Consider the following 52,568-nt stretch of genomic DNA (forward strand, 5'->3'; position numbering starts at 1 on the left):
GTGAGCTATGCCACCGACAAGCGGACCACCGAATTCTTCGATCCCGAGCTGCAGAAGCTGCGCAACGCATTGGGCAGGGCCCTGCCCGGCAAGCCGCTGGTCACCTTCATCGATGCCAGCGCCGACGAGAAGAAGCTGCTGCTGTTCGCCGGCGGCGACACCGATCCCGGCACCTATTATCTGTACGACAAGACCAGCAAGCAGCTGGGCGAGGTCATGCCGCTGCGCCCGCCCCTGGCCGAGACGAAGCTGGCATCGGTCAAGCCAGTGACCTTCCCCGCCGCCGACGGCACCCAGATCCCCGGCTATCTGACGCTGCCGGTGGGAAGCGACGGCAAGAACCTGCCCGCGATCGTGATGCCGCATGGCGGGCCGGGTTCGCGCGACGAATGGGGCTTCGACTGGCTGGCGCAATTCTATGCCGCGCGCGGCTTTGCCGTGCTCCAGCCCAATTTCCGCGGATCGACCGGCTATGGCGATGGCTGGTTCCAGAAGAACGGCTTCCAGTCCTGGCGGACCGCGATCGGCGATGTGAACGATGGCGGGCGCTGGCTGGAGAAGCAGGGCATCGCCGCGCCGGGCAAGCTGGCGATCGTCGGCTGGTCCTATGGCGGCTATGCGGCGCTGCAGAGCCCGGCGCTCGACCCCGACCTGTTCAAGGCGATCGTGGCGATCGCACCGGTGACCGACCTGGAGACGCTGCGGAACGAGGCGCAGGGCTTCACCAGCTACAATATCGTCAGCAAGTTCATCGGCAGCGGGCCACATGTGAAGGAAGGCTCGCCCGCGCAGAACGTCCAGAAGATCAAGGCGCCGGTGCTGATGTTCCATGGCGACCAGGACCTGAATGTCGGCATCGGCGAATCGCGGATGATGGCCAGCCGGCTGCGCGGTGCGGGCAAGCCGGTGGAACTGGTGGAGTTCAAGGGGCTCGACCACCAGCTCGACGACGACAAGGCGCGCACCCAGATGCTCGACAAGAGCGATGCCTTCCTGCGGGCGGCGCTGGGGCTGGCGGCGAAGCCCTAGGGCCGTTGGACCTCCCTTCCCTGGAGGGGAGGGGAGCAAAGAAAAAGGGCGGCCCCGAAGGACCGCCCTCTTTTCTCGTTCCCGAAGGAAGCGAACCTTAGCGCGAGTAGAACTCGACCACGAGATTCGGTTCCATCTTCACCGGGTACGGCACCTCGTCGAGGGTCGGCACGCGGGTGAAGGTGATCTTCGAGGCGCCGTCCGGCGACACGTAATCGGGGATGTCGCGCTCGGCGAGGCTCTGGGCTTCCATCACCAGCGCCATTTCCTGCGCCTTCGGACGGAGCGACACGGTCTGGCCCGGCTTGATGCGGCGCGAACCGATGTTGCACTTCTCGCCATCGACCAGGACGTGGCCGTGGTTGACCAGCTGGCGGGCCGCGAAGATCGTCGGCGCGAACTTGGCGCGGTAGACGATCATGTCGAGGCGCTGCTCGAGCAGGCCGATGAGGTTCTGCGACGTATCGCCCTTCATCTTCGAGGCGTCTTCATACGCCTTCTTGAACTGCTTCTCGGTGACGTCGCCGTAATAGCCCTTGAGCTTCTGCTTGGCGCGCAGCTGGATGCCGAAGTCCGACATCTTGCCCTTGCGGCGCTGGCCGTGCTGGCCCGGGCCGTATTCGCGCTTGTTCACCGGGGACTTCGGACGGCCCCAGATGTTCTCGCCCATGCGGCGGTCAAGCTTGTACTTTGCGCTGGAACGCTTCGACATTTGTAATCCTTGCAATCGCTGACAACGTGGTTCCCGGTATCCGCCTGCTGCTCTCGAGGAGAGGCAGGGCCGCCGCTTCACCGGGGTGCGGGGCCATTGCGAAGGGGCGCGGTTAGCGGCGGGGGGCGGCGGAGTCAAGTTGCGCGGCGCCGCTGGACAGCAGGCCCCTGCCCGGCCAAGGAGCGGGCATGCAAGAGATACTCGACCCCGAAGCCTGCACGACGATGATCGAAGTCCGTGCCGGCGTCGATGCGGTGGACGCGGCGCTGGTGGCGCTGCTCAAGCGCCGCTTCGGCTATATGGATGCCGCCGCCCGCATCAAGCCCGAGCGCGGCCATGTCCGCGACGAGGCGCGCAAGGCCCAGGTCATCGACAATGCACGCGCCCATGCCCGCGCGGCGGGCATTCCCGACGCGGCGATCGGCGACATGTGGGAAACGCTGGTCGAAGCCTCGATCGCCTATGAGTTCGAGGCGTTCGACCAGCGCTGAGACAGCCTATTCCTTGTTGAAGCTGTCGTTCGGCCCGAGCGTCCGCTGATCCATCGCGCGATTGGCGCGATCGGAAGTGGCGGCGCTGAGCTTGGCCCATTCCTCGCGGGTCAGGCAGTATTTCTTGCGCAGCAGGATCGAGCCGGTCTGCGCGACCATGCGGCAGATCTTCTTGTCCGACTTCGCCTCGGGCGCAGCCGCGTCCTGGGCGATCGCGGGCGTCGCGACGGCGACGAGCGCGCAGAGCATGATGAGCTTCATGGATTCCCCCTCCCGGAATGCCGATCGATCGCCGCGGATCAATTGCCCCCGGCGCCGGTGCCGCTGCGCGGACGGTTGCTGAGCGCGCGCTCGGCATTCTCCGAATTGGCGGCGCTGATCTGGCGCCACTCTTCCTTGGTGTGGCACTCGCGCTTGCCCATGATCGAGCCGGTGGTGTCGACCAGGCGGCAGATCTTCTTCTCGGGCTTGGCATCGGGTGCCGCCGGGGCCGGAGTCGCCTGCTGGGCGAGGGCGGGAACGGCGAAGGCAACACACGCGAACACAACTGCGAACTTCATCCAGCTTCTCCACTGCGAGGGGAAGGCGCTCCTGTTCGTACCGGCGCCGTTTCTCCGTTGCCGGGCCCCACCAGCAACCAGAACCGGACTATGCGACACGAAACGTACCGGAACCCCCTCCCGCTACGAAAGATTCGTGCAACATAACGCGCTTTCGCATATGCGAAAAGAAGAAGTGTGTTGCAGTTGTGTATCAGCCGGAACGGTGGCGTTTCTTGCCTTCAAGGGCGGAAAGCACCCCGCGCAGGGTGCGCAGTTCCTGTGACGACCAGCCCGGCTTGGTGAGTACCGTGCGCAAGGTGCGCTTGGTCGAGGGCACGCGATCGGGCGGGAAATAATAGCCCGATTCGTCGAGCATCGCGTCGAGCTGGCCGATCATCCCGTCGAGCTCGTCCTGCGGCGCGGGGGGATCGATCTCCTCCTGGGTCGGCTGGGCGAGGCTCTGGCCCTTGGACCATTCGTACGCGACCAGGATCACCGCCTGGGCGAGGTTGAGCGAACCGAATTCGGGATTGATCGGCACGGTGACGATCGTGCGCGCCACCGCGACGTCGTCGGTCTCCAGACCCGAGCGCTCGGGACCGAACAGGATCGCCGAGCGGCCTTCCTCGCGGTGGATCTCGCGCGAAGCCTCCTCGGGAGTCATCACCGGCTTGGTCACGCCGCGCTTGCGCACCGTGGTGGCATAGACATGCGCGCAGTCGGCCACCGCATCGGCGACCGTCTCATAGACCTGGGCCTTTTCGAGCACGATGTCCGCGCCGCTCGCGGCCGGGCCGGCGCTGGGATTGGGCCAGCCGTCACGCGGGGCGACGAGGCGCATCTCGACCAGCCCGAAATTGAGCATCGCGCGCGCGGCCTTGCCGATATTCTCGCCGAGCTGCGGGCGGACGAGGACGATGACCGGAGGCTGGCTCACTGTTTGCCAACCTCACTGACATTGCCGGCGAATTCCTCGAAATCCCTGGCCTCGGTAAAGTCCTTATAGACCGAAGCGAAGCGGATATAGGCGACCGAATCGAGGCCCTTGAGCCCCTGCATCACCAGCTCGCCGATCTTCTGCGAGGGGATTTCGCTATCGCCCATCGTCTCCAGCTGGCGCTGGATGCCGGATACGAGCTTCTCGATCTGCATCGCGTTGACCGGGCGCTTGCGGGTGGCGACCGAGATCGAGCGGACCAGCTTGTCGCGATCGAACGGCTCGCGCTTGTCCTCGCTCTTGAGGACGGTGAGTTCGCGCAGCTGGATGCGCTCGAACGTGGTGAAGCGCGCGGCGCAGGCCTCGCACTGGCGCCGACGACGGATCGCCGCCCCGTCTTCGGTGGGGCGGCTGTCCTTTACCTGGCTGTCTTCATGTCCGCAGAAGGGGCAGCGCAATCCTTAGAGCTCCGGATAGATGGGGAAGCGCTCGCACAGCGCGCGGACGCGCTCGCGGACATTCTGCTCGACCTGGGCATCGCCCTGCTCGCCATTCTTCTTGAGGCCGTCGAGCACATCGGCGACCATGTTGCCGATCTCGCGGAACTCGGCCGGGCCGAAGCCGCGGGTGGTGCCCGCCGGCGAGCCGACGCGGATGCCGCTGGTCTTGACCGGGGGCAGCGGATCGTTGGGGATGCCGTTCTTGTTGCAGGTGATCGCCGCGCGCTCGAGCGCCTCGTCGGCGTCCTTGCCGGTCACGCCCAGCGGGGTGAGGTCGATCAGCGCGAGGTGGGTGTCGGTGCCGCCCGAGACCACCGCCGCGCCGCGCTCCTTGAGCGTGGCCGCCAGGATCTTGGCATTCTCGACGATCGCCGCCGCATAGCCCTTGAACTCGGGCTGGAGCGCCTCGCCGAACGCGACCGCCTTGGCGGCGATGACGTGCATCAGCGGGCCGCCCTGCAGGCCCGGGAACACCGCCGAGTTGATCTTCTTGGCGATCGCCTCGTCATTGGTGAACACCGCGCCGCCGCGCGGGCCGCGCAGCGTCTTGTGGGTGGTGGTGGTGACGACATGGGCGTGACCGAACGGCGTCGGGTGGACGCCGCCGGCGACCAGGCCGGCGAAGTGCGCCATGTCGACCATGAAGATCGCGCCGACTTCATCCGCGATCGCGCGGAACTTGGCGAAGTCGATATGGCGCGGATAAGCCGAGCCGCCGGTGATGATCAGCTTGGGCTGGGTCTCGCGGGCGAGCTTGGCGACCTGGTCATAGTCGATCAGGTGGGTGTCGGGCGTGACGCCATACTGGACCGCGTTGAACCACTTGCCCGACATCGCGGCGCGCGCGCCGTGCGTCAGATGGCCGCCCGAATCGAGGCTGAGGCCCATGATCGTGTCGCCGGGCTTGACCATCGCCAGCATGACGGCGCCGTTCGCCTGCGCGCCCGAATGCGGCTGGACGTTGGCGAACTCGCAGCCGAACAGCTGCTTGGCGCGATCGATCGCCAGCTGCTCGACTTCGTCCGACGGGTGGCAGCCCTGGTAATAGCGCTTGCCGGGATAGCCCTCGGCGTACTTGTTGGTGAAGACCGAGCCCTGCGCTTCGAGCACCGCCTTGGAGACGATGTTCTCCGAAGCGATCAGCTCGATCTGATACTGCTCGCGCTTCAGCTCGTGCTGCACGCCGGCGAAGACCGCCGGATCCGCCTCGGCAAGCGAGCGGGTGAAATAGCCATCAGGCTGCGCGCCGAGGTTCACGGGGTTGGTGCTCATGCAGGGGTCCCTTCAGGATGGCTGAGCTTTTCGACCCGACGCTGGTGGCGGTCGCCGAGAAACTCGGTTGCGAGGAAAGTCGTGATGCAGGCCTTGGCCATCTCGATGCCGACAAGGCGGGCGCCGAGGGCCACGACATTGGCATCGTTATGCTGGCGCGCAAGGCTGGCCGAGAGCGGCTCGGAGACGAGCGCGCAGCGGGCATGCGGGTTGCGGTTCACCGCGATCGAGATGCCGATGCCCGAGCCGCAGAGCGCAACGCCCTTGTCGGCCTGGCCATCCTCGATCGCCTTGGCAAGACGATAGCCATAATCGGGATAATCGACGCTCTCGGGTCCGTTGGTCCCGAGATCGAGCACTTCATGCCCTTCGTTACGCAACCATTCGGCGAGTTCTGCCTTCATGGCGTAGGCGGCATGGTCCGAGGCGATAGCGATGCGGTGCGACATGCGCGCTCCCCTACGCCGCAAGGACCGTGCTGGCTAGACCGACTATTCGGAGAGAAAGATGCGCAAGACGATTTTCGCCCTGCTTCCGGCCCTGGCCCTGGGCGTCGCCGCCTGTTCGCCGAGCACCGAGAGCAATCTGAGCAATTCGCTCGACCGCACCGGCGACTCACTGGAGAACAGCATGAACGACATGGGCGACACGCTGAGCAACGCCGCGGACGATGCCGGCGACGCCTTCGACAACACCGCGAGCGACATCGGGAACCGCGCCGAGCATGTCGGCAACGCGATCGACGAGGCGACTCGCTGATGCGCGCGCTGCTGATCCTGGCGCCCGCGCTGGCGCTCGCCGCGTGCAACGCCGCCGACAAGGCCGCGGACGCGACCGCCAATGCCACCGAGACCGCCGGCAATGCCGCGGCGGCGGTGGGCGATTCGTTCGCCAATGCGGTGAGCGAGGGCGCCTCCAGCCTGAAGAACGAAGTGAGCGCCAAGCCGGTGGACCGCGACGACTGGGTCGGCCGCTGGAAGGGCGTGGAAGGCACCTATCTGGTCGTGTCGAAGGGCAAGGATCCGGGCATGTACAAGCTCGAGATGCAATACACGCTCGACGACAAGGGAACGTTTGACGGCAAGGGATCGAGCGAAGGGATTTCCTTCGAGCGGCCGGACGGCGACTTCACCCTGCACCCGAGCGACGGCGACGCGACCGGGCTGAAATACCTGGCGGGCAAGAAGGACTGCCTGACGGTGAAGACCGGCGAAGGCTATTGCCGGGATTGATCCCTACCCCTCCCTATCAATCCGTCATCCCCGCGCAGGCGGGGATCCAGAGCCGGAGGCGACATCGCTTGTGACCCTGGATCCCCGCCTTCGCGAGGATGACGTTTGGGAGTGAATACCTCAGCGGCGTGCGCCCACCCCCTATCGGGTGGAGTTGTCGATCCCCAAAGCCGACCCAGATCCCCGGTGAAGGCCGGGGCCCAGTTGCGATGTCATTCGAGGGGTTCCGGCGCCATCGATACTGCGCCGAGACTGGGCCCCGGCCTTCGCCGGGGATCTGGTCAGCCTATGCCGATTACGATCGTGCCGTTTTCAGCCACCCCCGCGCCCGCGCTTCCGCCGCATAGGTGGCGCTGACCGGCACGCTGCCGCCGCCCGCCAGCAGCAGGCGCCATTTGCGGCCGTCACGCTCGGCGCTTTCGACTGCTTCGGCCGCGACCCAGGCGCCGCGATGGACCTGGAGGCCTTCGATGCCGGCGACTTCCTCGAGCGCGTCGCCAAAGCGGTAATGGAGCAGCGCGCTGGTCCCGTCGCGGCGGTGGATGCGGCAATAATGGTCCTCGGCCTCGATGGCGGCGAGATCGCAGGCGGCGACGCGGGCGCGGGCGAGCAGGCCGGTCTCGGCGCGGACCGGGCGCATCCGGCGGAGCAATATCCAGGCGACCGCCGAGCAGACGGTGAAGATCACCGCGCTGATCGCCGCCGCCCTGCCCCACACGTCGAGCGGCATCGCGCGCATCTCGAAACCGATCAGCCGGCCACAGGCCCAGATCTCGAAGGGGAGCGGCAGGTTCAGGGGGATGGTGCCGAGCAGCGAGATGCGCGGCCAGTCGGTCGGTTTGCGCACGCCCCAGGCGAAGAGCAGCTGCCATTTGAGCGCGTTCCAGCCCATCAGCAGCAGCCAGAAGGCGGCGCGAGTGTGGAGCGGCAGGCGCGCGGTGCCGAAGCCGCCGGTGACGGTCATCAGCGCGGCGGCGGCGAGGCAGGCGACCCAGAGCAGCGGGAAGCCCGGTATCGGCTTCCGGGGGAGTGCGCGTTTCGCGAAGCCGAGGACGCGCTTCGCGAAACCGCGCTTGCCGGCGGTGCGGGCGGCGGGGCCAGTGCGGAGCGACCGGGCGGCGGGCATGGCGGACAGGCTGCCATGCGTGGGGGCTTGGGACAACATGGAGATAGTGATGTTCGGGAAAGCCAAGTCCCTCTTTTTCGTCATCCCCGCGAAGGCGGGGATCCAGAGTCGCAAAGGATATCGCTCTGTTACCCTGGATCCCCGCCTTCGCGGGGATGACGGGAATGGGATTGTCGCCGGGTTGAAGATTGCCCTCGCCGCGCTTGCCCTCGCCTTGCCCGCCGCCGCGCAGGCCCAGCATGCCGACAAGGCCGCGATGGCCGCGCAGGTGGAGGCGGCGCACAGGCTCGACTGGATGCACGGCAAGTGGCGCGGCGAGGCGCGGATGAAGATGCCGGGGGCGCCGGAACAGGTGGTCACCCATACCGAGCGGGTCGGCACGCTGCTCGACGGCACGATCACGGTGATCGAGGGCAAGGCGTTCAACCCGGACGGCAGCGTGCCGTTCAACGCCTTTGCCGTGGTCTCCTATGATCCGCAGACCAAGACCTATCTGATGAACAGCCATACCGGCGGGCGTTCGGGCAATTTCCCGCTCACGGTCAGCGAAACCGGCAAGGGCTATGTGTGGGAAGTGCCAGCCGGGCCCAAGGCGAAGGTGCGCTACACGGCGGTGTTCGACGGCACGACCTGGACCGAGACCGGCGATTTCGTTGCCGAGGGGCAGCCAGGCCGCCCCTTCTTCAAGATGGTGCTCAAGCGCGTCGGCGACAGCGACTGGCCGATGGCCGGAAGCATGACACGGGATTGATTTTACTGGGCTCCTGCCACTAGGGGCGCCTCGGGGGGTGGCGACGCAAGGGACGTTGCGGGTGCTGCCATGAGCCCCTAAAGTGACGCCGGTTCGTCACAAAGGGGTAATAGGGCGTGGCGGACCACCGCTCGCCCGCGGGGCGTCCAGGAGCTACTGATGGGTTCGATTACCAAGACGCCGAAGAATGTCGCCGTCCGCGGCGCCGTGCATCGCCATGAGCACATGACCAAGGAAGGCCTGCTCGAGCGCGCCTTTACCTTCGCGTTCCGCGGGCTCGTCTACCCGCAGATCTGGGAAGACCCGGTGATCGACATGGAAGCGCTGCAGCTCCAGCCGGACCATCACATGGTGACCATCGCCTCGGGCGGCTGCAACGTCTTCTCGTACCTGACGGCGAACCCGGCGAAGATCACCGCGGTGGACCTGAACCCGGCGCATATCGCGCTCAACAACCTCAAGAAGCAGGCGGCGCTCAACCTGCCCGACTATGCTTCGTTCCACCGCTTCTTCGGCCAGGCCAACAAGGCCGAGAATGTCGAGGCCTATCGCCAGCATATCGCGCCGCACCTCGATGCGCCGTATCGCGACTATTGGGAGCGCCGCGGCCTGAACGGCACGCGCCGCATCGATGCGTTCAAGCACGGCTTCTACAAATACGGGCTGCTCGGCCGGCTGATCGGCTTCGTCCACTGGCTGGCGAACCGCTACGGCATCGATCCGCGCGAGATCCTCGCGGCGAAGAATATCGAGGAGCAGCGCCAGATCTTCGAGACGCGCTTCGCGCCGTTCTTCGAGAAGAAGTTCCTGCGCTGGCTGGTCGACCAGCCAGCCGCGCTGTTCGGCTTCGGCATTCCGCCGGCGCAGTATGACCTGCTCAAGATCGACGACCAGGCGGGGATCACCGGCGCGCTGCGCAGCCGCCTCAAGAAGCTCGCCTGCGACTTCGACCTGAAGGACAATTTCTACGCCTGGCAGGCATTCGGCCGCGGCTATGGCGAAGGGCCGGACGCGCCGCTGCCGCCCTATCTGGAGGCGAAGAACTGGGACGTGGTGCGCGAACGCGCCGACCGCGTCGAGATCCGCCACACCAACTATGCCGATTATCTCGAGACGATGCCGGCCCAGTCGCTCGACCGCTATATCCTGCTCGACGCGCAGGACTGGATGACCGACGAGCAGCTCACCCGCATCTGGGGCGAGATCACCCGCACCGCCAAGCCGGGTGCGCGCGTGCTCTATCGCACCGCGGCGATCCCCGATGTGGTGAAGGGCCATATTCCCGACGAGCTGATGAACCAGTGGGAATATGAGGACCAGGCCAAGCTCGACGACTGGACGCGCCGCGACCGCTCCTCGGTCTATGGCGCGACCCACGTCTGGACGCTGAAGCCGCACGCATGAGCGCCGCCACCGGGGACGCCGACCAGAAGGGGCTGATGGACGCGACCTACGCGCTCCATCGCCACTTCTACGACTTCACGCGGAAGTTCTACCTGCTGGGGCGCGACGCGCTGATCCGCGGGCTGAACCCGCCCAGGGGCGGCACGGTGCTGGAGGTGGGCTGCGGCACGGCGCGCAACCTGATCGTGGCGGCGAAGCGCTTCCCCGAGGCGCGCTTCTTCGGCTTCGACATCAGCGAGGCGATGCTGGAGACGGCGCGCGCCTCGGTCGAGAAGAATGGCCTCAGCGGCAAGATCACGCTGGCGCAGGCGGACGCGGGCGCGTTCGACGTGAGCACGCTGTTCGGGGTCGAGAAGCTCGACCGGGTGTTCATGAGCTACACGCTCTCGATGATCCCGCCCTGGGTGGAAGCGATCGAGCTGGGCGCGAAGGCGCTGGCGCCGGGCGGCAGCCTGCACATCGTCGATTTCGGCCAGTATGAGAAGCTGCCGAAGTTCGCCAGGCGACTGCACTTCAAATCGCTCAACGACTTCCACGTCTATCCGCGCGACACGCTGCCCGCAGTGCTCAAGCGCATCGCCGAGGAGGAAGGGCTGCGGCTCGACTTCCGCTCGACCCTGCGCGGCTATGTGTGGAGCGCGACGCTGACGCGGGACTGAGCTTGGCCCGGCGCATCGTCCTGTACGGCGCGCTGCTCGCGGCGGGGACGCTGCTGCTCCAATGGCTCGACTACCAGCGGCTGGTGCGCTCGCACATCGGCGACGTCTATGTCTTCCTGATCGCGGGCGGCTTCCTGGCGCTGGGCATCTGGCTCGGCGTGCGCGGGATCGCCCGGCCGGCTCCGCCCGGGTTCGACGGCAATCCGCAGGCGGTGGCGGCGCTGGGGCTGTCGCCGCGCGAGCTGGAGGTGCTCGACCAGCTGCTCGCCGGGCGATCGAACCAGGAAATCGCTGACGTGCTGGGCGTGTCGCTCAACACGGTGAAGACGCATGTCGCGCGGCTGCTCGAGAAACTGGGCGCGAAGCGACGCGGCGACGCCGTAGCGCGGGCACGCGAACTGGGGATCCTGCGCTAGTTTCACGCAAATCATCCTTTCGGGGGATTGCCGCAGCGGCTTGCGGCGCGGCTGATCGGGGCGCAACCTGACCCGAGGGGAGAAACGAAATGCTGCGCACCAGCCTGACCTATGGCGTAATCGGCGGGCTGATCGCCGGGGGCGTGCTGTCCGTCGTCGTGCTCAACTTCGAAGGCGCCACCGGCCAATACGGCATGGCGATCGGCTATCTGATCATGCTGATCGGCCTGAGCACCATCTTCCTGGCGATCAAGCGCCAGCGCGACTTGGCGGGCGGCGGCGTGATCCGCTTCCTGCCCGCGCTCGGCATGGGGCTGGCGATCAGCCTGGTCGCCGGCATCGTCTATGCGATCTGCTGGGACCTGGCGCTCGCCACGATCGGCATCGACGCGTTCATCGACAAGTTCGCCGGGGCGATGCTCGAGGGCAAGACCGGCGCGGAGCTGGCCAAGGCGCAGGCGGAGATGGAAGGCTTCCGTACCGCCTATCACAACCCGTTCTTCCGGCTGCCGATGACCTTCACCGAGATCTTCCCGGTGGGCGTGATCGTGTCGCTCGTCTCGGCGCTACTGCTGCGCAACAGCCGCTTCCTGCCGGCGGCGCGGGTGGAGGAAGAGCAAAGCTCGGAAGCGTGAACAACCTAGCTCCCCGGCGAAAGCCGGAGCCCAGGGCCGCAATCAAGTCGGATGAGAAACCCTGGGCCCCGGCTTTCGCCGGGGAACAGGAAGGAAATCACGCCGCGCGGCGGAGTTCCAGGCGGCCCCAGATCTCGACCAGCGCATCGACCAGCTCGCGCATCATGCTCTCGTCATGCGCGGGGCCGGGGGTGAAGCGCAGGCGCTCGGTGCCGCGGGGGACCGTCGGGTAATTGATCGGCTGGACGTAGACGCCATATTCGGCGAGCAGGATGTCGCTGATCTTCTTGGCCTTGACCGGATCGCCGACCATCAGCGGCACGATGTGCGTGGTCGATGGCATCACCGGCAGGCCAGCCTCGGCCATCATCGCCTTGAGCTTCGCCGCCGCCGCCTGCTGGCCGTCGCGCTCTTCCGACGAGCCCTTGAGGTGGCGCACGCTCGCCAGCGCGCCGGCGACGAGCACCGGCGAGAGCGAGGTGGTGAAGATGAAGCCCGGCGCATAGCTGCGGATCACGTCGATGATCATCTGGTCGGCCGCGATATAGCCGCCCATCACGCCGAACGCCTTGCCGAGCGTGCCCTCGATGATCGTCAGACGGTCGGCCAGCCCCTCGCGGTCCGAGATGCCGCCACCGCGCGGGCCGTACATGCCGACGGCATGGACCTCGTCGAGATAGGTCAGCGCATTGTATTTGTCGGCCAAGTCGCAGATCTCGGCGATCGGCGCGATATCGGCGTCCATCGAATAGACGCTCTCGAACGCGATCAGCTTGGGAACGCCCGGATCATCCGCCGAGAGCAGTTCCTCGAGATGGGCCAGGTCGTTGTGACGGAAGACGCGCTTCTCGCAGCCCGAATTGCGGATGCCCGCGATCATCGAGGCATGGTTCAGCTCGTCAGAATAGACGATGCAGCCCGGCAGCACCTTGGCGAGGGTGGAGAGCGTCGCTTCGTTCGAGACATAGCCCGAGGTGAAGAGCAGCGCGTTCTGCTTGCCGTGGAGATCGGCGAGCTCGGCCTCCAGATCGATATGGTAATGGGTGTTGCCGCCGATGTTGCGCGTGCCACCCGAGCCGGCACCGACGTCGTGGAGGGCTTCCTCCATCGCGGCGATCACCTTCGGGTGCTGGCCCATCGCCAGATAATCGTTCGAGCACCAGACGGTGATCGGCTTCGGGCCGTTATGGCCGGCGAAGCAGCGCGCATTGGGGAACATGCCCTTGTTGCGCAAAATATCGATGAAGACGCGGTAGCGGCCCTCGGCATGCAGCCGGTCGATCGCGGACGTGAAAACCCGGGAATAATCGACGGGCGCTGTGCTGTCTGCGCTGTGCATATCGTGTTCCTACCGCCAAAGTCCGGCGATTTCCAGTTGGACATAATGCCTAATCGGACCGGAATTTAGCGCCTTTGATCCAAAGCAAAATCCGGTTTGGCCGGAATTGATATGCGTTGGTTCGGAAGTCGATCCCGCTGTGGTACATTGATCGCATCGCGGGCGAGTCGGCACCCAAGCATAGCCCGCGGCTGAGAGACTAGGGCTCCCGCTTGCGAATGGAGCATCCGCAATGAGCTCGAGAGACATAGAATATTACCGGAAGCGCGAGCGCGAGGAGCGCGAGCATGCGGCGCGCGCCGACGACACCACGGCACGGCGCGTGCACCAGGAAATGGCCGAACGCTATTCGGCACGGCTGCGCGACATGGTCGCGACGGTGCCGGTGGCGCAGGCCTGAGGTCAGCTTTTGCCCCCTGACCGTTCCCCGGCGAAAGCCGGGGCGCAGAGTCACAAGCGACTCGGATGAGAAACCCTGGGCCCCGGCCTTCGCCGGGGAACCGCAGGTGCTCGGGAGCCTCCTGGAGAGAGCTTACAGCGACTCGATTCCCGCTAGCCCGTAGCGCGCCAGCGCGGGGACGAGCGCATCGGTGCGGGCGCTGCGGGCGGTGAAGACCGCCTTGCCCGGAACCGGAGCGGCCGGCCATTGCTGCCCTTCCGTCAGATAGGCGACGCGCCGGGCGATGCCGGGGCCGCCATCGACGAAGCGGACCGGATGCGGCGCAGCGGCGGCGAGCTCGGCCTCGACCAGCGGGAAATGGGTGCAGGCGTTGACGATCACGTCGATCCGCTCGCCGCCCGGCTGGTCGAACAGCCCGGCGAGCACCGCGCGCATCCGCTCGGGCACCGGCGCCACGCCCTCCAGCGAAGCTTCGGCGATCTCGACCAGCTCGGCCGAGCCGTGGCGCAGCACGATGCAATCGCCGGCGAAGCGTGCGGCGAGATCGTCGACATAGGGCTGGCGGACGGTCGCCTCGGTGCCGAGCACACCGATCACGCGGCTCCGGCTGATTTCGGCGGCGGGCTTGATCGCGGGAACAGTGCCGACGATCGGCACGTCGAGCGCTGCGCGGACATGCTGGAGCGCGATCGTGGAGGCGGTGTTGCAGGCGATGACGATCAGGCGCGGATCATAGCGCTCCGCCAGTCGCCCGAGCAGCGCCGGCACGCGCGCGGCGATCTCGCCTTCGCTGCGGGTGCCATAGGGGAAGCCCGCCGAATCCGCGACATAGACCAGCGGCGCATGCGGCAGCAGCGCGGCGGTGGGCGCCAGCACCGAAAGCCCGCCCATGCCGGAATCGAAGAACAAGATGGGGCGATTGTCGGTCATCGCCGCGGGGCATGGCTCCGCAGCCGGTGAGCGTCAACCGCCCCGAGTTTCGGAAACACCCCCGAGGGGGATTCTATCTGGCCTCGATTCCCCTGATGCTGCGCGTGGCGCCCGGCCTTGAGGCAACTCAATCCTCCCCCGGAGGGGGAGGGGGACCAGCGCAGCTGGTGGAGGGGTATTCTCCGCCAGCGACATGGCCTGCGGCGCGCTACCCCTCCCCCACCAGCTTCGCTGGCGGTCCCCCTCCCCCTCCGGGGGAGGATTGCAGCACTACCGCGGTCGACGGGCTCAAATCAGTTGCGCGGCTTCCAGTTGGCCGGGATGCCCATGGCGAGGACCATCGGGCGGCGCGTGGCGATATATTCGTCCTTGCTCACCTTGCCGTCGCCGTTGGTGTCGAAGCGGGCGAGGAACATCCGGCCGCCCTGCTCCGCCCCGACATCCTTGCGCGGGCCGTTGTTGACGCTGACCGAGGCGCGCGGCGCCTCGTTCGCCTCGAGATAGCCCGACTTGTCCTTGTCCATCGTCGCGAAGCTCTGCGCGAGATAGGCAGTGGCCTGCTCCGGCGTGGCGGGCACGAACGGCCCGTCATACATCTTCATCTTCTGCTGGGGCGCGGGCGCGCTCTGCTGCGGTGCCGGGGCGCCGTGCAGCGTGAGGGCCAGGGCGGCCGCCGCGATCGTGATGCTCATTGCAATTCCTCCAATCCACCACCGGCGCCTTCCGCCGGGACACCACCAGCGTCTCTCGCTGGGGTGAAGCGTGATGTGCAGCCTTGCGGGATCGATCACGAGGTCCGCCGCATGGGGTACCAGCGCCTGGGACTGGGACTCGGCCTGGACGAGCAGCCGTGCCGCCTGGAGCGAGGAGGAGAGGCCGAGCTTGGTGCGGGCCATCTTGAGCCGCTTCTCCACCGCGTGCGGCGAGACGCCGAGCTCGATCGCCATTTCCTTGGCGGTCTGGGGAAGCAGGCGGCGGCGCAGGCATTCCTTTTCGTTTTCGGTCAGCCGGCTGATCGCCGCCTGCATTCGCTCATCCAGCACCAAACGCTCCCCGACACCCGCAGCACCCACGCACTTCGTCGCGCCACGCTAGGGCAAAGTCGAGTTTCGCCCAAGTCGGAGCGATTGGTACCCCATCCACATTGCGCGACCGTGGCCAGCCACTATGTTGGCACCGGATTGGGGGAGCGGATTTCTTGACCTTCGAAACTGCCATCGGCCCGGCCGGCGTATTGCTGCTCGGTTATCTGCTGGGCTCGATTCCGTTCGGCCTGTTGCTGACGCGCTTCTTCGGCGCGGGCGACCTTCGCCAGATCGGCTCGGGCAATATCGGCGCCACCAATGTGCTGCGCACCGGCCGCAAGGGACTGGCGGCGGCGACGCTGCTGCTCGACCTGGCCAAGGGCGCGGCGGCGGTGCTGATCGCGGGCGCGCTGATCCCCGGCGGCGGTGTGCTGGGCGGCCTGGCCGCGTTCATCGGCCATTGCTACCCCGTCTGGCTCAAGTTCAACGGCGGCAAGGGCGTGGCGACGATGATGGGCGTCGTGCTCGCGCTCCACTGGCCCTCGGGCATCGTCTTCGCAGTGGTGTGGCTCGGGCTGCTGGCGGCGCTGCGCATCTCCTCACTCGCCGGCATGAGCGCGGCGATCAGCGCGCCGGTGAGCGCCGCGTTCTTCGGGCGGATCGACCTGGTGCTGATGCTGCTCGCGCTGGCGATGATCGTGCTGTGGAAGCACCGCGCCAATATCGACCGGCTGCTCAACGGCACCGAACCGCGCGTCGGCGGCAGCAAGAAAAGTGCCTGACAGGCGCGAGGCACAGCTCAGGCTGCTGCGCTCCGCCAATATCGGCCCGGTCACCTATCGCCAGCTGATCGCCCGCTTCGGCGATGCCGAGGCGGCGCTCGATGCGCTGCCGACGCTTGCCGCCCGGGGCGGTGGGCGCGCGCCGGTGATCGCCGATCCGGGCGCGGTGCGGCGCGAGATCGCGACGGTCGAGAAGCTGGGCGCTCGCTACCTGTTCCTGGGCGAGGACGATTATCCGCCGCTGCTCGCCGAGCTGGACAGCGCCCCGCCGGCGCTGATCCTGCGCGGACGGCTGGCGCTGCTCGAGCGACCGGCGGTGGCGATCGTCGGCGCGCGCAATGCCTCCGCCGCCGCCTGCCGCTTCGCCCGGCAGATCGCGCTGGGACTGGCCGAGGCGGGGGTGACAGTGGTCTCCGGGCTGGCGCGCGGGGTCGACACCGCGGCGCATATCGGATCGCTGGGCAGTGGCACCGTCGGCGTGATCGCCAGCGGAATCGACATCGCCTTCCCGCCCGAGAATGGAGCGCTGCAGGAGCGGGTGGCACAGGACGGACTGCTGCTCGCCGAGCAGCCGCCGGGCACCGAGCCGCTGGCGCGCTTCTTCCCCTCGCGCAACCGGATCATCGCCGGGCTGGCGCTGGGCACGGTGGTGGTGGAGGCGGCACCGCGATCGGGCTCGCTGATCACCGCGCGGATCGCGGCCGAGGCGGGACGCGACGTGATGGCCGTCCCCGGCTCCCCGCTCGACCCGCGGGCGCAGGGCTGCAACCTGCTGATCCGCGAGGGCGCTACCCTGGTGCAGGGCGTGGACGACATCCTCGAGATGGTCCGCCCGATCGATCCGCGCGCGGTGCGGGCGCCGGCCAGTGGCTGGCAGGGGCCGCCGCCCGAGGAGGCGAGCGATGCGGACCGGCGAGCGGTGGCAAGGCTGCTCGGGCCGGTGGCGGTGAGCGTGGACGAGCTGATCCGCCAATCGGGGCTGGCCCCCGCGGTGGTGCAGACCGTCCTGCTCGAACTGGAGCTGGGCGGGCGGCTGGAACGGCATGCCGGCGGGCGGGTGAGTTTGGGAAGCTAAGGGGGAATATGGAGCAGAAGATCGATACCGCGCTGATCGTGCGGAACAGCTTTGCGCTGCTGCAGGCCAACCTGCGGGCGACGCTTGTCGCCATGCTGACGCTGGTGGCGGTGGCCACCGCGGCCGATACGATCGGTTCCGAGGGCGCCGGGCTCAACCTTGCCATCGGGATCGGCACGATGTTCGCGCAATATGCCGTAACCCGCGGGGCGCTGCGGAGTGCCGGACTGCTCGATGCGGAAGGACGGGCCGGGCGAGCCGGAGCCTTCGCCCTCGCGACGATCCTCAGCAGCCTGGGCATCGCGATCGGCTTCGTCTTCCTGATCCTGCCCGGCATCTACCTCTGGGCACGCTGGTCGATGGTGGCACCGCTCACCGTCGGCGAGGGCATGAGCAGCAACCAGGCGATGCGGGAAAGCTGGTCCCGCACCCAATCGCTGGTCGCACCAATCTCGGCGGCGCTGCTGCTGTTGAGCGTCCCGCTGCTGCTGTTCGTGGGAACCGTCTTTTTCTATCCCGATTATGGCCCCGTGCCGATCGGGCTGGCACTGCTCTCGAACCTGCTCATCTATACCGCGCAGGCCCTGATCTGGCACGCCGCGGTGGCGATCCATCAGCTGACCCGAAGCCCGTCAAACGATCTTGAACAGGTCTTCGCCTGACGGCCCTAGCAAGTTTCGCCCCCGTTCCTACATCCCGGCCACAACCCCAGGGAGACTTCCGACATGGCCGATGCACCCGATCCCGCCAACAACCAGCCCGCCGGCTATGTCCTGCCCAAGGTCTGGGTTTGGGAAGCCGGCAATGGCGGCGCCTTTGCCAGCATCAACCGGCCGGTCTCGGGCGCGACCCATGAGAAGGTGCTGCCGGTCGGCGAGCATCCGATCCAGCTCTATTCGCTCGGCACGCCCAACGGCCAGAAGGTGACGATCATGCTCGAGGAGCTGCTCGCCGCCGGCCATGCGGGCGCCGAATATGACGCCTGGAAGATCAATATCGGCGAGGGCGACCAGTTCGGCAGCGGGTTCGTCGGGATCAACCCGAACTCGAAGATCCCGGCGATGGTCGATCATTCAGTGGACCCGACGATCAGCGTGTTCGAGAGCGGCGCGATCCTGGTCTATCTCGCCGAGAAGTTCGGCGCCTTCCTGCCGACCGATCCGGCCAAGCGCGCGGCGACGATGAGCTGGCTGATGTGGCAGATGGGCTCGGCACCGTTCCTGGGCGGCGGCTTCGGCCACTTCTTCGCCTATGCGCCGTTCAAGATCCAGTACGCGATCGATCGCTACGCGATGGAAGTGAAGCGCCAGCTCCATGTGCTCGACACGCACCTGGCGAGCAATCGCTACATGGTGGGCGACGAATACACGATCGCCGACGTCGCGATCTGGCCCTGGTATGGCGGCGTGGCACGCGGCGATGCCTATGCGGGTGCGGCCGAATTCCTCAACATCGGCGAGTATGCGCATTTCAATCGCTGGGCCGCCGAAGTCGGCGAGCGCGAGGCGGTGCAGCGCGGCCGACTGGTCAATCGCGGCTCGGGGCCCGAGGACCAGCGCGTGCCGGAGCGTCACTCGGCGGCGGATATCGACGCGGTGCGGGCGAAGATGCTGGCCTAACGGCCGACATACTCCACCCGCGCGGTGCCCGAGGCCCAGACGGGCAGGTAGAGCCCCTGCCCGCTGGCCTTGATCGCGCCGGTGCGGACATCGGCGATGTCGGCGCGGATCACGAAGTCGCCGGCGCGCTTGCTGACGATCGCGCGGCGGACCTTGCCGAGCAGCTTCTCGAAGTCGCGGGTGAAGTTCTGGGTGAGTTCCCCGGCCAGAACCTCGGACACAGCCGGCGCCTGGACGAGGCGGACGAGCAAATCGCCGCCGATCCCGTCGGTATCGCCGTTGACCGCCAGCTGCTCGAAATGGACGCGCTGCGAGCCCGGGGTGTTGACCGGCAGCGCGGTGAGCCAGACCAGGCCGTGCGTCTCGGTGGTGCTGTTCTGCGGGCGCGCGGCGATGGTCAGGCCGACCGCGATGCGGCCGCCGGTGGTGCCATAGCCGGTGACCTTGTCGAACCGCGCCACCACCGGGCCGATGCCGGGCAGCTCGAACGGGCGGGCGGCGCGCTTGGCCAGCGCCTTTTTCAGCACCGGCTCGAGCTGGGCATAGTCGGCGATCACCGGAATGAAGAATTCCAGCTTCGATCCGGCAGCGTCATGGGCGAGGGGGGGCAAGGGGGAGGGATTCGGATCCTCGGGGCGCGGGCCGACAAATGTCTCGGTAAGCGCCGACAGGCCGAGGCTGAGGCGCAAACGGTTGCCGGAAAGGCTGTAACCACCATAACTCAGCTTCTGCGGCGTGATCCGCATCCAGACGGGCGGGTTCTGCTCGTTCAGCGCCAGCGAGGTGAAGCTCTGCCGCCAGGCATCGGCGACGCGGGCGCGGATGTTCACCTTTGCGATCTCCTGCGGCAGCTTGCGCTCGAGATCGCGGACAATGGGCCCGAGCTTCTCGTCGGCCTTGTCGGTGAAGGTGATGCGGCGGCCGAGGAAATCAATGCCGGGCGGCGTGGTCCAGCTATAGGCGAGGCGGACGGTGGCACGCGGCTGCCAGTTGTCGGTGACCGACAGACGGATGCGAGCGCGGACCATCGCCGATCCCGTCGCGGTCTCGCCCTTGAGGAATCCGCCGACATGGCGCGCGGCGATATTGGCGCGGATCGGCACATCGGCGACGATGTCCCTGCCCTCGCCGCGCAGGCGGATGGCGGAGCGCGTGACGGTGCCGACCACGGTGCAACCGAGATCGGGGCTGACCTTGATCTTCGCCTTGAACAGCTTGACCCGCTGGGCGGGCACGCATTTGTCGATCTGCTGGTTGATCGACCAGAGCGTGCGCGGCACCGCCTGCTCGATCGCGCGGCTGATCACCGAGACATGGACGTCGAGCGGCACATCGATCGCGGAGACCTGCTTCGGCACCTCGACCTGATCGGAGGCGCGCGGCGGCGGCTCTACCTTCCCTTCGAGCCTGGCCCGCAACCAGAGATACCCGCCACCGACGCTGGCCAGCAGGAGCACGAGGATGCTTCCGAATATCCACCAGCCGCGCTGCCCGCGGCGCGGCGTCGGCGAAACAGTCTCGTCGAGCAATCTTTGGCTCCCCCTGGACGTGCCGAAGTGATACCCGCGAAGCGTTACCAAGTTCCAGATCAACCGGGTTGACGGCCCCCGCCGCCGCTCCCCACCTTACACGCGTACACGTGAGGACCGCTTACCCCCCATGCAGCTCGTCATCGTAGAATCGCCCGCCAAGGCGAAGACCATCGAGAAATATCTCGGCAAGGACTACCGGGTCCTCGCCTCCTACGGCCATGTCCGCGACCTGCCGGCGCGCGACGGCTCCGTCGACCCCGAGGAGGGGTTCGCGATGGAATGGGAGACCTATGCCGACAAGTCGAAGCAGCTGAAGGCGATCGCCGACGAGGCGAAGAAGGCCGATCGACTGATCCTCGCGACCGACCCTGATCGCGAAGGCGAGGCGATTTCCTGGCATGTCCAGGAAGTGCTGCGGAACAAAAAGGCGCTGCCCAAGGAAGTGGAGCGCGTCACCTTCAACGCGATCACCAAGCCGGCGATCCTGACCGCGATGGCGCAGCCGCGCGAGCTGGATACCGACCTGATCGACGCCTATCGCGCCCGCCGCGCGCTCGACTATCTCGTCGGCTTCACCCTGTCGCCGGTGCTGTGGCGCAAGTTGCCCGGCGCCAAGTCGGCCGGCCGCGTCCAGTCGGTCGCGCTGCGCATCATCGTCGATCGCGAGCGCGAGATCGAAGGGTTCAAGCCGCAGGAATATTGGTCGGTCACGGCCGACATGGAGCAGGACGGCACGCCCTTCCAGGCGCGCATGGTCAAGTACAAGGGCGACAAGCTCGACCGCCTGTCGATCGGCGACGGCAAGACCGCCGAAGCGGCGAAGAAGGCCGTCGAGGAAGGTCGCTTCACCGTGGTCTCTGTCGAGACCAAGCCGGCGATGCGCAATCCGGCCGCGCCGTTCACCACCTCGACGCTGCAGCAGGAAGCCGCGCGCAAGCTGGGCTTCTCGGCCAGCCACACCATGCGGATCGCGCAGGGCCTCTACGAAGACGGCGCGATCACCTATATGCGTACCGACGGCGTCCAGATGGACCCGAGCGCGATCCAGGACGCCCGCAAGGCCGTGGCGGCGCGCTATGACGGGTCGTACGTGCCCGACAAGCCGCGCATCTACACCGCCAAGGCGAAGAATGCCCAGGAAGCGCACGAGGCGATCCGCCCGACCGATTTCAGCAAGGACCGCACGGGCTCGGGCGACCACGCCAAGCTGTACGACCTGATCTGGAAGCGTGCGCTCGCCAGCCAGATGGCCTCGGCCCGGATGGAGCGCACGACGATCGACCTGGAAGACGCGACCAGCCAGCACGGGCTGCGCGCCACCGGCCAGGTGGTGATCTTCCCCGGCTATCTCGCGCTCTATGAGGAAGGCCGCGACGACGAGGGCGACGAGGATTCGCGCCGCCTGCCGCGGATGAGCGAAGGCGCGACGCCGGCCAAGAAGGCCGTCAACGCCGAGCAGCATTTCACCCAGCCGCCGCCCCGCTTCTCCGAAGCGTCGCTGGTCAAGCGGATGGAAGAGCTCGGTATCGGCCGCCCCTCGACCTATGCCTCGGTCATCCAGGTGCTCAAGGACCGCGCCTATGTCCGCCTCGAGAAGAACCGCTTCTTCGCCGAGGAGAGCGGGCGGCTGCTGACGGCGTTCCTCGAGCGCTTCTTCCAGAAATACGTCAATTACGACTTCACCGCCGAGCTGGAGGAGGAGCTGGACGACGTGTCGGGCGGCCGGGCCCAGTGGCAGGCGGTGCTCGAGGCGTTCTGGAAGGACTTCAAGCCGCGCACGGCCGATGTGATGGAGCAGAAGCCGTCGGACATCACGGCTGCTCTGGACGAGTTCCTCGCGCCCTATCTGTTCCCGGAAAAGGCGGACGGCAGCGATCCGCGCCTGTGCCCGAATTGCGGCAATGGGCGGCTCGCGCTGCGCGGCGGCAAGTTCGGCGCGTTCATCGCCTGCTCCAACTATCCCGAATGCAAGTACACGCGGCGCTTTGCCCAGCCGGGCGGCGAGAGCGGCGAGGACAGCGGGCCGGAAGTGCTGGGCCAGGATCCGGACACCGGCCTGAACGTCGAGCGCAAGTCGGGCCGGTTCGGACCGTACATCCAGCTTGGCGAAGGCAAGGAAGCGGCGCGCGCCTCGATCCCGAAGGACGTCGAGCTCGACCTGGAGATGGCGCTGAAGCTGCTCAAGCTGCCGCGCGTGATCGGCGACCATCCGGAGACCGGCAAGCCGATCACCGCCTCGATCGGCCGCTACGGGCCGTATCTGGCGCATGACGGGAAATACGCCCGCCTGCAGGGCACGATGGAAGTGTTCGAGACCGGCATGAACGCCGCGGTGGTCAAGCTGGCCGAAGCGGCGAACAATGCCGGGCGCCCGGCACGCGGAGCAAGCCGCGAGCCGCTCAAGGTGCTCGGCAAGCATCCGCGTACCGAGGCCGAGATCAAGCTGATGGATGGCCGCTACGGCGCGTACGTCACCGACGGCGAGACCAATGCCACGCTGCCCAAGTCGATCGACAAGGACCAGCTGACGCTCGAGGAAGCCGCCCAGCTGATCGACGCCCGCGCGGCGGCGGGTCCGGCCAAGGGCAAGGGCAAGAAGAAGGCGCCTGCCAAGAAGGCTCCGGCCAAGAAGGCGGCGGCTCCGAAAAAGGCAGCTGCGAAGAAGCCGGCTGCGAAGAAGACCGCGGAATAATAGCCGTCATCCCGGCGAAAGCCGGGATCTCCTGCGGCTCTATTCCCGCCATCGCCTGAGATCCCGACTGTCGTCGGGATGACGGTGGTGGGGAGAACTGAGGGGTTCCCCGGCGAAAGCCGGGGCCCAGGGCCACAGGCAGTTCGGCAGAGAAACCCTGGGCCCCGGCTTTCGCCGGGGAACCACAGGTTATTGGCTGCCTGCCCGTTTTACGCCGCGCGTACCTCGAAGCCGCGGAGCCAGGCGCGGGCGGCCTTCTGCGCTTCGATGATCTCGCGGGCCGTCATGTCCTCGGCGATCTCGGCGCGGCATTCCTGCGCGCGGCTGTCACCGGTGACGGCTGCGATATTGAACCATTTATGGGCCTCGATCAGATCGACGCCGACGCCGTCCGCGCCGCTCGAATAGACCATACCCAGATCATAACACGCGTTGGCATCGCCGCGGGCCGCGTCGCGCAGCCGGCTCTCGATAAGGAAACGCGCACTTCTCAGGCTGCTGCCCATGTCGCTTACCCCTGTTAACCACACCCTTTCGTGGTGGCTTGGGGTTTGGCACTGGAATCCGAAACAAAAGGTTAACAGCGTTAACCGTAATTGTTCAGGTCCGTACTATTCGGGTAGCGCGATATTATCGATGAGCCGGGTGCTGCCGATCCGGGCCGCCGCGAGCAGGCGAAGCGGACGACCCGCCTCATAGGCACCGACCGCCTCCAGCGTTCCCGCATCGGCAAGCGCGACATAATCGACATCGAAGCCGGCGGCGGCGAGCGTGTCGCGTGCCTGGGCCAGCGCCCCCTCGACCTCGCCGCCATCGACGATCGCCTTGGCGGCGGCGCCGAGCGCGCGTGGCAGGGCAACCGCCTTGGCGCGATCCTCGGGCATCAGGAACGCGTTGCGCGACGACAGCGCCAGGCCATCGTCATCGCGCTGGGTGACGACCGACTGGATCTCGATCGGCAGATTGAGGTCGGCGGTCATGCGGCGGATCACCGCGAGCTGCTGCCAGTCCTTCTCGCCGAACAGCGCGACATCGGGCTGGACCTGGTTGAACAGCTTGGAGACCACCGTGGCGACGCCGTCGAAATGGCCGGGGCGATGCGCGCCCTCCAGCACTTCGCTGACGCCCGAGACCGAGACATTGGTGGCGAAGCCCTCGGGATAGACGACCTCGACCGGCGGCATCCACAGCACGTCGACGCCGGCATTGGTGAGCATGCGCGAGTCCGCGGCTTCCTTGCGCGGGTATTTCGCCAGGTCCTCGTTCGGCCCGAACTGCTTCGGATTGACGAAGATCGAGACGATCACGCGGTTCGCGGTGCGCTTGGCGGCCTCGACCAGCGCCATATGCCCGTCATGCAGCGCGCCCATGGTGGGCACGAGGGCGATGCGCTCGCCGGCCTGGCGATAGGCGGAGACCGCTTCGCGAAGGGCTTCGAGCTGACGGACTGTTTGCACGCGTTAACACTTTCGATAAGACGGAAGCGCGGCCTTCTATGGGGGGCAGGCCGATCGATCAATACAAGGATGTTGAGACGTTGAGCGAAGGGTCGAAGCGGCTGCACGTTCTGGTGTTCGCGAACGAGAAGGGCGGCACCGGAAAGTCCACCACGGCGGTGCACACCGCAATCGCGCTTGCGTCCAAGGGCGCGCGCGTCGCCTGTTTCGATCTGGACCATCGCCAGCGGACCATGGGCCGCTATCTCGACAATCGCGGGGCCACGGCCAAGCGGATGGGCAAGCCCCTGCCGATGCCGGTCTACGACACGCATGACGGCGAGAGCATGGCCTATTTCTCCGAGGCGCTCGACAAGCTCGGCGAGAATGCCGACTTCCTAGTGATCGACACGCCGGGCCGCGACGACAAGTTCGCGCGCATCGCCGTCACCAATGCCGATACGCTGGTCACGCCGATGAACGACAGCTTCGTCGATTTCGACCTGATCGGCCAGGTCGACCCCGACACGTTCAAGGTGGTGCGCCCGAGCTTCTATTCCGAGCTGATCTGGGAATCGCGCAAGCGCCGCGCCAAGGCCGATGGCGAGACGATCGACTGGGTCGTCCTGCGCAACCGCATGCAGCACATCGAGGCACGCAACATGAAGCGCGTGTCGGAGGCGATCGACCAGCTTTCCAAGCGCGTCGGCTTCCGGGTGATCTCGGGCCTGTCCGAGCGCGTGATCTACCGCGAGCTGTTCCCCCAGGGTCTGACCATGCTCGACAGCCGCGACTTCGGCGAGATGGGCCTGGCGCATGTCGCCGCGCGGCAGGAGCTGCGCGAGATGATGGCCGGCCTCGCGCTGCCCGAAGTCACCATGCCGCTGTTCGCCTGATGATCTTCAAGCTCCTTATCGCCGCGGCGATCCTCTACGCGCTCTACTCGCTCGTGCTGAAGCCGCGCTCGGCGCCGCGCATGCCCGAGGACGAGGCGCGGGCGATCCTGGGCGTGGGCGCGGATGCCGACGAGGACGCGATCCGCTCGGCGCACCGCCGGCTGGTCAGCGCCGTCCATCCCGACAAGGGCGGATCGGCCGAACTGACCCGGCGGATCAACTCGGCCCGCGATACCCTGTTGCGGCGGCAGGGCTGAGCACCGGCTTTCGCCGGGACGAAAGCTTTGGAAGTCCACTTGTTGCACCGCCGCATTGAACTTTCCCGCATCCTCGCGGATTAGGCGGGCAGCATTTCCCCGGGAGGCATCATGACGCACCGTTTCGACCCCACTTCGCTGCGCGAGTACGACATTCGCGGGATCGTGGGTGAGACCCTTGGCCCCGACGACGCGCGCGCGATCGGCCGCGGCTTCGCGACGCTGCTGCGCCGCGCCGGCGGCACCCGCGTCGCGGTGGGCCGCGACGGCCGGCTTTCCTCCCCTGCCCTGGAAGCGGCGCTGATCGAGGGCCTCACCGCATCGGGCTGCTCGGTGGTGCGCACCGGCATGGGGCCGACCCCGATGCTATATTATGCCGAAGCCACGCTGGAGGTGGATGGCGGTATCCAGATAACCGGCAGCCACAATCCCGGCCATTACAATGGCTTCAAGATGGTGTTTCAGCATTCGAGCTTCTTCGGCGAGAAGATCCAGCTGCTCGGCAAGATGGCGGCGGAAGGCGATTGGGACGAAGGCGACGGCACCGAGACGGTGACCGATGCCGATGTCGAGGACCTGTATGTCAGCCGGCTGATCGCGGGCTATGCCGGCGGCGCCTATCGCGTCGGATGGGATACGGGCAATGGCGCCGCCGGCCCGGTGATCGAGAAACTGGTGAAGCTGCTGCCCGGTGAGCACCACACGTTGTTCACCGATGTGGATGGTCACTTCCCCAATCATCATCCCGATCCCACCGAGGAGAAGAACCTCGCCGATCTGAAGAAGCTCGTCGCCGAGAAGCAGCTCGATTTCGGACTGGCTTTCGACGGCGATGGCGACCGGCTGGGCGCGATCGACGGGCAAGGCCGTGTGATCTGGGGCGATCAGCTTCTGTCCATTCTGGCTGAACCTGTGCTCCGCGTGGAGCCCGGCGCGACGATCATCGCCGATGTGAAGGCGTCGCAGATGCTGTTCGACCGAGTCGCGGAGCTCGGCGGCAAGCCGCTGATGTGGAAGACCGGGCACAGCCTGGTGAAGACCAAGATGAAGGAAACGCATGCGCCGCTCGCCGGCGAGATGAGCGGCCATATCTTCTTCGCCCAGGACTATTACGGCTTCGACGACGCCCAGTACGCCGCGATCCGGCTGATCCAGGCGGTGCATGTGATCGGCAAGTCGCTGACCGAGCTCAAGGACGCGATGCCCAAGCTGGTCAACACCCCCGAGATGCGCTTCCAGGTCGACGAGAGCCGCAAGTTCGCGGTGGTCGACGAAGTGCTCGACCGGCTCGAGGCCGAGGGTGCCGACGTCAACCGCACCGACGGCGCCCGGGTGAACACCGCAGACGGCTGGTGGCTGCTGCGCGCGTCGAACACGCAGGACGTGCTCGTCGCCCGCGCGGAGGCCAAGGACCAGGCCGGACTCGACCGGCTGCTCGCCCAGATCGACGACCAGCTCGGCAAGAGCGGCGTCGTGCGCGGGGAGAGCGTGGGGCACTGATCCCTCGAAAGCCCCTCCTCACCGGGAGGGGCTTATCGTTTTGACTCGCAATTCGGCGCGCCTGCCCCCACATGCGCCCTCATGGCGTCATCCTACCCGCCCATCATCCGCGTCATCGATCTCGAGACCACCGGCGACAAGCCGCCCGCGCATGCCGTGATCGAGATCGGCTGGCAGGACGTCGCGCTGGGCAAGGACGGCCGCTGGGAGCTGTATGGCGAGGGTGGCAACCGGATGGTCAATCCGGGCCGGCCGATCCCGCCGCTGACCATGGCGATCCACCATATCCGCGACGAGGACGTCGCCGACGCGCCCTGGTGGCACGACGTCGCCCGGCCGATCCTCGATCCCTGGCCGCGCCGCCTCGCCCTTGCGGCACATCGCGCGACCTTCGAGGAGCAGTTCTGCACGCCCGCGCTCACCCGCGGCGCCGACTGGATCTGCACCTGGAAGTGCGCGATGCGGCTCTGGCCGGACAGCGGCGGCTTCTCGAACCAGTTCCTGCGCTACTGGCGCAACCCGGAAGGACTGGTGCACGAGCGCGGCCTGCCCGCGCACCGCGCCTTTCCCGATGCCTATGTGACCGCGCACCACCTGCGCGACATGCTCAACCAGACGAGCGTCGAGCAGCTGATCGAATGGTCCAAGGCGCCGGGGCTGCTGCCGCGCGTGCGCTACGGCCCCGATCGCGGCAAGGAATGGAGTGAGATCGACGACGACTCGCTCGCCACCTTCCTGACCGACCGCGACGAGGACATTCGCTTCACCGCCCAGACCGAGCTGGCGCGACGCCATAGCGGCGGACAGATCCGCCAGTCGCTGCCGGCGCAGGATACGCTGTTCTAAAATCCTGGATACTTCCCCGGCGAAAGCCGGGGCCCAGGGTAACAAGCGAGACGGCGGAGAAACCCTGGGCCCCGGCTTTCGCCGGGGAGCAGGGTAGTTCGAACCAGCTTTACCGCTTCCCCGCGATCAGCCAGCGCACGCCTTCCAGCACGATGCCGTAGACCAGGTGCGAAGCCGCGCCATAGGCGTGCTGGACCAGCGGCGTATCGTCCGGACCCGGCGCCAGGCCAGCGGCCGGGACCACGCCTTCATCGAGCAGCGCGCTGGTCGCGATACCATAGGCGCCGCCAAAGCCCGCGCTCGCCTCGGGCTTGTATTCGGTGATCACGCCGTAGATGCCGCCGAGCACCGCGCCGGTGATGTAATGGACCGCGAGGCCCGCCTGCTCGCGATATTCCTCGGGCACCGGGGCATCGAGGATCGCCTCGCTCGCCTTGTCGGCGGCCTTCACCGTGGCGGGGTCCTCGTCCTTGCCATCCTCGGGCAGCAGCTTGCCGGCCTGATGCTGGAAAGCCGCCATCGCCGCGGAGGCGACGAGGCCGGCAGCGACGCCGGCGAGCAGGCCGAGGAAGGGACGGGGCTTTGCCATGACGAACTCCGGGCAGGGATGCGCTTCGCACTCCCCTGCCCGGCCCATGGCGTCACATCAATATAGGGGCAATCAATATTGGATGCGCTCGGCCTTGAGATTGTGCTTGGCGAGATAGGCCTGGACGCTGTCCGGCCCCGCGAGATGCCCCGCGCCGACCGCGACGAACACGGTGCCCGGCTTGGCCATGCGCGCGCTGATCCAGTCGGCCCAGCGGATGTTGCGTTCGGTGAGCAGGAGCTTGCCGATCTCCGGCGTCTTGCGCATTTCCTCGTTCATCGTGGCGCCGAGACCATCCGGATCACCGGCGCTCCACTTCGCCACCATCTTGTCGAGCAGCGGGCCGACATTCTTGTACTCGTTGACGGTGCTGACGAGATACTTGACCTGCAGGTCCGCCGGCATGGTGTCGAAATAGCCGAGCTGCTGCTCTGCGGTCTCGAGCCCGACCATCTCCTTGTTCCCGGCCTTGGCGGCATCGGTGATCGTGCGCTCGGCGCCGCTCTGCGGATCATAGCCGAGCTTCTGGAGCGGGGCGATGCTGAGCGTCATCGCGGCGAACCAGGGCTCGAAGCGATCGAGCGCAGCGGCCGGCATGCCGAGATCGGCGAGCGCGGCGGCGTAAGGCGCGCGGCTTGCCTCGGGCAGCTTGGCGGTGAGCGCGGGATCGGTCGCCGGCGCCAGCGCCGTCTTCATGATCAGGCCCTGCATCGTCGCCGCATCGGGCTCGAGCATTTCGAGCACCACGGTGTCGCTCTTGTCGAACGCGGTCTTCACCGCTTCGTCGAACCAGCTCAGGCCCGGCTTGAGCACATGGACGGTGCCGAACAGATAGATGGTGGTATCGGCATCCTTGACCACCCAGATCGCCGGATCGGCATCCTTGGTGGCGGCCGCGGCCGGGGCGGGCGCGGCCTGGGCATAGGCGGTCGCGGGAAGCGCGAGCAGCGCCATGGGAGCCGCAAAACCCTTGAGCAGCTTCTTCATCATCTCGAATACTCCAATTGTACGGCCCGTCAGGGCCGGAGCCTCTTCCAGAAATAGACGGCAGCCACGACGCCCATGGTGCCGATGAAAAGGAGCTGGTGATCGGGTTCGGGGACGAGCCCGCCCTTCCAGAGAAAATACCAGCCCGGATACAGCATTGTGTAGAAATAGATGCCGGCGGTGCAGCCGATCAGGTTGTCGCGGAGATCGACTTCATCGGTCTGGCGCAGGAACAGCCAGCTGCCGAGCGGCAGGCAGATCGCATAGAGCAGCGTGACACCCACCGCCCAGCTTGCCGACAGGCTGCGCGCGTCATTGTCGCCGAGATAGGCAAGCGTCGCGCCCACCCCGGCACCCATCAGCCCGAAGACAAGGCTGACGGCCCAGTAGCGGCGTGCGCGCAACCGCTCGGCGCGTTCCCCCGGACCTTCAGTCATCCCCCGACTCGTCATCGAAAAATATCTCCTCGATGGGCATGGCGAACAGGCGTGCGACCTTGAAGGCAAGCGGCAACGATGGATCGTGCTTGCCCGTCTCGATCGCGTTCACCGCCTGTCGCGACACGCCAAGCCGACCGCCAAGCTCAGCCTGGCTCCAGTCGCGTTCGGCGCGCAGCACTTTCAGGCGATTTCGCATCCTGTTGCTGTCCCCATGTCCTGACTTTCTGTCAGGCACACCTTACATAGCGAGTCGAATGACGTTGTCAACAAGACCTGACATTTTGTCAGGATATGCTGGCGGCGAGTTCCTTGAGCGGCACGCTGGTGTCGGCAAGCGCGGCGGAATCGAGGGCAAGCCCCTCCGCCACCAGCTTGCGGCCCTGGACATAGTCCTTGACCGCATTGACGCAGTCGAGCGCGATCACCCGGCCGGCGCGGAGATAGATCAGCGAGAAGCTGCGGGTGGCGGGATCGCCGCGCACCACGATCGAATCATGCCCGGCCGAGATACCGACGGTCTGGAGCTTGAGGTCGTACTGGTTAGACCAGAACCAGGGGACGGCGTCATAGCCCGCCTCGACCCCGCAGATCGTCTTGGCGGCAACAGTCGCCTGGTCATTGGCGTTCTGCACCGACTCGAGCCGGATCGCGCTGTCCGCCGCATAGCGGTTCACATGGAGCGCGCAGTCTCCGATCGCGAAGATGTCGGCCAGGCTGGTGCGCGACTGGTCATCGACCAGCACGCCATTGCCGCCCGCGGCACCGGCGGCAAGCAAGGGCTCGACCGCTGGGACGATGCCGATGCCGATGATCGCCATGTCGGCCGGGATGACCTCGCCGCCCGCCAGGCGGACGCCGCTGACCTTGGTGTCACCCTCGATCGCGTCGACCTGGACGCCGAGGCGGATATCGACGCCGTGCGCACGATGCTCGGCCTCGAAGAAGCGCGACAGCGGTTCGCCGGCAACGCGGGCGAGGACACGGTCCTGCGCTTCGAGCACGGTCACCTGCTTGCCGAGCTTGGCGAGCACGGCCGCCGCCTCCAGCCCGATATAGCCACCACCAACCACGGCGACGCGGGTGACGCCGTCCAGCTCGGCCATCATCTGGTCGACATCGGCGCGGGTGCGGACGGTGTGGATGCCCGCCAGGTCATGGCCATCGCAGAACAGGCGACGCGGCTTGCCGCCGGTCGCCCAGACCAGCTGGCCATATTCGATCGTCTCGCCATTGGCGGTAACATTGTGCGCGACGGGATCGACCGCGGTGACGGTGCGGTTCGGCAGCATCGCTACCTGGCGCTCTTCCCAGAAGGCGGCGTTGCGGATCAGCAGCCGCTCGAACGCCTTCTCGCCCGACAGATATTCCTTGGAGAGCGGCGGGCGCTCGTACGGCAGCTCGGGCTCGTCGCCGAGCAGCGCGATGCTGCCCTCGAACTTGTTCTGGCGCAGCGCGATCGCCGCCTGGGCGCCGCCATGGCCGGCACCGACGATCAGGAGGTCGAACTTCATGCCTTCAGCCTCTCGGCGTGCCAGGCGACATGATCACCGAGGAAGGTGGAGACGAAATAATAGCTATGGTCATAGCCCGGCTGGAGCCGCTGGGTGAGCGCGATGCCGGCGGTGCGGCAGGCTGCTTCCAGCAGCTCGGGCTTGAGCTGGACCTCGAGGAACTGGTCGGCGGTGCCGGTATCGACCAACAGCTCGGGGACGCGAGCGCCATCCTCGATCAGCGCGACGGCGTCATACTGCCGCCATGCCGCACGGTCGGCACCGAGATAGCCGGCCAGTGCCTTCTCGCCCCAGGGCACCCGGCTCGGCGCCACGATCGGCGAGAAGGCCGAGACCGAGCGGAAGCGCGCCGGATTGCGCAGCGCGATCGTCAGCGCGCCATGGCCGCCCATCGAATGGCCGGTGATGCCCTGGCGCGCCATGTCCGCCGGGAACTCGGCTTCGATGAGCGCGGGCAGTTCCTGTTCGATATACGAGCGCATCTTGAAGTGCGTCGCCCAGGGCGCTTCGGTCGCATCGACATAGAAGCCCGCGCCCTGGCCGAAATCATAGGCTTCGTCATTGGGCACGCCCTCGCCGCGCGGGCTGGTGTCCGGCGCGACCAGGATCACGCCCTGCTCGGCACAGGCCGCGCGATACTCGCCCTTCTCGGTGACATTGGCGTGGGTGCAGGTGAGGCCCGAGAGGAACCACAGCACCGGCAGCTTCGCGCCAGGCGCATGATCGGGGACGAAGACGGAGAAGGTCATGTCGGTGCCGGTGACGGCGGAGGCATGGCGGTACACGCCCTGAGTGCCGCCATGCGACCGGTTGGCGGAAAGCTGTTCCATCAAAGCGCCTCGACCTGGGTAGCGGTGGCGGTGTCGCCGGTATTGGGGGTGCCCGCCGGCTCGATCACGATCATCTTCACTTCGCCGTGACGCGCGACCGGGCGATGCTCGACCCCGCGCGGCACGACGAAGAGCTCGCCGGGATTGAGCGTGACGGTGCGGTCACGCAGCTCGATGTCGAGCACGCCTTCGAGCACCAGGAAGAAATCATCGGTCTCGGGATGGCTGTGCCACACGAATTCGCCGTCCACCTTCACGATGCGCACGTCATTGTCGTTGTAGCGCGCGACGATGCGCGGCGCCCAATGCTCGGTGAAGGTGGCGAACTTCGCCTCGAGATTGACGACGTCGCTCACGCCGGAACGCGCCACATGGCGCAGAGCTTGTTGCCGTCGGGATCGCGCAGATAGGCGAGGTACATCGCGCCGAGCGAGCCGGCCTCGCGCACGCCGGGCGGATCCTCGATCGCCGTGCCGCCATGCGCGAGGCCGGCGGCATGGAACGCCGCAGCCTGCTCGGCCGAGTTGCATTTGAAGCCGATCGTGGCGCCATTGGCGCAGGTCGCCGGCTCGCCGTCGATCGGCTCGCTGATGCAGAAGCTGCCGCCGTCATGCCGGTAGAACAGCCGGGTCTGGCCGGTGGCGTTGACGTGGCGGAACGGCTCGCCCGCGCCGAGCGTGCCCAGCACCGCGTCATAGAATGCCTTAGACCGCTCGATATCGTTGCTGCCGACCATCACATGACTGAACATTTGCGCTCTCCTCAGTAGACGACGACGCTGCGGATGCTCTCGCCCGCATGCATCAGGTCGAAGCCCTTGTTGATGTCCTCCAGGCCCATGACATGGGTGATCATCGGATCGATCTCGATCTTGCCGGTCATGTACATGTCGACGATCTTCGGCACGTCGGTGCGGCCCTTGGCACCGCCGAACGCGGTGCCGCGCCAGTTGCGGCCCGTCACCAGCTGGAACGGGCGGGTGCTGATTTCCTTGCCCGCCTCGGCCACGCCGATGATGATGCTGGTGCCCCAGCCGCGATGGCAGGCCTCGAGCGCGATGCGCATCACTTCGGTGTTGCCGGTCGCATCGAAGGTATAGTCGGCGCCGCCATCGGTCATCGCGACGATCATCGCGACCACATCCTCGCGGCTCATACCCTTGGAATTGAGGAAGTCGGTCATGCCGAAGCGGCGGCCCCATTCCTCGCGATCCGGGTTGATGTCGACGCCGATGATCTTGTTCGCGCCGGCGAGCCGCGCGCCCTGGATCACGTTCAGGCCGATCCCGCCCAAGCCGAAGACCACGACATTGTCGCCGACCTGGACCTTGGCGGTGTTGATCACCGCGCCGACGCCGGTGGTGACGCCGCAGCCGATATAGCAGCTGCTCTGGAAGGGCGCGTCCTCGCGGATCTTCGCTACGGCGATCTCGGGCAGCACGGTGAAGTTCGAGAAGGTCGAGCAGCCCATATAGTGGTAGATCGGCTGGCCCTTGTAGCTGAACCGGGTGGTGCCGTCGGGCATCAGCCCCTTGCCCTGCGTGGCGCGGATCGCGGTGCACAGGTTGGTCTTGCCCGAGAGGCACGACTTACACTGGCGGCATTCCGGCGTGTAGAGCGGGATCACATGGTCGCCGGGCTTCACGCTGGTGACGCCGGCACCGACTTCACGGACCACACCGGCGCCCTCATGGCCGAGTACCGAGGGGAAGATGCCTTCCGAATCGAAGCCGTCCAGCGTGTAGGCATCGGTATGGCAGATGCCGGTCGCCATGATCTCGACCAGCACTTCGCCGGCCTTGGGGCCTTCGAGGTCGAGCTCGACGATTTCGAGGGGCTTCTTCGCTTCGAAAGCGACGGCGGCGCGGGTCTTCATGGGGGCTTACTCCTTGCTTGGCGGCGTGATCGGGGAAACGCCGCGCGGTTGCAAGGCGTCAGCGCAGGGTTCTGTCCTCGGGCCGATAGAGCGTGAGGAAGACTCCGGCCCACCAGAGAATGCCGGCGAACGCCGCGAATTCGAGGAAGGGGCGCGAAAAGCCGGAGATCAAGGCAAGGCCCGCGAAGAGCAGCCCGGCAAGCTGCACCCAGGCGGGCAGACTGCGGGCGGCCCGCGCCTCGCGCACGGTGAGCGTCGCCCAGAGCGCGACACCGGCATGGCCGAGCAGGGTGAGCGCGGCGACCAGATCGCCGCGAGGCGAGACACGACCCTGGCCGAGCAGGGCGGCCGCCTCGATCGAGAAATGCGCGGTTACGGCGAGGCAGAACACGCCAGCGATCCCGGCGAGCAGCGCCGCATCGCGCCCGATCGTGCGCGGGCCGATCGGCCCCGCCAGGGTGAGCATCGCCAGCAGCAGCGCACCGGCCAGCACGCAGCGCACGATCTCGACAGCGAGGAGCAATCCCCAATAGTCCCGGGCAGGCTCGAGATTGCCGCGCGCGATCGCCGAGAAGGGCTGCGCCCCGCCCGCGAGATCGTGCGCGACATCGCCGAGGACGATCAGCGCGACCGTCAGCAACAGGCAGAACAGTGCGGCGACCGTGCCGAAGGGCCGACCACTCGCGCCGATGAAGGAGTGCTGCATCCCGTCCCTCCGCTTGTGTATTAAGTGAATAATACACCAATATCCTGCAGGGACAAGCCGGACATTGGCCGATCGCCCCGGTTGCGCCTATGGGGCCCGGGATGGCGTTCTTCGAAGACCAGCGACGCGACCTTTCCGAACTGGCGGCGCGCAGCCGCTCGCGGCGGCTCGCCGCACGAGCCGGGCGGGATTTCTCCTCCAACGACTATCTTGGGCTGGCCGGCGATGCTGCGCTGGCGGATGCGGTGCGCGCGGCGATGGACGCAGACGTGCCGATCGGGTCGGGCGGATCGCGGCTGCTGCGCGGCAATCACGAGGCGCACGAGCAGCTTGAAGCAGACGCCGCCACCTTATTCGGGGCGGAGAGCGCGCTCTATTTCTCGACCGGCTATGCAGCCAATGCGGCTTTGCTTTCCACCCTGCCCCAGCGCGGCGACCTGATCCTGCACGACGCGCTGATCCATGCCAGCGCGCATGAAGGCATGCGGCTTAGCCGGGCCGAGGCACGCAGCGCGGCGCACAACGACGTCGGCGACTTCGAAGACGCGATCCTGGACTGGCGGCACGAAGGCGGCACCGGTCGCGTATGGATAGTCGTCGAGAGCCTCTATTCGATGGACGGCGACCAGGCACCGCTCGCCGATCTCGCCGCGCTGGCCGACCGGCATGACGCGATCCTGATCGTCGACGAAGCGCATGCCACAGGCGTGTTCGGGGACAAGGGCCGCGGATTGGCCGCGGGGCTGGCCGGACGCGAAAACCTGATCACGCTGCACACCTGCGGCAAGGCACTGGGCTGCGAAGGGGCGCTGCTCTGCGGCCCCCAGGTGGTGCGCGACTTCCTGGTCAATCGCGGGCGCGCCTTCATCTTCTCGACCGCCCCCTCGCCGCTGATGGCAGCGGCGGTGAGCGCGTCGCTCAGACTGATCGCCGAGCCGGAGCGCCGGGAACGGCTGCATGCGCTGGTCGCACACGCCGAAGCACTACTTGCGCCAGCGGGCGTGCGGGCAACGGGATCGCAGATCCTGCCACTGGTGATCGGCGAGGATGCACGGACCATGGCGATGGCGGCGGAGCTGCAGCGCCTCGGCTTCGACGTACGCGGTATCCGGCCGCCAACCGTGCCGGCAGGGACCTCGCGGCTGCGCATTTCCTTGACGCTCAATGTCGACGAGGACGATATCGCCGCGCTCGCCCGGGCACTTGGAGGGCTCACATGCGCATAGTCGTCACCGGTACCGATACCGATATCGGCAAGACCATCTTCGCCGCCGGCCTGGCCGGAGCGCTGGGCGCCAGCTATTGGAAGCCGATCCAGAGCGGGCTCGACGGCGGCAGCGACGGCGAGCGGATCGCGGCATTGACCGCCGCGGTGGTGCTGCCCGAAGCCTATCGCCTGACCACGCCCTGCTCGCCGCATCTCGCCGCCGAGATCGACGGCATAGTGATCGACCCTGACAAGCTGACCCCGCCACCACGCGATCCCCTGGTGGTCGATCCGCTGGTGATCGAGGGCGCGGGCGGCGTGCTGGTGCCGGTGACGCGCGAACTGCTCTATGCGGACCTGTTCGCGCGCTGGGGGCTGCCGACCGTGCTGGTCGCACGGACCAGCCTTGGGACGATCAACCACAGCCTGCTCTCGATCGAGGCGCTGCGGTCGCGCGGCGTGCCGATCCTGGGCGTCGCCTTTGTCGGCGAGGCGAACGAAGACAGCGAGGCGACGATCGCCGCGATCGGCAAGGTTCGCCGGCTCGGCCGCCTGCCGACCCTCGATCCGCTCGACACAGCCACCCTCAAGGCCGCCTTTGCCGAGGCGTTCGACCTCTCGGACTTCCAGCCATGACCTCGCCCGTGTGGCACCCCTTTACCCAGCACGGGCTGGGCGAGCCGATCCCGCAGGTGGCACGCACCGAAGGCGCGGCACTGCACACGGCAGACGGCAGCCGCTACGTCGATGCGATCTCGTCCTGGTGGGTGACGACGCATGGGCATTGCCATCCACGCATCATGGCGGCGATCGCCGAAGAGGCGGGGCGGATGGACCAGATCATCTTCGCCGGCTGGACCCACGAACCGGCCGAGACGCTGGCTGCCGAGCTGGTGCGGATCACGCCGGAGCCGCTGCGGCATGTGTTCTATTCGGACAGCGGCTCGACCAGCGTCGAAGTGGCGTTGAAGATGGCGCTCGGCTTCTGGGACAATCGCGGCGAGCCTCGCCACCGCATCGTCGTGATGGAGCATGGCTATCATGGCGACACGATCGGCGGCATGTCGGTCGGTGCGCGCGGCGTGTTCAACCGACCCTATCAGCCACTGCTGTTCGACGTGGCGACCATCCCCTTCCCAGAGCCCGGCCAAAGCCAGGCCGTGCTCGACGCGCTCGAGGCGCAGTGCCGCGAGAAGCCGGCCGCGCTGCTGGTCGAGCCGCTGGTGCTGGGCGCCGGCGGCATGAAATTCTATTCGGCCAGCCTGCTCGCCGAGATGCGCAAGATCTGCGCGGCGCATGATGTCCTGTTCATTGCCGACGAAGTGATGACCGGCTGGGGACGCACCGGCACGCTGCTCGCCTGCGAGCGGGCGGGCGTGGTGCCCGACATACTCTGCCTGTCCAAGGGGCTGACGGGCGGCGCGATCCCGCTGGCGGTGACGATGGCGACGGCACCGATCTTCGAAGCGCATTTGTCCGATGATCGCGCGCGGATGTTCTTCCACTCCTCGAGCTACACCGCCAATCCGATCGCCTGCGCCGCCGCCAACGCCAATCTGGCGATCTGGCGCGAGGAGCCGGTGCTCGCGCGCATCGCCGATCTGGGCGACCGCCAGCAGGACCGACTCGACCGGCTAGCCACCCACGCGTTGATCCGCAATCCGCGCCGATTGGGGACGATCGTCGCAGCCGAGATCGGCGGCGGCACATCGACCTATCTCAATTCGGTCGGCACCCGGCTCAAGGCGTTCGCGATGGAGCGCGGCGTGCTGCTGCGGCCGCTGGGCAACACTATCTATGTGATGCCGCCCTATTGCATCGAGGATGCCGATCTCGACGCGATCTATGGCACGATCGCCGAGTTCCTGGAGCGGGAACCCCGGATGGGAGACTTGTTCGCGTTCTGATGCGGCCCTTGTCGAATCGATATTTCTGGAATAATCGAAATATCGAGACATTGGAGACCGCAGCCATGAAGCGCCTGCACCTGCACATCAGCGTTCCCGACCTCGATCAGGCAATTGCCTTTTACGGCACCCTTTTCGATGCGCCGCCCACGGTGGTGAAGGCCGACTATGCCAAGTGGATGCTCGAGGATCCGCGGGTCAACCTCGCGATCTCGGCACGCAGCCGCGCCACCGGCGTCGATCATGTGGGCATCCAGGTCGACAGCGCCGATGCTCTGGGCGACCTCGCGGGGCGGCTGAAAGCGGCCGGCGCCACGACCTTCGACCAGGAAGCGACCACCTGCTGCTACGCGAAATCCGACAAGTCCTGGGTGACGGACACGGCCGGGGTGCGCTGGGAGACGTTCTTTACCCATGGCGATGCGACCGCCTATGGCGAGGATGAAGTGATCCCGACCACAAGGGCGTGCTGCTGATGCAGTTGCCCGCTGCCGTTGAGGCATTGTCCGCCCTCGCCCATGCCAGCCGCCTTGCCGTGTTCCGCCTGCTTGTGCGCGCCGGTCCGGACGGCATGGCGGCGGGAGAAATCGCGCGCGAGATAGGTGCGCTCCCCAACACGCTTTCGACGCATCTTACGATCCTCGGCAATGCCGGGCTGGTCCGGTCGCGCCGGGATGGCCGATCGGTGATCTATTCCGCCGACTATGACGGCATGCGCGACCTCCTCGGCTTCCTGGTTGCCGACTGCTGCGCGGGACGTCCGGAGATATGCGGCACGCTGGGCGAGCTCACCGCGAGCCCCGATTGCTGCACATGAAGCTGCGCCGTCGCCTGCTTGCCGAGAGCATGGGCACGGCAATGCTGCTCGCGATCGTCATCGGCTCCGGCATCATGGGCGAGCGGCTCGCGGGCGGGAATCAGGCCGTGGCGCTGCTCGGGAACACCCTTGCGACCGGCGCCGGGCTGATTGTTCTCATTCACCTTTTCGGCCCCATATCGGGCGCCCATTTCAACCCGGTCATCACCCTGGCGGCCCTGCTGATACGCGAGACCAGCGCGGGCATCGCGATGCTCTACGTCGCCGCACAGCTGGCAGGTGCCATTCTCGGCGCATGGGCGGCACATGCGATGTTCGCCGAGCCAATCCTGCAACTGTCCGGAAAGGCGCGTGACGGCTTTCCCCAGGGCCTTTCCGAATGCATCGCTACCTTCGGCCTGATCGGCACGATATTGGCGACCCGGCGCACCCGGCCCGAGCTCACGCCGACGGCTGTCGGGCTCTACATCGTCTCCGCCTATTGGTTCACCGCGTCGACCGCCTTCGCGAATCCGGCCGTGACGATCGCGCGCAGCCTTTCCGACACCTTTGCCGGCATCGCCCCGCATTCGGTGCCGCTGTTCGTCGCGGCGCAGCTGGCCGGCGCGCTTGCGGCGATCGCGATATTTCCATGGCTGTACGAAGAGGAGCGCGTGCGATGACCGGCTATTTCCCGATCACCATCTATCACAACCCCGATTGCGGCACCTCGCGCAACGCGCTCGCGATGATCGAGGCGGCGGGATATGTGCCGCAGGTCATCGAATATCGCAGCGCCGGCTGGGAACGCGCGCAACTGCTCGGCCTGCTGGCGGCGATGGGCGCGACGCCACGCGACGTGCTGCGCGAGAAGGGCACGCCGGCCGCCGAGCTGCGGCTGCTCGATCCGGCGACTTCGGACGAGGCCCTCCTTGAGGCGATGCTCGCCCATCCGATTCTCGTAAACCGTCCGATCGTGACGACGCCGAAGGGCACCAGACTGTGCCGGCCTTCCGAGGTGGTGCTGGAGCTGCTCGACCGCGCGCCGGCCGAATTCGTCAAGGAAGACGGCGAGATCGTGCGCCGCTGAACGGCTCTCCCCGCAAGGGGGTGGGATCTTCCATTTCGATTTTCGGGAAAATGGTGCTGCCGGTGAGGATTGAACTCACGACCTCAGCCTTACCAAGGATGCGCTCTACCACTGAGCTACGGCAGCACTCGCCCGAACGATCCGGCAGCGCCGGGTCCCAAGCGGGAGGCGCCTATGTGCTTGGGTGCGGGCGATTGTCAACCTGCTAATGGCCGGTTTATCGCAGGAAAATGAGCAATACGGAAAAACAGGCCCGTTTAGCGGAGGCGCTGCGGGCCAATCTGCGCAGGCGCAAGGCGCAGGCACGCGAGCAGGCCGCTACCGGCGACCTGCTCGGCGATTCTGCCGCGCCTCAGAGCGAACCGAACCAGAGCGACAAGCCCTGAGCCGTATCATAGGCATTGCGCATGATGGCGTGCGGCCCGACGAGATACATCGCCATCGTGACCGCACCTGCCAGGAACCACATCACCCGATGGGCGCGCACTTCGCTTCCAACCATACCAACTCGTCCCCGCCCAGCTGCGGGCCCAAAATCCGCAGCACTTCAGCATGATAACTATCAAGCCAGCGGCGTTCCTGCTCGGTTAGCAAAGATGGTTTAATCAGCGTTCGCTCTATCGGCGCGAAGGTCAGCGTCTCGAACCCCAGCATTTGTTGTTCCGCACCCGAAATCAACTGCTTGGTGACCAGCACCAGATTCTCGATCCGGATGCCGAATTCCTGCGCTTTATAGTAACCGGGCTCGTTCGACAGGAACATGCCCTCGCGCAGTGGCTCAAGGCTCTGGCCGCCCGGATAATAGGGCTGGGCGATGCGCTGCGGGCCCTCATGCACCGACAGATACGAACCCACGCCGTGGCCGGTGCCGTGCCCGTAATCGAGGCCGACTTCCCAGAGCGGACGGCGGGCGAAACTGTCGAGCTGGGCGCCGGTGGTGCCGTCGGGGAAGATCGCGGTGGCGATGGCGATATGGCCCTTGAGCACGCGGGTGAAGCGGTCCTTCATCTCGTCGCTGGCCTCGCCAACCGGCATCACGCGGGTGACGTCGGTGGTGCCATCGGCGTACTGACCGCCCGAATCGACGAGATAGAGCTGACCGAGCTCGATCGGCAGGCTCGATTCATCGGTGACCTTGTAGTGCGGGATCGCCCCGTTCGGGCCGGTGGCCGAGATTGTGTCGAAGCTCAGATCCTTGAGCACGCCGGTCTGCTCGCGGAACCACTGGAGCTTGTCGGCGGCGGACATTTCGGTGAGGCCACCCTGGGGGGCGGTTTCCTCGAACCATTTCAGGAAGCGGCTGAGCGCGGCGCCGTCACGCGCCTGGGCGGCCTTCTGCCCGGCGATCTCGGCCGGGTTCTTGATCGCCTTGGCAAGGATCACCGGGTCGCGCAGCGCCAGCACCTTGGCGCCGCCGGCGTCGAGTGCATCGAACACCGCGGCGACGGCGCTTCCCGGATCGGCGGCGACACGCTTGCCGGCAAAGCCCTGGAGCGCCGGCGCGAAGGCAGTGCGGTCATGGATGCGAATCGCATTGCCGAGATGCTGACGGACTTCGTCGGTCACCTTTTCCGGCGCGACGAAGAAATCGGCGGTGCCGTCGGCGTTGACGATCGCATAGGCGAGCGCGACCGGCGTATGGCTCACGTCCGTGCCGCGGATGTTGAATGCCCAGGCGATCGAATCGAGCGCGGAGAGGACGACCGCGTCCGCCTTCCGCTCGGCCAGCCAGTCGGCGATCTCGGCGCGCTTGGCGGGGGAGGACTTGCCGGCAAGGTCGTCGGACTGGACGGCGAGCGTCGCATCCGACGGCGCGGGCTTGTCCGGCCACACCGCGTCGATCGGATTGGTGTTGACCGCGACCAGCTCGGCGCCCTTCTCAGCCAGCGCCTTGCGGGCTTCCTCAACCCAGGCGCGAGTGTGCAGCCAGGGATCATAGCCGATGCGGCCACCATCAGGCGCATGGGCACCGAGCCAGGACGAGACGCTGGTGGCCGGCACGCCGACATATTCCCAATGATCGGCCGAGACCTGCTGGCGGACCTGGATCGTGTAGCGCCCATCGGTGAAGATCGCCGCTTCCTCCGGCAGCACCACAGCGGTACCGGCCGACCCCTGGAAGCCGGTCAGCCAGGCGAGGCGCTGGGCATAGGCGCCGACATATTCGGACATATGCTCGTCGGTAAGCGGCACGACGAACCCGTCGAGACGGTCGCGCTTCAGCTGCTCGCGAAGAGCCTTGAGGCGGTCGGCATAGCTGGACATGGGATATACTCTATTGCTGGACTCTATGGGGCTGCTTTGCTCCGATATTCGGCAAAAGTCACACCCTGCGCTATCGCTTGGACAATGACGCATTTCCCCCTGCCCCGCGCCGACCTGGCCACTCCCGCCCTGCTGCTCGACGTGGCGGCGATGGACCGCAACATCGCGGCGATGGCCGAATTCGCCCGGACGAGAGGCCTGGCGCTGCGGCCGCATGCCAAGACGCACAAGAGCAGCGAGATCGCCAAGCGGCAGATCGCCGCGGGCGCGGTCGGCATCTGCTGCGCCAAGCTGGGCGAGGCCGAGGCGCTGGCGGCCGACGGCGTGGGCGACATCCACCTGACCTCGCCGGTGGTGACAAGGGACGGGATCGCGCGGCTGACCGCGCTGGCGGGCAAGATCGGGCTTTCCGTGGTGGCGGATCATCCGGACGTGGTGCGGGCGCTGGCAGGGTGCGGAGCGACGATCTTCGTCGATGTCGACCCCGGCAAACATCGCACCGGCGTGACGTCCCCCGAAGCGGCGGTGGCGCTGGCGCGGACGATCATCGAAGCCGGGCTGCCGCTCGGTGGCGTGCAATATTATTGCGGATCGGAGCAGCACATCACGCACCTTTCGGACCGGCATGCCGCGATTTCGGAGAAGACCGATTATCTCCGCACGGTGCTGGCGGCACTGGCGGATGCGGGGTTCGCGATCCCGGTAGTGACCGGCGCGGGAACCGGCACCTTCGCGATCGATGCGGAGCTGGGGGTGCTGACCGAGCTGCAGGTGGGCAGCTATATCTTCCTCGACCGTGAATATCGCGATTGCGAGCTGGCCGGGCCGAGCTTCGAACAGGCGTTGTGGGTGGATTCCACGGTGGTCAGCGCGAACACGCCCGGCATGGTGACGATCGATGCGGGATTGAAGTCTTTCGCCACCGATGCCGGGGTGCCCGTGCCCTTGTCAGGCTCCGCGCGCTACGCCTTCATGGGCGACGAGCAGGGAGCGCTGTTCGGGGAAGCACTGCCGGCCCTGGCGGAACGGGTTACGCTCGTTCCGCCGCACTGCGACCCGACGGTGAACCTCTATGACCGCTATTGGCTGGTGGCGGGCGAGACGGTCACCGGCGCGTGGCCGGTGACCGCCAGGGGCCGTTCCACCTAGGCTTGGCCGATCGGGCCCTAGCGGCGGACGTAATAGCAGCGATGCTTGGCGCTGATCGTGCGATCGATCGCGCGGCCGCCAAAGGCACCGCCGACACCGCCGACCGCCGCACCGAGCAGGCCGTGGCCGATGATCGCGGGGCCAGCGAGCACGCCGACCGCGGCACCACCGATCAGGCCGGCATGGCCCGGCGAGCGGCGGCACTTCTTGTAATAGGTCCGGCTCTTCGAGCTCTTGCCCTTGTAGTGACTCTGGGCCTGCGCCGCCTCGATCGGCATTGCGACGGGCATGGCCAGCGCGAGAGCGGCAGTGGCCGCAATGAGCTTACGCATGATTTCCATCCCTTCCTTGATTCGATGCAGCAACAACTTGCCTGGGTGCCGCGCGGTTGCATGAACTGAAAACAACAAGGTGTTCATGGGATCGTTCGATGGATGCGGCGCATTGGACGGGCATGACAGGCGCCGGAATCCCGACTCCGCGCGAGCGGCTGGGCAGTGCCGCGGGTGCGCTCGCTTTCGTGGCACTGCTGTTGTGGCTGCTGGTCAGCGGACTGGGCGTACGCCTGCACATCATGCCGAACCCATCCATGCAGCTGGTCGACTTCACCCTGCCCCCGCCACCGCCACCCGAGCCCGAAAAGCCCCCCGCCCCCAAGCCCCGTGCACCCAAGGAGGAAGGCAAGGCCTCCCCGCCCAACAAGACCTCCCGCGCCACAGAGGTGGCGACGCCGGTGAAGACACCCCTCCCCCAGCCGATTCCCGCCGCGACGATCCCGGCGCAGGGCAGCGATGCGAGTTCGGGTAGCGCGCCGATCGCCGGCCCGGGCACGGGATCGGGCGGGATCGGCGATGGCACCGGCAGCGGCGGGCGCGGCGATGGCGCGGGCGGTGGCGGCGGCACCGTGCTGCGGCTGCTCGAGGGCGACATCACCGGACGCGACTATCCCAAGGCGGCAGCACGTGCGGGCGCGCAAGGCACTGTCGGCCTGCGTTTCACCGTGGGGGTCAATGGCCGGGTGACCGACTGCGAGGTGACGCGATCCAGCGGCAATGCGGATCTCGACGCGACCACGTGCCGGCTGATCCAGAAGCGCTTCCGCTATGCGCCAAGCCGCGATGCCAGCGGGCGGCCCTATGCCGATATAGTCACCGGCGAGCAGGTCTGGGAGCTGTACGACCGGCCCGATCGCTAGCGTCCAAGCTTCTCCACCAGGAAATCGACAAACGCCCGCACCCGGGCCGGCCGGGTGGCGCCGCCGACATAGACCGCGTGGATGTCCTCGCGGTCGCCCGGGTTGAACGGCTCCAGCAGGGAGACAAGCCGCCCGGCGGCGATATCCTGCGCCACGCTGAAGGTGCCGACCCTGGCGATGCCGACCGCCGCCAGCGCCAGCTCGGCAAGCGTCTCGCCATTGTTCGCCTCGATATTGCCGCCCACGGGCAGCGCATAGTCGCGCCCGTCGCGGCGAAACGGCCAGACCGGCTCGGCGCGACGGAAGTTGAAGTTGAGGCAATTATGCTCGTGGAGGTCCTCGGGAAGCTGCGGCGTGCCCATCCGCGCGAGATAGGCCGGGGCGGCGACGATAGAGCGCCCGGTCTCACCGATCTTGCGGGCAGTGAGCGCGCTGTCCGCCAGCGGGCCGAAGCGGATCGCGACATCGGCCCGGCCGCCGGCGACATCCTCCAGCGTGTCGCTCAGGCTGATATCGACGAGAATCCCGGGATGGCGCGTCACGAATTCGCCGAGCAGCGGCACGATCACCAGCCTGCCATGGGCCAGCGCCGCGCTTACCCGGAGACGCCCGCGCGGCGAAGCCTGGTCGGCGAGCTCCTCCTCCACCTCGGCGATATCGGCAAGGATGCGCTGGGCGGCATGGAGATAGGCATCGCCCTCCGGTGTGAGCGCCAGCCGGCGGGTGGTGCGGGTGATCAGCCGCACGCCCAGCCGCGCCTCGATCCGCCCGAGCGCACGGCTGACCGCCGAAGGGGTCAGGTCGAGCCGGCGCGCGGCAGCGGAGAGGCTCCCTTCGCGGACGGCGGTGACGAAGATCTCCATTTCGCCCGAGCGATCGGTCATGGCGCGCGTCATTCATGAATCCAATGCACAGATGTTTCGCCTTTCAGGCGCCTACCGGAAGCATGAGCGCCAGTCCATTTGTGTTGCCGCACAAATCGGAGCTGCATCCATGAGTCCCCGCCTCGCGCTCACTGCGCTTTCCATCGGTGCCTTCGGCATCGGCGTCACCGAATTCACCCCCATGGGCCTGCTGCCCGTGATCGCAGGCGACCTGGGTGTGTCGATCCCCACCGCCGGCCTGCTGGTCAGCGCCTATGCGATCGGCGTGCTGATCGGCGCGCCGCTGATGACGCTGACCACCGGGCGGGTGCCCCGCCGGACGCTGCTGATCGCGCTGACCGCGATCTTCACGCTGGGCAATCTGATGGCCGCCTTCTCCGACAGCTACGCGATGCTGCTGGCTGCCCGGATCGTCACCTCCCTCAATCACGGCGCCTTTTTCGGCGTCGGATCGGTGGTCGCCGCCGGCCTGGTGGCGCCCGAGAAGCGCGCGGGTGCCATCGCGACCATGTTCATGGGCCTGACGATCGCGACGATCGGTGGCGTACCGCTCGCCACCTGGGCGGGCGAGGCGATCGGCTGGCGTGCGGTATTCGGCGCGATCGCGGCGATCGGCGTGGTGACGATGATCGCGCTGCGCCTGTTCGTCCCCGCCCTCCCGGCCGAGAAGGACGCCGACATGATGGCCGAGCTTCGCGTGCTCGGCCGCGGCCCGGTGCTCTTCGCGCTCGCGCTCACCATGGTCGGGTTCAGCGCGATGTTCACCGTGTTCACCTATATCGCACCGATCCTGCGCGAGGCGGCGCATGCCTCGACCTTCTGGGTCACGGTGGCACTGGTGATCTTCGGCATCGGCCTGACCGCGGGCAACTGGCTGGGCGGGCGCTATGCCGACAAGTCGGTGGAAGGCGCACTGATCACGATGACGGCGGCGCTGGCGGTGCTGCTGGTCGCCTTCGCCTTCGGCATGTTCTCGCTGCCGGTCGCGATCGTGCTGATGCCGCTCTGGGGCGCTGCCAGTTTTGCCTTGGTGCCGCCGCTGCAGATGCGGGTGATGGACGCCGCGCATGAAGCCCCCAACCTCGCCTCGGCCATGAACATCGGCGCATTCAACCTGGGCAATGCGATCGGCGCGGCGCTGGGCGGCGAAGTGATCCGCGAGGGGATGGGCTATCCGGCAGTGTCGCTCGCCGCCGCGGCGATGGCGCTGGTCAGTCTCGCGATGGTGCTCAGCCCCAAGCTGGTGCGCCGGCGCGCGGCGGCGCTGGCCTGACGACGGGGCGGGCGCTAGGAAGACGCGATGACCGATCTTCCCAAGCCGCCCGTAGCCGCTACCCGCCCGCATAGCTTCACCGCGCACGGAGTCACGATCGAGGACCCCTGGGCCTGGCTCAAGGACCCCGCCTATCCCACCGTCACCGACAAGGACGTGCTTTCCTATCTCGAGGAGGAGAACACGTTCTTCCAAGCGGTGATGGATCCCTTGAAGCCGCTCTCCGATACGCTGTTCACGGAAATGCGCGGGCGGATCAAGGAAGACGAATCGACCGTGCCGCAGAAGGACGGCGACTGGTTCTACTGGACCGATTACGAGACCGGCGGCGAATATCCGCGCTGGTGGCGCCGGCATGTGGATGGCGGCGAGGACGTGATGATCCTCGACGAACCGGCACTAGCCGCGGGCAAGGAATATTTCCGGCTCGGCGCCTTTTCGGTGAGCCCCGACGGCAAGCTGCTTGCCTATGCCGTGGATGACAATGGCTCGGAGCGCTTCGAGGTCCGGGTGAAGGATCTGGAGAGCGGCACGCTGCTGCCCGATGTGATCCCGGGCATGCTCTCCGAGATCGTCTGGACCGCGGACTCCAAGGGTTTCCTCTACGGCCTGGCCAATGAGAACTGGCGGACCGACAATGCGCGCTGGCACGTGCTCGGCGAGCCGGTGGACAGTGATGTCGAGCTCTACAAGGAAGCGGACGAAGGCTATCGCGTCGGCGTGGGGGAGACCCAGTCGCGCAAATACCTGCTGATCTCGACCGGCGACCATGTGACGAGCGAAGTCTATCTGCTCGATCCCGCCGATCCTTCCAAGCCGATGGTCTGTGTCTCGCCGCGCAAGCCGGGCCGCGAATATGACGTGGACGAGCATGACGGGACGCTGTTCATCCACACCAACGATATCGACCCGCAGTTCCGGCTGATGACCGCTTCGGTCGACAAGCCCGGCGAATGGATCGAGCGGATCGGGCCGTCCGCGCATTTCTACATGACCGGCGTCACCTGCTTCGCCGACTATTTCATCGTCGAAGGCCGCGAGGACGGGCTCGATCAGATCGAGCTGCACCGCTACGACCCCGCCATCGCTCCCGTCCGCCTGAAATTCCCCGAGGCGAGCTATGTCGCGGGGTTGGGCGACAATCCCGAATATGCCATGGACAAGCTGCGCATCGGCTATGAGTCGATGGTCACGCCGGGCACCGTCTATGACTATAGCGTCGCCACCGGCGAACTCGAGACGCTCAAGGTGCAGGAGATCCCGTCGGGCTATGACGGGAGCAAGTACCGCACCGAGCGGCTGAAGATCACGGCGCGGGACGGCACCCAGGTTCCGGTCTCGATCGTCTACCCCAAGGACTTCCCCCGGGACGGCAGCGGCAAGCTCTATCTCTATGCCTATGGCGCCTATGGCTACGCCATCCCGCCCGGCTTCTCGACCGGCCGCATCTCGTTCCTCGACCGCGGTGTCGCATTCGCCATCGCGCATATCCGGGGCGGCGATGACCTGGGGCAGCAATGGTATCTCGACGGCAAGCTCGAGAAGCGGACAAACACCTTCAACGATTTCGTGGATTCCGCCCGGGGCTTGATAGGGGAGGGATTCACACATTCGGGCGGGATCGCGATTGCAGGGCGGTCCGCCGGGGGTGAACTGATGGGCGCGGTGGTCAATTCCGACCCCGAGCTCTGGGCCGCCGTCGTCGCCGACGTGCCGTTCGTCGACGTGCTCAACACCATGCTCGACGAGACGCTGCCGCTGACCCCGGGCGAATGGCCCGAATGGGGCAACCCGGTGGAGGACGCCGCGGCCTTCGCGCTGATCCGCTCGTACAGCCCGTACGACAACGTCACCGCCCAGGCCTATCCGCCGCTGTTCATCTCGGGCGGCCTCAACGACCCGCGCGTCACCTATTGGGAGCCCGCGAAATGGGCGGCGAAGCTGCGCGCCACCAAGACCGACGACAATGTGCTGGTCCTCAAGACCAACATGGGCGCCGGCCATGGCGGCAAGTCGGGCCGCTGGGAGAGCCTGAAGGAAGCCGCCGACGAAATGGCGTTCGTCCTCTGGCAGCTCGACGCCACCGAGCTGAAGGGCTGAGCCCGGCCTTCCCGACGATATCAAGGAGCGGCCGGCCGCCAAGCCGGCCGCTTCAGCCAGCCAGATCAAATCCTACATTGCAAGCCTGCCGGGGAACTAGGAAGAGCCCTCTCCCCGCGTGATCCGCGCCAGCAGCCGGGTCTCGCGGTGGCATTGGTGGCAGAAGGCGAAATCGAACGTCTCGCTGAGCACCCAGGCCTGGGAACTGGCGTCCCATTCGGCCCAGGCGTCGCGGGTGACGGCAACACCGCCGCAACGCTCGCATGCATATTCGACCCGAGGAGCATCGCCTTCTGCCACGCCCGGCACGATAGGCGATTCCCGGTCCGTTTCGGCGGCAACCCTCTCCATAATGGAGGAGGTTTGCGCGGCCGTTGCGCGGGCTTCCGGGCGGGCCTAGCCTGTGCGCCTCCGACCAAGGGAGCCCATCCAATGCGCACGTCCATGCTCGCACTCGGCGCCGCCGCCGCTTTGTTCACCAGCCTCGCCGCCACCGCCCCCGCCAGCCGCGCGCGGCCTGCCGCCGCCGACCCGAACGCGGAGGTGATCGCCGGGCGCAAGGCGGCCTTCCTGATGTCCGGCGCGCTGTTCGGCCAGATCAAGGCGGGCGTCGACCGGGGCGACGATCCCAAGACCCTGGGCTTCGCCGCGCGCGCCTTGTCGCGCTGGGCGAGCGCGCTGCCCGGCATGTTCCCCGCCGGCAGCGGCGGCGCACCGTCCGAGGCGCTGCCCGCCGTGTGGAGCGACCGGGCCGGGTTCGAGGCCAAGGCAGCGGACTATGCGGCGGCCGCGACCAAGCTCGCCGACCTGGCGCGCGCGGGCGACAAGCCGGGCTTCGCGGCGCAGTTCGCGGTGGTGGGGGGCACGTGCAAGGCGTGCCACGACACCTATCGCAAGGCCGAGGACAAGCATTGAGGGGGTAGAGGCAGGCCCTCCTGCTCCCGCCCCTTAGTTCCCCGGCGAAAGCCGGGGCCCAGGGTAACAGAGCGAGACGGCAGAGAAACCCTGGGCCCCGGCCTTCGCCGGGGAACGGATGGGTGCGACGGCTTCCTTATTCCTCCCCCGGAGGGGGAGGATTTTAGCGACTAAGCCCCTCCCCCCGCGGCGCCATCGCCTGCGCCATGCGGGTGAGTGCGTCGCCGATCTGGGCGGCCAGCTCGGTATCGAGCGAGGGATCCCCGGCCAGTGCCTCGCGCATCGCGGTCGCCCATTGCGCCGCCAGTTCCGGCCCGAAATCGAGCTGGCGGTGCATGCGCATGATGCACAGGCCCGGGCGCTCGGCGAACCAGTCGCGCGGGCCGCCGAGCCAGGCGGTGAGGAAGCCGGCCAGCGACGCGGCGATCGGTGCGAGATCGGGGCCGTGCGCCGCGCGCAGATCGGCATAGACGGGGTCGCGGTCGATCAGCGCATAGAAGCGCTCGGCCAGCGCCCGCACCGGCGCCGCGCCGCCGATCCGCGCAAAGGGCGTGGCTTCGCTCATCGTGACGGGGTGCCGCGCCTCCGCCCCGCCCGCCTTGATCGGCGTCAAGCCGGACCTCAGGGAAAACCCCGTTCACGCCGCCGACAGCGCGGCCATCCTATAATGATTTGGTCATTAACCTTAATTGTGCGTTCACCATGAAGCGGAGCGTGGTCATATGGCACCGGGAGTATTGCCGATGCACGATTGCATGAAACGCCGCCTGTTGTACGCGTCCAGCCAGGCCTATCAGCCGGGCATGCAGGTCCAGGGCCGCGGAGTCGGCTGGATCGAAGCGCCCTTCGTGGTGCGCCGCGAGACGGCATTGGGCGGACGCGAGATCGACCAGGCGATCGTCGGCCGCACGCCCGAAGGCGTGGTGGTGGCGTTCCGCGGATCGCTCCCGCCCTATTTCGGCAGCAGCTATGACGGCTGGGACGTGGTGCTCGACTGGCTGAACGACGCCTTCTCGCTGTGCCTGGAAGATTCGCATTATGGCGGCGGCGTGCATTTCGGCTTCTCCGAATCGATGCGCCGGCTGTGGAGCGACGCGGGCTCGGGCCCGGGCGTGCGCACCGCGATCCAGGCGATGCTCGACCAGAGCCTGCTCGACCGCAAGGCGCGGCGGCATCTGTTCGTGACCGGCCATTCGAAGGGCGGCGCGCTCGCCAACCTCGCCGCGATGCGCGCGGCGCAGGCGAGCGAATGGGCCGATGTGCCGGTGAGCGTGGCGACGATCGCCGCGGCGCGCGCGGGCAATGCCGACTTTGCCGCGAGCTATGCGCGCACCCGCATCGCCTGCCTGCGCTACGAGATGCCGGGCGACCTGGTGCCGCATCTGCCGCTGAGCCCGGCGACGCCGGGCTGGGCGCGCAAGATCGCCAAGGGCGTGTTCCCCAAGCTCGCCGCCGCCGATTACCGGCCGGTAGGGCTGCTGGTCTCGCCGCCGCCCGCGCTGAAGACCGGGCACCAGGCCTGGAGTGGCTCGCGCCGCCCGGTCCGCCGCTTGCTCGACCGGCGCGGCTCGGGCCTCGACGCGCTCGCCCCGGCGATCCTGAGCGCGCATGCGATCTGCCCCGGAAGTGGGTATGACCGGCTGATCTGCGAAGGCGAGGGTGTGGTGTGCGATCACGGCGAGGCGCCGGCACGCAAGCGGGCCTGAGGGCGGCGTACTTGCTCTGACGGTTCCCGGGCCGCCTAACTGCTCCCCGGCGGCTTGGCCGCTACCTGGTGGCTAGCTGTTCCCCGGCGAAAGCCGGGGCCTAGGGCCACGGGCGATCCGGCAGAGAAACCCTGGGCCCCGGCGTTCGCCGGGGAGCAGAAGGGGTGGCGCCTCCTCCAGGACAGGGCGACCTCTGGCAATCCCGCCGCGGGGTGGGATCACCTCGCGAACCCGCTCCGTTCCCCGGCGGAGGCCGGGGCCCAGTTGCCCTGTCGTTCGTGAGGTTCCCGCGCCATCGCCAGTGCGCCGAGACTGGGCCCCGGCCTTCGCCGGGGAACAGTGGGCGAAAAGGGCGCGACGGCCGGATAGTGGCGGGCGAACCGGGTGGTCCGCCCGCCCGCGCGGATCAGCCCAGCGGCATGTCGACGCAGATCAGCTTGCCCAGGACGTAGAAACAGCCCGGCGGGAGCGGATCGTCGAACGCCAAGGCGACCGAGGGCGCGAGGGCCGACAGGGCGAACAGCGCGGCAACTGCGATCTTCTTCTTCATCGATGCACTCCTCCGATTGGTGGAGCGATCAGGCTATCGGCTGCGGGGGCCGGCTCAAGCGGCCGGGGCCGATACCGACAGGTTTATTGGCACCGAAACGGGGGCGGCGCGGGCCGGAGCCCTGCGCCGCCTTTCCCGGACTTAGAAGTGGGCGATCACGCCGGCCATCGGGCGGAAGCTCTTGGCGTCGCCGAAGGTGTTGATCTCCATGCGCAGGCGCAGGCCGCTGTTGCCGGTGATGCCGCCAAGGCCGATGTCCTTGGGGCCGACCTCGACGCCGGCGCCATAGGTCATCGCGTGGAAATCGCGGCTGTTGTCACCGAGCGCGGCGAAATTTACCCATTGATAGCCGACCTTGCCATAGATCATGCCGCTCTCGCCCGCGCGCAGCCCGAAGCGGCCGGCGGCGCCATATTCCCAGTCGATATCGCCCTTGAAGCCCTTCACGACATTGCCCTCGGCGCCGACGAACACCGGGCCGAGCGGCACGTTGATACCGGCGACGCCCTGGACGAGACCGCCGTCATAGGCCTTGCCGTTCGCGGGCAACGGGATGCC

64 protein-coding genes and 1 tRNA gene (2 of these 65 cut by a window edge) are annotated in these 52,568 nt (G+C 67.2%); 33 read left to right on the forward strand and 32 right to left on the reverse strand.

Annotated features, from left to right (window positions below):
• On the forward strand, window positions 1–1,029 hold the 3' portion of the coding sequence (locus HNP52_RS01075; RefSeq protein ID WP_184161261.1) for a S9 family peptidase. The gene continues 957 nt to the left of window position 1, outside the view; 1,029 of the gene's 1,986 nt are visible here — the last part of the coding sequence; its start codon lies off the left edge, out of view; the stop codon is at window positions 1,027–1,029.
• A gap of 97 nt (window positions 1,030–1,126) precedes the next feature.
• Here HNP52_RS01075 and rpsD read toward each other — a convergent pair whose 3' ends face one another.
• Complete coding sequence (rpsD, locus tag HNP52_RS01080; RefSeq protein ID WP_184161264.1) at window positions 1,127–1,741, reverse strand: 30S ribosomal protein S4; 615 nt, start codon at window positions 1,739–1,741, stop codon at window positions 1,127–1,129.
• A 188-nt stretch (window positions 1,742–1,929) separates the two neighbouring features.
• Here rpsD and HNP52_RS01085 point away from each other — a divergent pair, with 188 nt between their 5' ends.
• Window positions 1,930–2,232 carry a chorismate mutase gene (locus HNP52_RS01085; protein WP_184161267.1) on the forward strand — a complete coding sequence of 101 codons (303 nt, stop codon included), beginning with the start codon at window positions 1,930–1,932 and terminating at the stop codon, window positions 2,230–2,232.
• Window positions 2,233–2,238: 6 nt separating this feature from the next.
• Here HNP52_RS01085 and HNP52_RS01090 read toward each other — a convergent pair whose 3' ends face one another.
• The 6 genes from HNP52_RS01090 to rpiB all read right to left on the reverse strand — a co-directional run bounded on the left by HNP52_RS01090 (window position 2,239) and on the right by rpiB (window position 5,932).
• The gene (locus HNP52_RS01090; RefSeq protein ID WP_184161271.1) at window positions 2,239–2,493 is read right to left on the reverse strand and encodes a hypothetical protein; all 255 of its coding nucleotides are present in this window, start codon (window positions 2,491–2,493) and stop codon (window positions 2,239–2,241) included.
• Window positions 2,494–2,531: 38 nt separating this feature from the next.
• The gene (locus HNP52_RS01095; protein ID WP_184161274.1) at window positions 2,532–2,792 is read right to left on the reverse strand and encodes a hypothetical protein; all 261 of its coding nucleotides are present in this window, start codon (window positions 2,790–2,792) and stop codon (window positions 2,532–2,534) included.
• A 193-nt stretch (window positions 2,793–2,985) separates the two neighbouring features.
• Window positions 2,986–3,711 carry an RNA methyltransferase gene (locus tag HNP52_RS01100; RefSeq protein WP_184161277.1) on the reverse strand — a complete coding sequence of 242 codons (726 nt, stop codon included), beginning with the start codon at window positions 3,709–3,711 and terminating at the stop codon, window positions 2,986–2,988.
• Window positions 3,708–4,169, reverse strand: coding sequence for a transcriptional regulator NrdR (gene nrdR, locus HNP52_RS01105; RefSeq protein WP_184161279.1), 462 nt, complete (start codon window positions 4,167–4,169; stop codon window positions 3,708–3,710). The genes HNP52_RS01100 and nrdR overlap by 4 nt, the downstream gene beginning before the upstream one ends.
• A gap of 3 nt (window positions 4,170–4,172) precedes the next feature.
• On the reverse strand, window positions 4,173–5,483 hold the full coding sequence (glyA, locus tag HNP52_RS01110) for a serine hydroxymethyltransferase (protein ID WP_184161281.1): 1,311 nt from the start codon (window positions 5,481–5,483) through the stop codon (window positions 4,173–4,175).
• Window positions 5,480–5,932: a ribose 5-phosphate isomerase B gene (rpiB, locus tag HNP52_RS01115; RefSeq protein ID WP_184161284.1), complete on the reverse strand. Its 453-nt coding sequence runs from the start codon at window positions 5,930–5,932 to the stop codon at window positions 5,480–5,482. Before rpiB ends, glyA begins: the two co-directional genes overlap by 4 nt.
• 58 nt (window positions 5,933–5,990) lie before the next feature.
• On the opposite strand from rpiB, the gene HNP52_RS01120 reads away from it, so the two are divergent.
• Together HNP52_RS01120 and HNP52_RS01125 are read left to right on the forward strand one after the other, a co-directional pair.
• Window positions 5,991–6,242 carry a hypothetical protein gene (locus HNP52_RS01120; protein ID WP_184161287.1) on the forward strand — a complete coding sequence of 84 codons (252 nt, stop codon included), beginning with the start codon at window positions 5,991–5,993 and terminating at the stop codon, window positions 6,240–6,242.
• On the forward strand, window positions 6,242–6,715 hold the full coding sequence (locus HNP52_RS01125; RefSeq protein WP_184161290.1) for a hypothetical protein: 474 nt from the start codon (window positions 6,242–6,244) through the stop codon (window positions 6,713–6,715). The genes HNP52_RS01120 and HNP52_RS01125 overlap by 1 nt, the downstream gene beginning before the upstream one ends.
• Window positions 6,716–7,010: 295 nt before the next feature.
• On the opposite strand, the gene HNP52_RS01130 is transcribed toward HNP52_RS01125, so the two are convergent.
• Window positions 7,011–7,841: a LytTR family DNA-binding domain-containing protein gene (locus HNP52_RS01130; RefSeq protein WP_184161293.1), complete on the reverse strand. Its 831-nt coding sequence runs from the start codon at window positions 7,839–7,841 to the stop codon at window positions 7,011–7,013.
• 181 nt (window positions 7,842–8,022) lie between these two features.
• Here HNP52_RS01130 and HNP52_RS01135 point away from each other — a divergent pair, with 181 nt between their 5' ends.
• The 5 genes from HNP52_RS01135 (at window position 8,023) to HNP52_RS01155 (ending at window position 11,706) form a co-directional block, all read left to right on the forward strand.
• Complete coding sequence (locus tag HNP52_RS01135; protein ID WP_260395854.1) at window positions 8,023–8,592, forward strand: DUF1579 domain-containing protein; 570 nt, start codon at window positions 8,023–8,025, stop codon at window positions 8,590–8,592.
• Window positions 8,593–8,751: 159 nt separating this feature from the next.
• Complete coding sequence (locus HNP52_RS01140; protein ID WP_184161298.1) at window positions 8,752–9,996, forward strand: DUF3419 family protein; 1,245 nt, start codon at window positions 8,752–8,754, stop codon at window positions 9,994–9,996.
• Complete coding sequence (locus HNP52_RS01145; RefSeq protein WP_184161301.1) at window positions 9,993–10,655, forward strand: class I SAM-dependent methyltransferase; 663 nt, start codon at window positions 9,993–9,995, stop codon at window positions 10,653–10,655. The genes HNP52_RS01140 and HNP52_RS01145 overlap by 4 nt, the downstream gene beginning before the upstream one ends.
• A gap of 2 nt (window positions 10,656–10,657) precedes the next feature.
• Window positions 10,658–11,071 carry a response regulator transcription factor gene (locus HNP52_RS01150; RefSeq protein ID WP_260395855.1) on the forward strand — a complete coding sequence of 138 codons (414 nt, stop codon included), beginning with the start codon at window positions 10,658–10,660 and terminating at the stop codon, window positions 11,069–11,071.
• Window positions 11,072–11,160: 89 nt separating this feature from the next.
• Entirely contained in the window at window positions 11,161–11,706 is a 546-nt protein-coding gene (locus tag HNP52_RS01155; protein WP_184161304.1) for a DUF4199 domain-containing protein, read from the forward strand.
• A gap of 97 nt (window positions 11,707–11,803) precedes the next feature.
• Here HNP52_RS01155 and hemA read toward each other — a convergent pair whose 3' ends face one another.
• A complete protein-coding gene (hemA, locus tag HNP52_RS01160; RefSeq protein WP_184161307.1) occupies window positions 11,804–13,045 on the reverse strand; it encodes a 5-aminolevulinate synthase in 1,242 nt (413 codons plus the stop codon).
• Between the two features lie 232 nt (window positions 13,046–13,277).
• Here hemA and HNP52_RS01165 point away from each other — a divergent pair, with 232 nt between their 5' ends.
• Window positions 13,278–13,445 carry a hypothetical protein gene (locus tag HNP52_RS01165; RefSeq protein ID WP_184161310.1) on the forward strand — a complete coding sequence of 56 codons (168 nt, stop codon included), beginning with the start codon at window positions 13,278–13,280 and terminating at the stop codon, window positions 13,443–13,445.
• Between the two features lie 132 nt (window positions 13,446–13,577).
• On the opposite strand, the gene murI is transcribed toward HNP52_RS01165, so the two are convergent.
• Window positions 13,578–14,375, reverse strand: a complete 798-nt coding sequence (murI, locus tag HNP52_RS01170; RefSeq protein WP_184161313.1) for a glutamate racemase — start codon at window positions 14,373–14,375, stop codon at window positions 13,578–13,580.
• Window positions 14,376–14,668: 293 nt separating this feature from the next.
• Complete coding sequence (locus tag HNP52_RS01175) at window positions 14,669–15,418, reverse strand: EF-hand domain-containing protein (protein ID WP_184161315.1); 750 nt, start codon at window positions 15,416–15,418, stop codon at window positions 14,669–14,671.
• Window positions 15,419–15,573: 155 nt separating this feature from the next.
• Here HNP52_RS01175 and plsY point away from each other — a divergent pair, with 155 nt between their 5' ends.
• The 4 genes from plsY (at window position 15,574) to yghU (ending at window position 18,876) form a co-directional block, all read left to right on the forward strand.
• Complete coding sequence (plsY, locus tag HNP52_RS01180; protein ID WP_260395856.1) at window positions 15,574–16,182, forward strand: glycerol-3-phosphate 1-O-acyltransferase PlsY; 609 nt, start codon at window positions 15,574–15,576, stop codon at window positions 16,180–16,182.
• Window positions 16,175–17,257, forward strand: coding sequence for a DNA-processing protein DprA (gene dprA / locus HNP52_RS01185; protein WP_184161318.1), 1,083 nt, complete (start codon window positions 16,175–16,177; stop codon window positions 17,255–17,257). Before plsY ends, dprA begins: the two co-directional genes overlap by 8 nt.
• 8 nt (window positions 17,258–17,265) lie before the next feature.
• Entirely contained in the window at window positions 17,266–17,919 is a 654-nt protein-coding gene (locus HNP52_RS01190) for a hypothetical protein (protein WP_184161321.1), read from the forward strand.
• Between the two features lie 63 nt (window positions 17,920–17,982).
• Window positions 17,983–18,876: a glutathione-dependent disulfide-bond oxidoreductase gene (gene yghU / locus HNP52_RS01195; protein WP_184161324.1), complete on the forward strand. Its 894-nt coding sequence runs from the start codon at window positions 17,983–17,985 to the stop codon at window positions 18,874–18,876.
• Here yghU and HNP52_RS01200 read toward each other — a convergent pair.
• Entirely contained in the window at window positions 18,873–20,405 is a 1,533-nt protein-coding gene (locus HNP52_RS01200) for a DUF4403 family protein (RefSeq protein WP_184161327.1), read from the reverse strand. The two genes, yghU and HNP52_RS01200, sit on opposite strands and share 4 nt — an antisense overlap.
• 130 nt (window positions 20,406–20,535) lie before the next feature.
• Between HNP52_RS01200 and topA the strand changes: the two genes are divergently transcribed.
• Complete coding sequence (topA, locus tag HNP52_RS01205; RefSeq protein WP_184161330.1) at window positions 20,536–23,100, forward strand: type I DNA topoisomerase; 2,565 nt, start codon at window positions 20,536–20,538, stop codon at window positions 23,098–23,100.
• A 209-nt stretch (window positions 23,101–23,309) separates the two neighbouring features.
• On the opposite strand, the gene HNP52_RS01210 is transcribed toward topA, so the two are convergent.
• The gene (locus tag HNP52_RS01210) at window positions 23,310–23,606 is read right to left on the reverse strand and encodes a sel1 repeat family protein (RefSeq protein ID WP_184161333.1); all 297 of its coding nucleotides are present in this window, start codon (window positions 23,604–23,606) and stop codon (window positions 23,310–23,312) included.
• A 105-nt stretch (window positions 23,607–23,711) separates the two neighbouring features.
• Window positions 23,712–24,557, reverse strand: coding sequence for a pantoate--beta-alanine ligase (panC, locus tag HNP52_RS01215; RefSeq protein ID WP_184161336.1), 846 nt, complete (start codon window positions 24,555–24,557; stop codon window positions 23,712–23,714).
• A gap of 38 nt (window positions 24,558–24,595) precedes the next feature.
• Here panC and HNP52_RS01220 point away from each other — a divergent pair, with 38 nt between their 5' ends.
• The 4 genes from HNP52_RS01220 (at window position 24,596) to HNP52_RS01235 (ending at window position 28,035) form a co-directional block, all read left to right on the forward strand.
• On the forward strand, window positions 24,596–25,432 hold the full coding sequence (locus tag HNP52_RS01220) for a division plane positioning ATPase MipZ (protein ID WP_184161338.1): 837 nt from the start codon (window positions 24,596–24,598) through the stop codon (window positions 25,430–25,432).
• A complete protein-coding gene (locus tag HNP52_RS01225; RefSeq protein WP_221416070.1) occupies window positions 25,432–25,689 on the forward strand; it encodes a J domain-containing protein in 258 nt (85 codons plus the stop codon). The genes HNP52_RS01220 and HNP52_RS01225 overlap by 1 nt, the downstream gene beginning before the upstream one ends.
• Before the next feature lie 111 nt (window positions 25,690–25,800).
• Window positions 25,801–27,189 (forward strand): phosphoglucomutase/phosphomannomutase PgmG, encoded by a 1,389-nt coding sequence (pgmG, locus tag HNP52_RS01230; RefSeq protein WP_184161341.1) that lies wholly within the window; start codon window positions 25,801–25,803, stop codon window positions 27,187–27,189.
• A gap of 81 nt (window positions 27,190–27,270) precedes the next feature.
• Complete coding sequence (locus tag HNP52_RS01235; RefSeq protein WP_184161344.1) at window positions 27,271–28,035, forward strand: exonuclease domain-containing protein; 765 nt, start codon at window positions 27,271–27,273, stop codon at window positions 28,033–28,035.
• A 109-nt stretch (window positions 28,036–28,144) separates the two neighbouring features.
• Here HNP52_RS01235 and HNP52_RS01240 read toward each other — a convergent pair whose 3' ends face one another.
• From HNP52_RS01240 to HNP52_RS01285, 10 genes are all read right to left on the reverse strand, one after another.
• A complete protein-coding gene (locus tag HNP52_RS01240; protein ID WP_184161347.1) occupies window positions 28,145–28,624 on the reverse strand; it encodes a DUF1440 domain-containing protein in 480 nt (159 codons plus the stop codon).
• 72 nt (window positions 28,625–28,696) lie between these two features.
• A complete protein-coding gene (locus HNP52_RS01245) occupies window positions 28,697–29,614 on the reverse strand; it encodes a TraB/GumN family protein (RefSeq protein ID WP_311768378.1) in 918 nt (305 codons plus the stop codon).
• Window positions 29,615–29,640: 26 nt separating this feature from the next.
• The gene (locus tag HNP52_RS01250) at window positions 29,641–30,048 is read right to left on the reverse strand and encodes a hypothetical protein (protein WP_184161349.1); all 408 of its coding nucleotides are present in this window, start codon (window positions 30,046–30,048) and stop codon (window positions 29,641–29,643) included.
• A complete protein-coding gene (locus HNP52_RS01255; RefSeq protein WP_184161352.1) occupies window positions 30,041–30,247 on the reverse strand; it encodes a helix-turn-helix transcriptional regulator in 207 nt (68 codons plus the stop codon). Before HNP52_RS01255 ends, HNP52_RS01250 begins: the two co-directional genes overlap by 8 nt.
• 88 nt (window positions 30,248–30,335) lie before the next feature.
• On the reverse strand, window positions 30,336–31,562 hold the full coding sequence (locus HNP52_RS01260; protein ID WP_184161355.1) for an NAD(P)/FAD-dependent oxidoreductase: 1,227 nt from the start codon (window positions 31,560–31,562) through the stop codon (window positions 30,336–30,338).
• The gene (gene fghA / locus HNP52_RS01265) at window positions 31,559–32,392 is read right to left on the reverse strand and encodes an S-formylglutathione hydrolase (protein ID WP_184161358.1); all 834 of its coding nucleotides are present in this window, start codon (window positions 32,390–32,392) and stop codon (window positions 31,559–31,561) included. Before fghA ends, HNP52_RS01260 begins: the two co-directional genes overlap by 4 nt.
• Window positions 32,392–32,748, reverse strand: coding sequence for a cupin domain-containing protein (locus tag HNP52_RS01270; protein ID WP_184161361.1), 357 nt, complete (start codon window positions 32,746–32,748; stop codon window positions 32,392–32,394). Before HNP52_RS01270 ends, fghA begins: the two co-directional genes overlap by 1 nt.
• Window positions 32,745–33,143 (reverse strand): VOC family protein, encoded by a 399-nt coding sequence (locus HNP52_RS23025; protein WP_184161364.1) that lies wholly within the window; start codon window positions 33,141–33,143, stop codon window positions 32,745–32,747. Before HNP52_RS23025 ends, HNP52_RS01270 begins: the two co-directional genes overlap by 4 nt.
• Window positions 33,144–33,154: 11 nt before the next feature.
• Window positions 33,155–34,267 (reverse strand): S-(hydroxymethyl)glutathione dehydrogenase/class III alcohol dehydrogenase, encoded by a 1,113-nt coding sequence (locus tag HNP52_RS01280; protein WP_184161367.1) that lies wholly within the window; start codon window positions 34,265–34,267, stop codon window positions 33,155–33,157.
• Between the two features lie 58 nt (window positions 34,268–34,325).
• The gene (locus HNP52_RS01285; protein WP_184161370.1) at window positions 34,326–34,973 is read right to left on the reverse strand and encodes a hypothetical protein; all 648 of its coding nucleotides are present in this window, start codon (window positions 34,971–34,973) and stop codon (window positions 34,326–34,328) included.
• Between the two features lie 101 nt (window positions 34,974–35,074).
• On the opposite strand from HNP52_RS01285, the gene HNP52_RS01290 reads away from it, so the two are divergent.
• From HNP52_RS01290 to arsC, 7 genes are all read left to right on the forward strand, one after another.
• Complete coding sequence (locus tag HNP52_RS01290) at window positions 35,075–36,199, forward strand: 8-amino-7-oxononanoate synthase (protein WP_184161372.1); 1,125 nt, start codon at window positions 35,075–35,077, stop codon at window positions 36,197–36,199.
• Window positions 36,190–36,816, forward strand: a complete 627-nt coding sequence (gene bioD, locus HNP52_RS01295) for a dethiobiotin synthase (protein ID WP_184161376.1) — start codon at window positions 36,190–36,192, stop codon at window positions 36,814–36,816. Before HNP52_RS01290 ends, bioD begins: the two co-directional genes overlap by 10 nt.
• Window positions 36,813–38,087 carry an adenosylmethionine--8-amino-7-oxononanoate transaminase gene (locus HNP52_RS01300; protein ID WP_184161379.1) on the forward strand — a complete coding sequence of 425 codons (1,275 nt, stop codon included), beginning with the start codon at window positions 36,813–36,815 and terminating at the stop codon, window positions 38,085–38,087. The genes bioD and HNP52_RS01300 overlap by 4 nt, the downstream gene beginning before the upstream one ends.
• A 65-nt stretch (window positions 38,088–38,152) precedes the next feature.
• Complete coding sequence (locus HNP52_RS01305; RefSeq protein WP_184161382.1) at window positions 38,153–38,563, forward strand: ArsI/CadI family heavy metal resistance metalloenzyme; 411 nt, start codon at window positions 38,153–38,155, stop codon at window positions 38,561–38,563.
• Complete coding sequence (locus HNP52_RS01310; RefSeq protein WP_184161385.1) at window positions 38,563–38,904, forward strand: helix-turn-helix transcriptional regulator; 342 nt, start codon at window positions 38,563–38,565, stop codon at window positions 38,902–38,904. The genes HNP52_RS01305 and HNP52_RS01310 overlap by 1 nt, the downstream gene beginning before the upstream one ends.
• Window positions 38,901–39,566, forward strand: a complete 666-nt coding sequence (locus HNP52_RS01315) for an MIP/aquaporin family protein (protein WP_184161387.1) — start codon at window positions 38,901–38,903, stop codon at window positions 39,564–39,566. Before HNP52_RS01310 ends, HNP52_RS01315 begins: the two co-directional genes overlap by 4 nt.
• On the forward strand, window positions 39,563–39,973 hold the full coding sequence (gene arsC, locus HNP52_RS01320) for an arsenate reductase (glutaredoxin) (protein ID WP_184161390.1): 411 nt from the start codon (window positions 39,563–39,565) through the stop codon (window positions 39,971–39,973). Before HNP52_RS01315 ends, arsC begins: the two co-directional genes overlap by 4 nt.
• 51 nt (window positions 39,974–40,024) lie before the next feature.
• Here the strand turns inward: arsC and HNP52_RS01325 are convergent.
• Window positions 40,025–40,099: transfer RNA gene (locus HNP52_RS01325), tRNA-Thr, on the reverse strand.
• A 104-nt stretch (window positions 40,100–40,203) separates the two neighbouring features.
• Here HNP52_RS01325 and HNP52_RS01330 point away from each other — a divergent pair.
• Window positions 40,204–40,359, forward strand: a complete 156-nt coding sequence (locus HNP52_RS01330) for a hypothetical protein (RefSeq protein ID WP_184161393.1) — start codon at window positions 40,204–40,206, stop codon at window positions 40,357–40,359.
• Window positions 40,360–40,441: 82 nt separating this feature from the next.
• On the opposite strand, the gene HNP52_RS01335 is transcribed toward HNP52_RS01330, so the two are convergent.
• Window positions 40,442–42,238: an aminopeptidase P family protein gene (locus tag HNP52_RS01335; RefSeq protein ID WP_184161395.1), complete on the reverse strand. Its 1,797-nt coding sequence runs from the start codon at window positions 42,236–42,238 to the stop codon at window positions 40,442–40,444.
• 84 nt (window positions 42,239–42,322) lie between these two features.
• Here HNP52_RS01335 and HNP52_RS01340 point away from each other — a divergent pair, with 84 nt between their 5' ends.
• Complete coding sequence (locus HNP52_RS01340; RefSeq protein ID WP_184161398.1) at window positions 42,323–43,387, forward strand: DSD1 family PLP-dependent enzyme; 1,065 nt, start codon at window positions 42,323–42,325, stop codon at window positions 43,385–43,387.
• Window positions 43,388–43,404: 17 nt separating this feature from the next.
• Here HNP52_RS01340 and HNP52_RS01345 read toward each other — a convergent pair whose 3' ends face one another.
• The gene (locus tag HNP52_RS01345; protein ID WP_184161401.1) at window positions 43,405–43,719 is read right to left on the reverse strand and encodes a hypothetical protein; all 315 of its coding nucleotides are present in this window, start codon (window positions 43,717–43,719) and stop codon (window positions 43,405–43,407) included.
• A 122-nt stretch (window positions 43,720–43,841) separates the two neighbouring features.
• Here HNP52_RS01345 and HNP52_RS01350 point away from each other — a divergent pair, with 122 nt between their 5' ends.
• Window positions 43,842–44,582, forward strand: coding sequence for an energy transducer TonB (locus HNP52_RS01350; RefSeq protein WP_184161404.1), 741 nt, complete (start codon window positions 43,842–43,844; stop codon window positions 44,580–44,582).
• Here HNP52_RS01350 and HNP52_RS01355 read toward each other — a convergent pair.
• A complete protein-coding gene (locus tag HNP52_RS01355) occupies window positions 44,579–45,478 on the reverse strand; it encodes a LysR family transcriptional regulator (RefSeq protein ID WP_184161407.1) in 900 nt (299 codons plus the stop codon). The genes HNP52_RS01350 and HNP52_RS01355 overlap by 4 nt on opposite strands.
• Window positions 45,479–45,575: 97 nt before the next feature.
• Here HNP52_RS01355 and HNP52_RS01360 point away from each other — a divergent pair, with 97 nt between their 5' ends.
• Together HNP52_RS01360 and HNP52_RS01365 are read left to right on the forward strand one after the other, a co-directional pair.
• Window positions 45,576–46,739 carry an MFS transporter gene (locus tag HNP52_RS01360; protein WP_184161409.1) on the forward strand — a complete coding sequence of 388 codons (1,164 nt, stop codon included), beginning with the start codon at window positions 45,576–45,578 and terminating at the stop codon, window positions 46,737–46,739.
• A 27-nt stretch (window positions 46,740–46,766) separates the two neighbouring features.
• Complete coding sequence (locus HNP52_RS01365; RefSeq protein ID WP_184161412.1) at window positions 46,767–48,839, forward strand: S9 family peptidase; 2,073 nt, start codon at window positions 46,767–46,769, stop codon at window positions 48,837–48,839.
• A gap of 96 nt (window positions 48,840–48,935) precedes the next feature.
• Here HNP52_RS01365 and HNP52_RS01370 read toward each other — a convergent pair whose 3' ends face one another.
• Window positions 48,936–49,148: a hypothetical protein gene (locus HNP52_RS01370; protein ID WP_184161415.1), complete on the reverse strand. Its 213-nt coding sequence runs from the start codon at window positions 49,146–49,148 to the stop codon at window positions 48,936–48,938.
• Window positions 49,149–49,271: 123 nt separating this feature from the next.
• On the opposite strand from HNP52_RS01370, the gene HNP52_RS01375 reads away from it, so the two are divergent.
• Window positions 49,272–49,754, forward strand: coding sequence for a cytochrome c (locus HNP52_RS01375; RefSeq protein ID WP_184161418.1), 483 nt, complete (start codon window positions 49,272–49,274; stop codon window positions 49,752–49,754).
• Between the two features lie 163 nt (window positions 49,755–49,917).
• Here the strand turns inward: HNP52_RS01375 and HNP52_RS01380 are convergent, their stop codons facing one another.
• On the reverse strand, window positions 49,918–50,367 hold the full coding sequence (locus tag HNP52_RS01380) for a globin (protein WP_311768379.1): 450 nt from the start codon (window positions 50,365–50,367) through the stop codon (window positions 49,918–49,920).
• Window positions 50,368–50,509: 142 nt separating this feature from the next.
• On the opposite strand from HNP52_RS01380, the gene HNP52_RS01385 reads away from it, so the two are divergent.
• Window positions 50,510–51,460, forward strand: coding sequence for a lipase family protein (locus tag HNP52_RS01385; RefSeq protein ID WP_184161421.1), 951 nt, complete (start codon window positions 50,510–50,512; stop codon window positions 51,458–51,460).
• 406 nt (window positions 51,461–51,866) lie between these two features.
• On the opposite strand, the gene HNP52_RS01390 is transcribed toward HNP52_RS01385, so the two are convergent.
• Window positions 51,867–52,010 carry a hypothetical protein gene (locus HNP52_RS01390; RefSeq protein WP_184161424.1) on the reverse strand — a complete coding sequence of 48 codons (144 nt, stop codon included), beginning with the start codon at window positions 52,008–52,010 and terminating at the stop codon, window positions 51,867–51,869.
• Window positions 52,011–52,151: 141 nt separating this feature from the next.
• A protein-coding gene (locus tag HNP52_RS01395) for an opacity protein (RefSeq protein WP_184161427.1) crosses the window boundary here: on the reverse strand, window positions 52,152–52,568 show its 3' portion. 198 nt of this gene lie beyond the right edge of the window; 417 of the gene's 615 nt are visible here — the last part of the coding sequence; its start codon lies beyond the right edge, outside the window — the gene reads right to left on this strand; the stop codon is at window positions 52,152–52,154.

It is taken from the genome of Sphingomonas kyeonggiensis (assembly GCF_014204495.1).
In the GTDB taxonomy this organism is placed as follows: domain Bacteria; phylum Pseudomonadota; class Alphaproteobacteria; order Sphingomonadales; family Sphingomonadaceae; genus Sphingomonas; species Sphingomonas kyeonggiensis_A.

Excerpts from the sequence above, each read along its gene's own strand:
- HNP52_RS01255 (WP_184161352.1), bottom strand. The coding sequence starts at position 30,247 with ATGCGAAATCGCCTGAAAGTGCTGCGCGCCGAACGCGACTGGAGCCAG.
- murI (WP_184161313.1), bottom strand. The coding sequence starts at position 14,375 with ATGACCGACAATCGCCCCATCTTGTTCTTCGATTCCGGCATGGGCGGG.
- HNP52_RS01165 (WP_184161310.1), top strand. The coding sequence starts at position 13,278 with ATGAGCTCGAGAGACATAGAATATTACCGGAAGCGCGAGCGCGAGGAG.
- rpsD (WP_184161264.1), bottom strand. The coding sequence starts at position 1,741 with ATGTCGAAGCGTTCCAGCGCAAAGTACAAGCTTGACCGCCGCATGGGC.
- HNP52_RS01290 (WP_184161372.1), top strand. The coding sequence starts at position 35,075 with ATGGCGTTCTTCGAAGACCAGCGACGCGACCTTTCCGAACTGGCGGCG.
- HNP52_RS01245 (WP_311768378.1), bottom strand. The coding sequence starts at position 29,614 with ATGATGAAGAAGCTGCTCAAGGGTTTTGCGGCTCCCATGGCGCTGCTC.
- HNP52_RS01085 (WP_184161267.1), top strand. The coding sequence starts at position 1,930 with ATGCAAGAGATACTCGACCCCGAAGCCTGCACGACGATGATCGAAGTC.
- HNP52_RS01090 (WP_184161271.1), bottom strand. The coding sequence starts at position 2,493 with ATGAAGCTCATCATGCTCTGCGCGCTCGTCGCCGTCGCGACGCCCGCG.
- HNP52_RS01095 (WP_184161274.1), bottom strand. The coding sequence starts at position 2,792 with ATGAAGTTCGCAGTTGTGTTCGCGTGTGTTGCCTTCGCCGTTCCCGCC.
- HNP52_RS01120 (WP_184161287.1), top strand. The coding sequence starts at position 5,991 with ATGCGCAAGACGATTTTCGCCCTGCTTCCGGCCCTGGCCCTGGGCGTC.
- arsC (WP_184161390.1), top strand. The coding sequence starts at position 39,563 with ATGACCGGCTATTTCCCGATCACCATCTATCACAACCCCGATTGCGGC.
- HNP52_RS01130 (WP_184161293.1), bottom strand. The coding sequence starts at position 7,841 with ATGCCCGCCGCCCGGTCGCTCCGCACTGGCCCCGCCGCCCGCACCGCC.
- pgmG (WP_184161341.1), top strand. The coding sequence starts at position 25,801 with ATGACGCACCGTTTCGACCCCACTTCGCTGCGCGAGTACGACATTCGC.
- HNP52_RS01250 (WP_184161349.1), bottom strand. The coding sequence starts at position 30,048 with ATGACTGAAGGTCCGGGGGAACGCGCCGAGCGGTTGCGCGCACGCCGC.
- hemA (WP_184161307.1), bottom strand. The coding sequence starts at position 13,045 with ATGCACAGCGCAGACAGCACAGCGCCCGTCGATTATTCCCGGGTTTTC.
- glyA (WP_184161281.1), bottom strand. The coding sequence starts at position 5,483 with ATGAGCACCAACCCCGTGAACCTCGGCGCGCAGCCTGATGGCTATTTC.
- HNP52_RS01240 (WP_184161347.1), bottom strand. The coding sequence starts at position 28,624 with ATGGCAAAGCCCCGTCCCTTCCTCGGCCTGCTCGCCGGCGTCGCTGCC.
- HNP52_RS01375 (WP_184161418.1), top strand. The coding sequence starts at position 49,272 with ATGCGCACGTCCATGCTCGCACTCGGCGCCGCCGCCGCTTTGTTCACC.
- fghA (WP_184161358.1), bottom strand. The coding sequence starts at position 32,392 with ATGGAACAGCTTTCCGCCAACCGGTCGCATGGCGGCACTCAGGGCGTG.
- HNP52_RS01385 (WP_184161421.1), top strand. The coding sequence starts at position 50,510 with ATGAAACGCCGCCTGTTGTACGCGTCCAGCCAGGCCTATCAGCCGGGC.
- HNP52_RS01220 (WP_184161338.1), top strand. The coding sequence starts at position 24,596 with ATGGGGGGCAGGCCGATCGATCAATACAAGGATGTTGAGACGTTGAGC.
- HNP52_RS01355 (WP_184161407.1), bottom strand. The coding sequence starts at position 45,478 with ATGACGCGCGCCATGACCGATCGCTCGGGCGAAATGGAGATCTTCGTC.
- HNP52_RS01360 (WP_184161409.1), top strand. The coding sequence starts at position 45,576 with ATGAGTCCCCGCCTCGCGCTCACTGCGCTTTCCATCGGTGCCTTCGGC.
- topA (WP_184161330.1), top strand. The coding sequence starts at position 20,536 with ATGCAGCTCGTCATCGTAGAATCGCCCGCCAAGGCGAAGACCATCGAG.
- HNP52_RS01210 (WP_184161333.1), bottom strand. The coding sequence starts at position 23,606 with ATGGGCAGCAGCCTGAGAAGTGCGCGTTTCCTTATCGAGAGCCGGCTG.
- HNP52_RS01225 (WP_221416070.1), top strand. The coding sequence starts at position 25,432 with ATGATCTTCAAGCTCCTTATCGCCGCGGCGATCCTCTACGCGCTCTAC.
- HNP52_RS01125 (WP_184161290.1), top strand. The coding sequence starts at position 6,242 with ATGCGCGCGCTGCTGATCCTGGCGCCCGCGCTGGCGCTCGCCGCGTGC.
- yghU (WP_184161324.1), top strand. The coding sequence starts at position 17,983 with ATGGCCGATGCACCCGATCCCGCCAACAACCAGCCCGCCGGCTATGTC.
- HNP52_RS01280 (WP_184161367.1), bottom strand. The coding sequence starts at position 34,267 with ATGAAGACCCGCGCCGCCGTCGCTTTCGAAGCGAAGAAGCCCCTCGAA.
- HNP52_RS01350 (WP_184161404.1), top strand. The coding sequence starts at position 43,842 with ATGACAGGCGCCGGAATCCCGACTCCGCGCGAGCGGCTGGGCAGTGCC.
- bioD (WP_184161376.1), top strand. The coding sequence starts at position 36,190 with ATGCGCATAGTCGTCACCGGTACCGATACCGATATCGGCAAGACCATC.
- HNP52_RS01235 (WP_184161344.1), top strand. The coding sequence starts at position 27,271 with ATGGCGTCATCCTACCCGCCCATCATCCGCGTCATCGATCTCGAGACC.
- HNP52_RS01310 (WP_184161385.1), top strand. The coding sequence starts at position 38,563 with ATGCAGTTGCCCGCTGCCGTTGAGGCATTGTCCGCCCTCGCCCATGCC.
- HNP52_RS01390 (WP_184161424.1), bottom strand. The coding sequence starts at position 52,010 with ATGAAGAAGAAGATCGCAGTTGCCGCGCTGTTCGCCCTGTCGGCCCTC.
- HNP52_RS01155 (WP_184161304.1), top strand. The coding sequence starts at position 11,161 with ATGCTGCGCACCAGCCTGACCTATGGCGTAATCGGCGGGCTGATCGCC.
- HNP52_RS01300 (WP_184161379.1), top strand. The coding sequence starts at position 36,813 with ATGACCTCGCCCGTGTGGCACCCCTTTACCCAGCACGGGCTGGGCGAG.
- HNP52_RS01145 (WP_184161301.1), top strand. The coding sequence starts at position 9,993 with ATGAGCGCCGCCACCGGGGACGCCGACCAGAAGGGGCTGATGGACGCG.
- HNP52_RS01140 (WP_184161298.1), top strand. The coding sequence starts at position 8,752 with ATGGGTTCGATTACCAAGACGCCGAAGAATGTCGCCGTCCGCGGCGCC.
- HNP52_RS01190 (WP_184161321.1), top strand. The coding sequence starts at position 17,266 with ATGGAGCAGAAGATCGATACCGCGCTGATCGTGCGGAACAGCTTTGCG.
- HNP52_RS01340 (WP_184161398.1), top strand. The coding sequence starts at position 42,323 with ATGACGCATTTCCCCCTGCCCCGCGCCGACCTGGCCACTCCCGCCCTG.
- HNP52_RS01315 (WP_184161387.1), top strand. The coding sequence starts at position 38,901 with ATGAAGCTGCGCCGTCGCCTGCTTGCCGAGAGCATGGGCACGGCAATG.
- HNP52_RS01345 (WP_184161401.1), bottom strand. The coding sequence starts at position 43,719 with ATGCGTAAGCTCATTGCGGCCACTGCCGCTCTCGCGCTGGCCATGCCC.
- HNP52_RS01335 (WP_184161395.1), bottom strand. The coding sequence starts at position 42,238 with ATGTCCAGCTATGCCGACCGCCTCAAGGCTCTTCGCGAGCAGCTGAAG.
- HNP52_RS23025 (WP_184161364.1), bottom strand. The coding sequence starts at position 33,143 with ATGTTCAGTCATGTGATGGTCGGCAGCAACGATATCGAGCGGTCTAAG.
- HNP52_RS01285 (WP_184161370.1), bottom strand. The coding sequence starts at position 34,973 with ATGCAGCACTCCTTCATCGGCGCGAGTGGTCGGCCCTTCGGCACGGTC.
- HNP52_RS01365 (WP_184161412.1), top strand. The coding sequence starts at position 46,767 with ATGACCGATCTTCCCAAGCCGCCCGTAGCCGCTACCCGCCCGCATAGC.
- rpiB (WP_184161284.1), bottom strand. The coding sequence starts at position 5,932 with ATGTCGCACCGCATCGCTATCGCCTCGGACCATGCCGCCTACGCCATG.
- HNP52_RS01305 (WP_184161382.1), top strand. The coding sequence starts at position 38,153 with ATGAAGCGCCTGCACCTGCACATCAGCGTTCCCGACCTCGATCAGGCA.
- HNP52_RS01330 (WP_184161393.1), top strand. The coding sequence starts at position 40,204 with ATGAGCAATACGGAAAAACAGGCCCGTTTAGCGGAGGCGCTGCGGGCC.
- HNP52_RS01260 (WP_184161355.1), bottom strand. The coding sequence starts at position 31,562 with ATGAAGTTCGACCTCCTGATCGTCGGTGCCGGCCATGGCGGCGCCCAG.